Source organism: Dactylosporangium sp. NPDC005572 (genome assembly GCF_040605515.1).
Classification (GTDB): domain Bacteria; phylum Actinomycetota; class Actinomycetes; order Mycobacteriales; family Micromonosporaceae; genus Dactylosporangium.
The window spans coordinates 5,817-54,272 of sequence record NZ_JBEXCY010000032.1; the positions used below are offsets into that span (position 1 = coordinate 5,817).

The following is a 48,456-nucleotide window of genomic DNA, read 5'->3' on the forward strand; positions in this document are numbered from 1 at the left end:
CTACGCAAGGACCGGAACTACGCAAGGACCGGAACTACGCAAGGACCGGAACTACGCAAGGACCGGAACTACAGCCAGCCGGCGCGGCGGAACATCCGGTACAGCGAGGCACAGCCCAGGAAGATGAACAGCATCAGCACCGGATAGCCGAAGACCCACTTCGTCTCCGGCATGAAGTCGAAGTTCATCCCATAGATACCGGCGACGGCGGTCGGGACCGCGGCGATGCCGGCCCACGCGGCGATCTTGCGCATGTCGTTGTTCTGGTCGACGCTCACCTGCGCCAGCCGGGCCTGCAGCACCGAGTTGATCACGTCGTCGAGGTACACGACCTGCTCGACCGCGCTCGCGAGGTGGTCGTTGACGTCGCGGAAGTACCGCCGGATCTCGTCCGGAACGTCCGCGAGCTGCCCGTTGGCCAGCCCGGCGAGGGGCCGCTGCAGCGGGAGCACGGCCCGCTTGAACTCCATCAGCTCGCGCTTGAGCTGGTACACGCGCTGGATCCGGTTGCTGCCCTTGGACCGGTCCGGGCTGAACACCTGGTCCTCGACGGCGGCGACGTCCTCCTCGATGCCGGTCGCCACCTCGGCCAGGGTGTCCACCACGCTGTCGGCGACGGCGTAGGCGACGGCCCACGGGCCCCGCTCCAGCACCTCCCGGCGCCGCTCCAGCCCGGAGCGCACCGGTGCCAGCCGCACCGCGTCGCCGTGCCGCACGGTGATGATGAAGTGCTCGCCGATGAACATCAGCAGGTCGCCCGTCTCGACGACCTCGCTGGTGTCGGTGAGCTCGTCGTGCTCGACGTAGCGAGCGGTCCGCATCGTTACGAAGATCATCTCTCCGTAGCGCTCGACCTTCGGCCGCTGCTTGGAGGTCACCGCGTCCTCGACGGCCAGCTCGTGCAGCTGGAAGGTCTCGGCGATGTGCGCCATCTCCTCGGCCCGCGGTTCCTTGAGCCCGATCCACACGAACCCGTTGCGGTGCCGGCGCGCGATGCGCAGGGCCTCCGCGTAGTGCCACTCGCCGGGCTGGCGCACGCCGTCGACGTAGACGGCGCAGTCGACGATGGCGCTGCCCATGGCGGGCTGGACGGCGGGGGCGGCCGGGGCCGCCGGGGTACTCAGCATCCGGGACATCGCCCGCACCGGTCGCGACAGCGCGCGCGAAAGGGGGCTGGTGTTCTGCTGCTGGTCGTCGGCCATCTCGACCTCCCGGAGTCATCGCATGGGAGGGCCGGCCCGCCCGGAAAGAAGTTGGCACCGGGTGGACCGACCGCAGGTGGGGGGTGGGGGCGCGGTCGGCCCACCCGGTGCCGTTGGGGGGCGGGGGGTGATGCCTGCAGCGCGATTCGCAAAGCGCGCCGGGCTGGATTTTGATCCATCCGGTACCGGCTGGGGAACCACCCCCACCATCACGTTTTGGTGTCAGCTTTTGCGAACGGCCTCGATCGCCGCCGCCAAGCGCTGCACACCCTCGTCGACCTGGTCCGTCAGCACCGCCGAATAGGCCAGGCGAACCGAGTGCCGGCCGCCCTCGATCAGGAAGTCGCTGCCCTTGACCACGGCCACCCCGAAGTCGCGGGCCGCCACCGTCTCCAGCTCGGTCGTGTCCACGTCCTCGGGCAGTTCGACCCACAGGAAGTAGCCGCCGTCGGGCTCCACGAACGTCGCGTCGGGGACGTGCTTGCGCAGGCCCTCGGCCAGCAGGTGGGCCCGCTCGCCGAGCGTCGCCGACACCTTCGCGATCGAGCGGCCGATGTCGCCGCTGACGCAGAACTGGTGGGTGATGGCCTCGGCGACCATGCTCGGCGAGATGTACAGGTTGGTGGCCTTCTTGGCGATCGCGGAGATCGTCGCCTGCGGCCCGACCAGGTAGCCGACCCGCAGCCCGGGGGCGATCGTCTTGGTGAAGGAGCTGGCGTGCACCACGACGCCGGTGGTGTCCTGGGACAGCATCGACGGCAGCTTCTCGCCCCGGAAGCGGATGTCCGCGTACGGGTCGTCCTCGAAGATCGTGAACCCGTACTGCCCGGCCAGCGCGAGCAGCGCCTGCCGCTTCTCCGCCGACAGGGTGACGCCGGCCGGGTTCTGGAAGTTCGGGATCACGTGGGCGAGCGTGGGGCGCACGCCGCTCTCCAGGAGCCGGCGGAGCTCCTCGATGTCGAGCCCGTCCTCCTCGATCGTCACCTGGTGGACCTCTGCGCCGCGGTTGCGCAGGTTGAGCAGCGTGCGGTCGTAGGTCGGCTTCTCCACCACGACGACGTCACCCGGCTTGACCAGGTGCTCGAACAGCAGCGCGTCGGCCTGCATCGAGCCGTTGGTGACGATGACCTGGTCGGCCTCGACGCCGTGCTTGGCGGCGATCCACGAGCGCAGGGGAAGGTAGCCGACGGACGTGCCGTAGGCGGTGATGCCAGCCGGGTCGGCCTCGAAGGCGCGGGCAGCGGCGGCCTTGAGCCCTTCGACGTCGATGATGTCGAGACTGGGCGCGCCACGGGCAAAAGAGATGAGCTGCATGATGGCAGCCTACGAGAACGGCCTGTGACCGCTCAGCCGACTTCCGGGCACTCCACCGGGTGGATGGCGGAGTGTTCTTCCGGTGGTGAACCCGTTCTGCACCGGACTTTCCCGCCGCACCGCCGACGCCCCGGCTATCCGAAGCGTCGACACGCACGGTTATGAAGTGCGCCACCCTCGCCTAGGCGAGGATCGTCGTCTGCACCCAGACCCGGATGATGTCGCGGACGGAGATCACCCCGAGCACGTCGTCGCCGTCGAGCACGACCAGGTGCCGGAAGCCGCCGCGCACCATGGCGCTCGCCGCCTCCTCGATGGTCCAGTTCGGGCTCGCGTAGACGACCTCCCAGGTGATGTGCTCGGCCGTGCGCTCGACGTCGGGGTCGAGGTCGGTGCCGATCGCATTGAGGATGTCGCGCTCGGTGATGATGCCCACGCCGGCTCCGTCGGGGTCGACGACGATCGCCGATCCGACCTTCCGGCCGGCCATCAGCTGAGCGGCCTGGCGCAGGGTATGGTCCGGGCCGACCTGGACGACGGCCGTGGACATGGCTTCGTGTACTTGCATGGCGCATCACTCCTCGCAAGGCACGGTACGGATATGGTCCCGCCCCGGAGCCGAACTCTCAAGACTTGCTCACCTACGGGTGCGGTCGAGATACAGTTCGAAAACGTGCGGTTTCTGAACGACCAGACGCCTGGCCACGATCTGACCTATGACGATGTCTTCATGGTGCCGAGCCGCTCGGCCGTGGAGTCACGGATGGCGGTCGACCTGAACACCCACGACGGCAGCGGCACCACGATTCCCATCGTCGTGTCGAACATGACCGCCGTCGCCGGCCGGCGGATGGCGGAGACCGTGGCTCGCCGCGGCAGTCTGGCCATCATCCCGCAGGACATCCCGATCGACGTGGTCGCCGAGGCGGTTTCCTGGGTGAAGCGCCGGCACCTGGTGCACGACACCCCGATCACGCTCGGCCCGACCGAGACCGTCTCGCTGGCGCTCGACCTGCTGCCGAAGCGGGCGCACGGCGCGGTGATCGTCGTCGAGGACGGCCGCCCGGTCGGCGTCGTCACCGAGGGCGACTGTGCCGACGTCGACCGCTTCACCCAGCTGCGCAGCGTGATGTCGCGCAACCTGCTCACGCTGACCGACGATCTGAGCCCCGAGGACGCGTTCAACCGGCTCGCCGCCGGCCACCACAAGCTCGCCCCGGTCATCGACCCGGCCGGCCAGCTCGTCGGCATCCTCACCCGCAATGCCGCCCTCCGGGCCACCCTGTACCAGCCCGCCGTCGACCGCGACGGCCGGCTGCGGGTCGGCGCCGCCATCGGCATCACCGGCGACGCCGCCGGGCGGGCCGACAAGCTGCTGGCCGCCGGCGTCGACGTGCTCGTGGTCGACACGGCGCACGGTCACCAGGAGCGGATGCTGGCCACGCTGCGGGCGGTGCGCGCGCTCGACCCGGGCGTGCCCGTCGTCGCCGGCAACGTCGTGACCCGCGAGGGCACCGCCGACCTGCTGGAGGCCGGCGCCGACATCGTCAAGGTCGGTGTCGGGCCGGGCGCCATGTGCACGACCCGGATGATGACCGGCGTCGGCCGGCCCCAGTTCTCCGCCGTGCTCGAGTGCGCCGCCGAGGCCAGGCGCATGGGCCGGCACGTATGGGCCGACGGCGGCGTCCGGCACCCGCGCGACGTGGCCCTGGCGCTCGCCGCCGGCGCGTCCAACGTGATGATCGGCTCCTGGCTGGCCGGCACCCACGAGTCGCCCGGCGACCCGCGCCGCGACGCCGACGGGCGCCTCTACAAGGAGAACTTCGGCATGGCCTCGGCTCGGGCCGTGAGCCGCCGCACCGCCGACGACACCGTCTACGAGCGCGCCCGCAAGGCGCTCTTCGAGGAGGGCATCTCGACCTCCCGGATGTACCTCGACCCGCGCCGCCCCGGCGTGGAGGACATTCTCGACGAGATCGTGGCGGGCGTCCGCAGCGCCTGCACCTACGCCGGCGCGGCCGATCTCGACGAGTTCGCCGAGCGTGCGACCGTGGGAGTGCAGAGCGCGGCGGGTTATGCGGAGGGGAAACCCCTTGACGTCAGCTGGTGATTGGGGCGCCTGCGGATAGTCTCGTCACCCGCAGGTCACGTATGGTGCGTGTCGTGAAGCTCGCTCGCAACCCTCACGGCTCGTGACCGAACAGCCGTCCCGGCGCCTGCAGGCGTTGCGTGTCGCCTCCCGCTTCGTAGGCGCCGGCCTACTGGACCAGGTGGTCATCGCCACCGCCAACGCGGCCAACACGCTGCTCGGCGGCATCCTGCTGTCCAAAGGTCAGTTCGGCGCGCTCGCGCTCGCGCTCAGCGTCGGGTACTTCTCCATGTACCTCAACCGCGCGATCGTCGGCGACGTGCTCCTCGCGCTCGCGTCCCGCTACGACGGCGACCACCGGGCGCGGCTCATCCGCAACGGGCTCACCACGGCGCTGTGCTCCGGCCTCGTGACCACGCTGATCTTCGTCGTGATCTGGCTGCTGTGGCCGCACAGCGGCAAGATCGACCTGCACGAGCTCATCTGGCTGGCGCCGTTCATGCTGCCGATCATGCTGCACGACACCGCGCGCTGCGACTACCTCGCGGACCGGCGCCCGGAGAAGGCGCTCGGCATCGACCTGGTGTGGTTCGGCACCCAGGCGGTCGCGATCGTCGCGATGGTGCTCACCGGCAACTCCAGCCCCGGCGGCCTGCTCGCCGCGTGGGGCATCGGCGCCACGGCCGGCGCGACGGTGTACCTGCTCCGCGAGGGGTACCTGCCGTGGGCCGGCAACCCGAAGGCCTGGCTGGCCGAGACCCGCCACCTGTCGGGCTGGTTCACCGCGACCGCGATCGTGGCCCAGGTCCAGGTGCTGTCGATCAGCTTCCTCGTGGCGGGCAAGCTGTCGAAGATCGACCTGGGCAACCTGCGGTTCGTCCAGACGGTCCAGCTCCAGCCGGTGCAGAACCTGGTGGCGGCGATCCAGGGCCTGCTGGTGCCCCGCGCCTCCCGCAGCGCGGCCGACGCCGCGAAGCCGGGCGCCGAGGGCCAGGCCGCCGCGGCCACCCTGCGCCGCCAGACCCGCCAGCTGGCGATCGCCTTCGCCATCCTCGGCGCGGTCATGGTCGCCGCCGTGTGGCCGCTGGTGTCGTGGATCCTGACCGAGACGGGCAAGTTCGCCGAAGCGGCCCCGCTGGCCCTGCCGATCGCCCTCCAGGGCGCGATCTACCTGCTCCAGGTGCCGTTCACCGCGGCGATGCGGGGCATGCACCGGGCCCGGATGCTCTTCGTGCAGTACGTGGTCTTCGCGACGGTGTCGCTGACCGGCCTCTCGGTGGGCGCCAACTACGGCCTCCAGGGCGCCGCGTGGGGCCTGCTGACCGGCTCGACGGCCGGCCTGATCTGCATGATGGTGCTCTACGTGTACGCGCTCAAATGGGTCAGCCCGCCACCGGAGCCGGCCCCGGCGTCGTCAACCCGCCTGGACGCGGCGCAGAACGCCTGACGACGCCAGGCGCGGCGCAGAGCGCGTGACGAGGTCGGCCTCGGCGGCCAGGAGGAGCACCCACAGGATGCCGCCGGTGCCGCCGAGGAGCCACTCGTTGGTCACGGCGCTCAGCAGGGCCGCCGGGAGCAGGACCAGCAGCCACGGCGGGGCGTTGGCGCGCCGGCGCCAAGCGTTCCACAGGAGCAGCAGCACCCCGGCCGCGAAGGCCAGTGCTCCCACCACGCCGGCCTTGCGGAACGCGGCGATGGGGGCGTTGTCGACGGTGAGCTTGATGTCCGCGCCGCTCGACGCCCGGTAGACCGTCGCCCGGGCGTCGCGGGTGTTGCCCAGCAACTGCTCGGCGATCGAGTCGGCCCGCCAGTCCGCGGCGACCTTGCGCCAGGTCTCGACGCGGCCGCTGCTCACGCCCGCGTCGCTGCCGTAGCGCTCCTTCAGCAAAAACCCCGGACCGTTGACCAGCAAGACCATGACGAGCGCGACAAAGGGTACAAGAGAATCACGCCAGGAAATCAGCGCATATGTGACCGTGGCCACCGCCAGCAGCAGGAAGCCGGTCCGCGAGTCGCTCACGCACAGGATCAGCGCCGCTACCGCCACCGTGCCGACGCGCTGCCACCGCGTGAGCGAGCGGTCGGCGCCGATCCGGATCGCGGCCAGCATCGCGGCCAGGGCCATCGCGTTGGGGTGCAGCAGCAGCCAGCGCATGCCCCAGAAGCGGTACTCGAAGCCCTCGCCCCACGGTGTGTCCGGCACGACGTGCGGCGCCGTGAACAGGTTGCCCGACCCGGCCAGCAGCAGCACCGCGATGCCCAGCAGGAGCGACACCGCGATGCCGAGGCTGAACCGCGGGCCGCGGAAGGCGAGCGCGACCAGGACGACGAGGCCGAAGTACCCGGCGTAGAGCAGCCGCTGCGCCGCGATGTCGACCTTGAGGACCAGCAGCGCGCCCAGGGTGCCGATCAGCCAGTACGAGACCCCGATCCAGGCCGTGCCGAGACGGACCGGGACCGAGAACCGCGCCCAGAACAGGAACAGCAGGCCCGACAGCAGCAGCAGCGTCCACACGACGATGCCGGTGTTCGTGTACGTCCAGCTCAGCACGCCCTGGGCGAAGAAGACCCCGCCCACCACGAGGCCGCGCCAGTCGACCCGCGGCACCAGCGACGCGCCGAGGGCCCCGGTGGCCGCCGCGAGCAGCCCGGCGACGGCGGCCAGCAGTGCGTCGCCCGGGCCGTCGACGGCGAGCTCGACCGCCCCGGCGGCCAGCCCGACGGCGACCACCGCGACGACCGTCCACCGGGCCCGCGTCGTCACGGCGAGGAGGCCACCGACTTGTAGATCGCCAGCAGTCGCTGGGTCAGCACGTCGGGCGAGAAGTGCTCCAGGTAGCGGCGCCGGGCGACGGGCGCCAGCTCGGCGGCACCGGCATACGCCGTCCGCAGGCCGTCGGCCAGGGCCGCCGCGTCGGGCTGGACGACCCAGCCGGCGTCACCGGCGAGGTACGGCATCCCGCCCCGGTCCGTCACGAGCACCGGCCGGCCGCCGGAGAGCGCCTCGAGGATGATCGTCGGGAGCACGTCGTGCCAGGTGGACGCGGCGATGACGCACGCCGCCCGACCGATTTCCGCCCGTACCACCGAATTGTCCACCGCGCCGAGGTAGGTGACGTCGCCGCGGCGCGCCGCCGCGTCGATCGCCAGTTGGCGCAGGGGCCCGTCGCCGATGATCCGCAGCGGCCCGAGCGCGCCGTCCGGGTGCCGCTCCCACGCGTCGAGCACCAGCGCGAGCCCCTTTTCCGGGCTGAGCCGGGCCGCGTAGAGGAAGCCTTCGCCGGTGTCCTGCAGAGAACCGGCGTCCGGGATGCCGTTCGGCTTCACCGTGATGCGCGCCTGCGGGATGCCGAAGTCCATGAGGTGCTCGGCGATCCGGTCGGTCAGCGCGATGAAGTGGTCGACGTGCTTCCAGGTGCCGCGGTGGTACGCCAGGGTGGCCGCCATCACCGCCGACTGCGCCTTGGAGTCGCGGTAGCAGGCGTGCTTGACCGCCGGCAGGGGGAACGCCTTCCCGCGGCACTCGGTGCAGATGTGCCCGTCGCGGAAGTACAGGCCGGGCGCGCAGACCTGCCGGTAGTTGTGCACGGTGTGGACCACGGGCACGTTGTGCGCGTGCGCCGTCTTGATGATCCACGGCGAGATCAGCGGATACGGATTGTGGAGGTGGACGATATCCGGTTTTTCCGACTTGAGGAGATCGGCCAGCGCGCGCTGCGACGTGCCGTTGCGCACCGGGGACAGTGGCAACAGCACCTTCTGCGCGGTGGAGAACGTGCCGATCTCGTCGGAGCTGCGCAGGAACGGCAGCACGGTGACCCCGGCCCCGGTGAGCTGCGCGATCTCCGCGTCGACGATGACATTTTCGCCCGACGGCTGGCCGGACGCATAGCGGTTGTGCGCGACGACGACCTTCATGACGGAAAAAGCCTACGGCCCGCGTTTTGCGGCAGACTGTACGGGTGCCCGAGCTTCCCGAGGTCGAGGCGCTCGCCGCGTTCCTGCGTGAGCGCGCCGTCGGCCACACCATCGAGCGGATCGAGGTCTCCGCGATCTCCGCGCTGAAGACGTTCGACCCGCCCGTCGCCGCCGCCTCCGGGCAGCCGATCACCGGCGCCTCCCGGCACGGCAAGTTCCTCGACGTCCACGTGGGCGACGACCTCCACCTCGTCGTGCACCTGGCCCGCGCCGGCTGGCTGCACTACCGCGACACGTTCAACGCCAAAACGCCGCTCAAGCCGGGCTCCGGCCCGATCGCGCTGCGCGTGCGCCTCGACGACGAGTCCGGCTTCGACCTCACCGAGGCCGGCACGAAGAAGAGCCTCGCGGCCTACTTCGTCACCGACCCGCGGCTGGTGCCCGGCGTGTCGCGGCTCGGCCCGGACGCGCTCGCGGTCTCCGCCGACGAGTTCGCCGCCGCCATCCGCTCCCGCAAGGGCCAGGTCAAGGGCGTGCTCACCGATCAGACCATCCTGGCCGGCGTCGGCAACGCGTACTCGGACGAGATCCTCCACGCGGCGAAAATGTCACCCTTCGCGCTGACCAGCAAGATCACCGACGAGGCGATGGCCCGGCTGCACGCCGCCGTGCGCACCGTGCTCACCGGCGCGGTGACCCGCTCGGTCGGGCAGAAGGCCGCGACGCTGAAGTCCGAGAAGCGCTCCGGCCTGGCCGTCCATGCCCGCACCGGGCTGCCCTGCCCGGTCTGCGGCGACACCGTGCGTGAGGTCTCGTTCGCCGACACCTCGCTGCAGTACTGCCCCACGTGTCAGACCAACGGCAAACCCTTGGCGGACCGCCGGTTGTCGAAGCTCGTACGCTGACGCCCGTGCGCCGTGCTTTCTGGGTGGCATTCGCCGCCTTCTTCCTGCTGGGGTCCGCCTGGGCGCTCGCCCTCCCGGTCAACGGCACGTACGACGAGAAGCAGCACCTGGTCCGCGCCTACGCCGTCTGGACCGGCCAGTGGCTGCCGGACGGCCGCGCGGTCGACGCCAGCGGCATCGAGACCAACGCGTTCACCGGCCCGCGCAGCCTGCTGCCGGAGAATGCGGACTGCACCTGGCTCGACAAGCCGACCTACCGCCCGGCGTCCTGCCTGCAGACCACGTCCGACCGGAGCGAGACGCTGGTGCCGACCGCGGCCGCGCGGTACAGCCCGGTCTACTACGCCCTGGTCGGCCTCCCGCTGCGGATCAGCCCCGACGGCACCGGCCTGATCCTGTCCCGGCTGCTCTCGGCCGCGCTCACCGCGCTGCTGCTGGCCGGCGCCGTCGGGCTGGCCGTCGGGGCCGGCAACCGCCTGCTCGTGGCCGCGATCACGCTGGCCGCCACGCCCATGGCGCTGAACCTGGCCGGGTCGATCAACCCCAACGGCCTGGAGATCGCCGCCGGCGTGCTGCTGTTCGTGGGCCTGCTGACCCGGGCCTACGGGCCGGCCGGCGTCGCCGCGGGCCTCCTGCTGACGGTCCGGGACCTCGGTCCGGCCTTCACGGTGGCGGTGGTGGCGGTGTCACTCTTCGTCAGCCGTACCTCACCGCGCGCGCTGTTGCGCCGCGCGTTCCTCGTGCCGGCGGCCCTGGGTGCGGCTTTTGCGGTGTTCTGGGCGACCGTCGCGTCGCGCTCCAGCGACCTGGAGACGACCCGCACCATCCCGCCGACCACGTCGGGCGCGATCCTGCGCGACATCGCCGACAACCGGGCCGAGTTCTGGGTGCGCCAGATCGTCGGCCAGTTCAACTACGGCGAGACCACGGTTTCGATCGGCATGATCGGGCTGTGGTACCTCCTGGTCGCCGCGCTGGTGCTCCCCGCCCTGTGGTTCGGCGACCGCCGGCTCCGCCTCGGCATCCTGGCGACCGCGGCCGCATGCGTGGTGCTGCTGGTGGCCATGGAGCTGTACTTCGCCCCGAAGGTCGGGCATTTCGCCCACGGCCGGTACATCATGCCCCTCGGCGTCGGCGTGGTCCTGCTGGCGGCGTTCGCCGACCGTTACACAGCGTGGCTGACGGACCGGAACTGGCTCGGTCGCGCGGTGCTCGTGGGCGTGGCCCTGACCGTACCGATGGATCTCTATGCCTTGGCCCGGGTTATGACGCGGTTCCAACACGGCATCAGCCATGGCCTCGACCCCCTGGGCGGCACCTGGCACCCGGCCGCCGGCAGCGTCCTGCCGCTGCTGTGCTGTGCGGTGGGGGGCGTGCTACTCGGGGTGATCGTCACCCGGAGTTCTGTCCGGCCTACGGCAGAGCACTCGACAGCCAACACGTTGAGCAACTAGTGTCGGCCGGTCATCGCCGGTTGCCTCGGCCGCCATGGGACACTCTTCACGTGCTTTCCGGTGTCCGTGATCCAGCCATGAAGTCGGGCAACCCAACCGGTCGAGCAGCTGAGCTCTGCGGCCCTGTGCCGTGGGGCGAGAGGACGCACTGAGGTGACCGCTAGTCTCCAACGTCCGGCCACCCCGCCGAGCCGGAGATCGACCTTGGGTGAACTCGACAGTTTCGAGATCCTCCCCGATCACGCTCTGACCCCGCTGGGCCCCAACGGCGTGCCCCGCTCGGGCTGGCAGCGCACCAAGCGCGCGGCCCGCTGGCACCGCCCCTATGCCGGGCTCCTGCTGCTGCTCGACGCCGCCGGCGTGGCGCTCGCCAGCCTCACGGCGCTGTCGAACATCGACCCCAACAAGACCAACGCCGGCTTCCAGCACAATCCTGGCCTGTTCAGCCTGACGGCCTACGTGCTGCTGCCGCTGATCTGGATCGTGGTGCTGTGGGGCCACGGCGCCTACGACCGCCGCTACCTGGGCACCGGCACCGACGAGTTCAAGCGCGTGGTCCGCGCCTCGTGGACGGTCGTGGCGATCGTGGCCTTCGCCGCGTTCGCCTTCAAGACCGACGTCTCCCGCACCACGGTCGGCACCGCGCTCGTCGGCGCCCTGCTGTATGTGCTCTTCCTGCGCTACCTGGCGCGCCGCGCCCTGTACCTCTCCCGCACCAAGTTCCACCTGGCGACCCACCGCGTGCTGCTCATCGGCACGCTCCAGGAGGCGATGGAGGTCCACCAGGCGATCGCACGGGACCCCGCCGCGGGCCTGGTGCCGGTCGCGATCCACCTCACCGAGGGCTACGCGCCGCACCCGAACACCAACACCCCGGTCCCGGTCCACGCCGGCCGCGACATCCTCTCCCTCGTCCGCGAGATCAACGCCGACACGATCGCCGTCTGCGGCTCCGCGAGCGCCGAGCCGGTGGAGCTGCGCCGCCTGGCCTGGCAGCTCGAGGGCACGGGCATCGAGCTGGCCGTCGCACCGCAGCTGACCGACATCGCGGGCCCGCGGGTGCACATCCGCCCGATCGAGGGCATTCCGCTGCTGTACGTCGAGGAGCCCAAGCTCTCGGGCCTCGGCTGGCTGTTCAAGAACGTCCTGGACCGGGTGCTCGCCCTGATCGGCCTGCTGATCGTCCTGCCGTTCTTCCCGATCATCGCCCTGGCGATCAAGCTCTCCGACCCGGGCCCGATCTTCTTCCGCCAGCCGCGCGTGGGCCGCGAGGGCAAGACGTTCCGCGTCTGGAAGCTCCGGACGATGTACGTCGACGCCGAGGAGCGTCAGGCGATGCTCGACGGACAGAACGAGAGCGACGGGCTGCTCTTCAAGATGAAGAACGACCCGCGCGTGTTCAAGGTCGGCAAGTGGCTCCGCGCCACGTCGATCGACGAGCTCCCGCAGATCCTCAACGTCCTCATGGGCGAGATGTCCCTGGTCGGCCCCCGCCCGCTGCCGGCCGAGGACGGCGACTTCCTGGGCGACGTCCGCCGCCGCCTCCTGGTCCGCCCGGGCATCACGGGTCTGTGGCAGGTGAGCGGCCGCAGCGACCTGAGCTGGGACGACGCGGTCCGCCTGGATCTGTATTACGTCGACAACTGGTCCCTGGTCCTGGACCTCCACACCATGTGGCGCACGGTCGGTGTGGTGGTCTTCCGCAAGGGCGCCTACTAGCACCTGGTCAAACCCCGGGCGCGCCGTCACGATGATGCGCGTGGGAGGGAACCTCGTCGCTGCGATCGTGGTCGTCGTGCTGGCGGCCGCGCTCGGCGGGGCCGTGTACGCCGCGATCCGGCTGCGTGGGCGGCGGGCCATCGCGACCGCCGCGCAGCGGGCGACGTACGACGTCCTCCACATCGCCGCCCTCGCCGCCGAGCCGCTGCAGGCCGGGCTCACCGAGGCGGCCGCCGGGAAGGCCATCCGCCACCTGCGCACGCTGACCGGCGCCGCCGGGATCGCGGTCACCGACCCGCAGCGGGTGCTGGCGTTCGACGGCACCGGCGACCACCATCGCGAGCAGATCGCGACCGCCGCCACCAAGGCCGTCACCGCCGGCCGCTCGACCGTGCTCGGCAGCGACGAACTGCCCTGCGACCTGGTCGACTGCCCGGTGCGCGGGGCGGTGGTCGTGCCACTGGCCCAGCGGGAGGGCGCCCTCGTCGCGCTGTCGGACGGGCCACCGGCCCCGGGGCTGGTGCAGGCCACGGCCGAGACCGCCCGGTGGGTCGGCACCCAGCTCGCCCTGGCCGAGCTCGACACCTCGCGGGCCCGGCTCGCCCGGGCCGAGGTGCGCGCGCTGCGGGCCCAGATCAGCCCGCACTTCATCTACAACGCGCTCACGGCGATCGCCAGCTTCGTGCGCACCGACCCCGAGCTGGCCCGGGAGCTGATCCTGGAGTTCGCCGAGTTCACGCGGTACTCCTTCCGTGCCCACGGCGAGTTCACGACGCTGGCGGAGGAACTGCGCTCCATCGACCGGTACCTCACCATCGAGCGCGCCCGGTTCGGCGAACGGCTCCAGGTGCGGCTCCAGATCGCGCCGGAGGTCCTGCCGGTGACCCTGCCGTTCCTGTGCCTCCAGCCGCTGGTCGAGAACGCCGTGCGGCACGGGTTGTCGCGCAAGCCGGGGATGGGCACGATCAGCATCGTGGCGCGCGACGCGGGGGCCGAGTGCCACATCACCGTCGAGGACGACGGCGTGGGCATGGACCCGGCGGCGCTGCTGCGGCCCGACGACAGCACCGACGCCGGACAACACGTCGGCTTGCGCAACGTCGACGATCGGCTACGTTCAGTCTTCGGCGACGGTTTCGGTGTCGTGGTAGAAACGGCGCTCGACGCCGGCACCAAGGTCAGCATGCGGGTCCCGAAGTTCCACCCAGGAGTCAGGAGCGGCGCATGAAAGGCGTGATCGTGGAGCCGGCGACCGGCTACCTGCGCGTGCTCGCCGTCGACGACGAGGTGCCCGCGCTGGACGAGCTGGCGTACCTGCTGCGCGCCGACCCCCGCGTCGGCCGCCTGCACACCGCCGGCGACGCGACCGAGGCGCTGCGGGTGCTGCGCGACGTCGACGTCGACGCCGTGTTCCTCGACATCCGCATGCCCGGCCTCGACGGCATGGAGCTGGCCCGGGTGCTCGGCCGGTTCGCCAAGCCGCCGGCCGTCGTGTTCGTCACCGCCTACGACGACCGGGCGGCCGAGGCGTTCGACCTCGGCGTCGCCGACTACGTGCGCAAGCCCGTCCGCGCCGACCGCATCGCCGAGTCGCTGCGGCGGGTGCTCGCCACCCGGCTCGTGCCCGCCCACCCGTCGGTCGCCGCGCGCCGCGACCGGCAGGACGACCCGACGATCCCGGTGGAGCTCGCGGGCACGACCCGGATGCTGCCGCGCTCGTCGGTGCGCTGGGTCGAGGCGCAGGGCGACTACGCCCGCCTGCACACCGCCGACGCCTCCCACCTGGTCCGGGTCTCCCTGGCCACCCTGGCCGAGCGCTGGGCCGATGCCGGTTTTGTCCGGGTTCATCGCTCGTACCTCGTGCAGCTCAAGCTCATCACCGAGCTGCGCATGACGAACAGCGGGTACGTTGTGCTGATCGACGACCACGAGTTGCCCGTCTCGCGCCGCCACACGCGCGAGCTCAAGGACCGGCTGGTGCGCGCCGCCAAGTCGTGGACCTGACGAATCTTTCTTCTGGGCCGCGGCCTTCGGCTCCTAGCCGGTCCTTCTTCTGGGCCGCGGCCTTCGGCTCCTAGCCGGCCCAAATGTCTCCACAATCCCTCCACATTCCCGACTGAGGGCCTGCACGTCGCACGAATACGCTGCGAGACATGAGCGGAGCAGGGGAGCGGCGCCGGGTGCTCGTCGTGGAGGACGAGCGGATGATCGCCGAGTCGATCGCGGTGCGGCTGCGAGCCGAGGGGTTCGCGGTCGACCAGGCACACGACGGCCCGGCCGCGGTCGCGGCGGCCAAGCTCCTGCGCCCCGACCTCGTCGTCCTCGACGTGATGCTGCCCGGCTTCGACGGCCTCGAGGTCTGCCGGCGCATCCAGGCCGAGCGCCCGGTCGCGGTGCTCATGCTGACCGCCCGCGACGACGAGAACGACATGCTGGTCGGGCTGGCCGTCGGCGCCGACGACTACCTGACCAAGCCGTTCTCGATGCGCGAGCTCGCCGCGCGGGTCCACGTGCTGCTGCGCCGGCTGGAGCGCCTCGCGCACGTCGAGCCGGACCCCGACGAGGCCCCGATCGTCCTCGGTGACCTGGAGATCAACCGGGCCCAGCGGCGGGTGACCCGCGGCGGGGTCGAGGCCCACCTGACCCCGACCGAGTTCGACCTGCTGGTCAACCTGGCGACGAAGCCGCGCACGGTACTGCCCCGCGAACGCCTGCTGGCCGAGGTCTGGGGCTGGGCCGACGCGTCGGGCACCCGCACGGTCGACAGCCACATCAAGGCCCTGCGCCGCAAGCTGGGCGCCGACCTGATCCGCACCGTCCACGGCGTCGGTTATGCCCTGGAGGCCGCATGAAGAAGATCATGGACCTGTTGCCGAGGCCCCTCGACCCGGTCCGCTCGATCAAGCTCAAGCTGGCGATCCTGCTGTTCGCGTCCGCGCTCGCCGGCCTCCTCGTCTTCCGGATCGGCATCGGCTGGATGCCGCCGACGACGAGCGCGATGGCCCTCACGGTCGGCCTGCTGACCTCGCAGATCCTGGCCCACGGCGTGACCTCGCCGCTGCGCGAGATGACCGCGGCCGCCCGGGCGATGGCCCGCGGCGACTACAAGGTGCGGGTCCGCTCCACGTCCCGCGACGAGGTCGGCCAGCTCGCCGCCGCGTTCAACCAGATGGCGGGCGAACTCGCCGCCGCCGACCAGCAGCGCCGCGAACTGATCGCGAACGTCTCGCACGAGCTGCGGACGCCGATCTCGGCGGTCCAGGCGATGCTCGAGAACATCGTGGACGGCGTCGCCGAGCCGGACCCCGCCACGCTCCGCACGGCGCTCGCCCAGACCGAGCGCCTGGGCCGGCTCGTCACCGAACTCCTGGACATCTCGCGGCTCGACGCCGGGGTGGTACCCCTGGACCGCGAGACCTTCCGCGTGGACGACCTCCTCCACGAGGTCGTCGCCGAGGCCGAGGTCAAGGCCACGGCCACCGGCAGCAAGGTCGACTACCTCACCTGCTCGTTCCCCGAGGACGCCCTGGTCAGTGCCGACCGGGCCCGACTGCACCACGTCCTGACCAACCTGGTCGACAACGCCACCCGGCACAGCCCCGAGGGCGGCACCGTGACCATCATCGGCCGCCGCGACGCACAGCACGTGATGATCGAGGTCGCCGACGAGGGCCCCGGCATCCCGCACCACGAGCGCGAGCGCGTCTTCGAACGCTTCACCCGCGGCGCCCGCCCCTCCGGCGGCGGCACGGGCCTGGGCCTGGCCATCGCCCAGTGGCTGACCCAGCTGCACGACGGCACGATCGCGGTGATCGAGCAGCCGGACGGCAACCCCGGCGCCCGCATCCGCGTGACGTTACCCGCCTGACCTTCCCGGATTTCGGTACCGCGGAGGCCATCGTCGGCCGCCCGCGCGCCCGCACGCCTTCAGGAGGCTTCGCCATGCCCGCAGTCGACCCGACGCCCCAGCCGGAACCCCCGGCCGACCCCGCCCACCATTCGGACAAAGTGGACCCACCGGCCGAAGCGCCGCCCACACCGCCGAGCCGAGCGGACCCCACCGAGACAGGCGGCGCCGGGACCCCGAGGGATACGGGACCCCCCGGCGCCGCCCCCAACCCCGCACCCGCACAGCCCGCGCCGCCAGCCACCCAACTCGTGCCCGCACAGGCTGCGCCACCCATCACCTCGGCCCCGCCGGCCGCCGCGGCCGCTCCACCCGCTGCCGGCCCATCCGCGCCCGCAGCCCTCACGGCGGTCGCGGCCAACCCGTCCACGGCGGCCGCCGCGGACTCGGCCCCGAACGGAGCGGCGGTCGCGACCAAGGCGCCGCCAAGGCCGCCGGCGCCCGGAATCCGGCCCGGACCTCCTTCGCCGCCGCCGCCCGGACGGCTGCCCGGACCTCCGCCGCCCGTGCTCAACCCGGCCCTGATGCGGCTCCACCCGCTCGGGCCGCCATCCCCCACGCTGTTCCAGCGGCTCTGGCCCGAGCGCGTGCCGGCCGCCACGACCGCCGCGCTCGTCGGCGGGCTGGTCACCGCGATCGTCGCCGCCGCCTCCGTGCCGCTCGACCGGCCCGGGCTCGGCTGGCCGATCGCCGGGCTGGTCATGCTCGTCTCGCTCGGGGTCGTCCTCTGGACGGGCGGCATCGGCCGCGTCGAGGCGACGGCCTGGTGCGTCGCGGCGCTTGCGCTGCTGTCGGTCGGTGCCTTCCGGGCCGCCGGCTGGCTGTTCTTCCTGTGCCTCATGGCGGCGTTCGGCTGCGTGGCCCTCGCGGTCGGGCGCGGCCGGCGGGTACCGGCCCTGCTCATGGCCGTCCTCAACGTCCCGCTCGCCGGCTTCCGCTCGCTGCCGTGGGTCAGCGCCGGGCTGAGCCGGCTCAAGGGCCGGGGCAACAACAGCGTCCTGCGCCTCGCCGCCTCGGCCGGGCTCGGCGTGCTGCTGCTGGTCGTGTTCGGCGCCCTGTTCGCCAGCGCGGACGTGGCGTTCGAGCGGATCGTGGACCAGGTCCTGCCGGAGCTCTCGGCGGCGACCGTCGCGCGGTGGATCTTCGTCGGCACGGTGTCGGCCTGGCTGCTGTTCGGCGCCGCGTACCTCGTCGACAGCCCCTCGTCGGTCGGTGACCAGGAGCCGGGCGCGCCGCGGACCGTGCGGCGGGTCGAGTGGCTGGTGCCGGTCGGTGCGCTGCTGCTGATGTTCGTCGCCTTCGTCGCCGTCCAGCTCACCGTGCTCTACGGCGACCGCGAGTACGTCATGGAGACCGTCGGGCTGACCTTCGCCGAGTACGCCCGCAAGGGCTTCTGGCAGCTGCTCGTGGTCACGCTGCTCACGCTCGTGGTCATGGCGGTCACCGTCCGGAAGGCGCCGCGCGTGACCGTCGCGGACCGGGTCCTGCTCAGGGTTGTGCTCGGGCTGCTCGCCGCCTGCACGCTCGTGATCGTGGGCTCCGCGGTGAAGCGGATGGACGTCTACGAGGAGGCCTACGGCTACACGCGCCTGCGGGTGTTCGTCACCGCCTTCGAGCTGTGGCTCGGCGCGTTGTTCGTGCTCGTGATGATCGGCGGCCTGGCCAGGCGGGCGCGCTGGCTGCCCCGGGTGGCGGTCGCGCTGTGGGTGGTCACGCTGCTCGGGCTGGCCGGACTGAACCCGGACCGGTTCATCGCGGCCGGCAACGTCGAGCGGGTGACGGCGAACAACGCCGATGTCTGGTACCTCTCCACGCTCTCCGCCGACGCCGTGCCCGAGCTGCAGAAGCTCCCGCCGGGCGCCCGCGAGTGCGCGCTGTCGGAGATATCGAGGGACCTCTACTACGACCGCGACGACTGGCGCGGCTGGAACCTCGCCCGCGAGCACGCGCGCGACGTGGCACCGAGACCGGTCGACTACGGCGACTACCCCTGCTATCGACGCTACTGAGTCGCGGTTTTCCTTCAGGCGACTCTCGGGCGCGGCCATCGCGCCCGGTAGCGGTGGAGCCTGGCGGCGCTAGGGCCGACGTTCAGACGGGGGACGTCGGCCCCTTGCGTTTGTTTCGGCGGCGTTGCGAGACTGCCGTCCATGGAGCCACCCGCACCGCGCGTCCGAGTGGTGCTCGGCGACGTGGCCCGCACGCGCATCAAGCCGGCGCGGACCCGCGCCGAGCTCGAGGAGCAGAGCCCCGTCGGAGAGGCGCTCGCGCGCGGCCTGGTGCGGGCCCAGTTCGCGGTGGCGATGCGGCTGGCCGCCGTCGTCGCCGTCGGGCTCGGCGGGCTGCCGCTGCTCTTCGCGGCCGCGCCGGCCGTCGCCCGGGCCGAGCTCTTCGGCGTCCCGCTGCCGTGGCTGCTGCTCGGCGCCCTCGCCTACCCGTTCCTCTACCTCGTCGGCGCGGCCTACGTCCACCTCGCCGAGCGCAACGAGCAGGAGTTCGTCGCGCTGGTCGAGGACCGTGGTGGGCAGCACCCGCAATGAGCTCGTACGCGCTGGTCGCCGTCATCCTCGTCACCCTCGTGACCGTCGCCATCGGCGTCTACGGGCTGCGCTTCGCCCGCACGACCTCGGACTTCCTGGTCGCGTCGCGGATGGTCAGCCCGACCTGGAACGCGGCGGCGATCAGCGGCGAGTACCTCTCCGCCGCCAGCTTCCTCGGTGTCGCCGGCCTGGTGCTGAAGCACGGCGTCGATGTCCTGTGGTACCCGGTGGGATTCGCCGCCGGCTATCTCGCCCTGCTGCTCTTCGTCGCCGCGCCGCTGCGGAGATCGGGCGCCTTCACGCTCCCCGACTTCTGCGAGGTGCGGCTCCGCTCGAAGCGGCTGCGCAAGCTGGCCACGGCGTTCGTCATGTTCATCGGCTGGCTGTACCTCGTGCCGCAGCTCCAGGGCGCCGGCCTGACCCTGCAGACGGTCACCGGCGCCCCCTACGCGCTCGGCGCGCTGCTCGTCGGCGTGGTCGTCACGCTCAACGTGGCGCTCGGCGGCATGCGCTCGATCACCTTCGTGCAGGCGTTCCAGTACTGGCTGAAGCTCACCGCGCTCGCCGTGCCGTTCGTGTTCCTGCTCATGCAGTGGCAGTCCGACGGCCGCCCGGCGCTCACCGCCCCCGACGGCCCGCGCTTCCCCGAATCGACGAACGTCGTCATCGACCACACCACCCGGATGACCGTGCACGAGCCGACCACGGTCATCGTGCGCGGCCGCCTGGACGGCGCGACGGTGGACGGGCCCGTCACGCTCGCGGTCGGCGAGCACGTCGTCACCGAGAACGCGACGGTGACCTTCCCCGCGGACTCGGCGGTGCCGCGGGTGGCGGCCGTCTCCGACGAGAACCCGATGGACTGGCTGCTGCCCGGCGAGCACACGCAGGGCCTGTTCGCGACGTACTCGCTGATCCTGGCCACGTTCCTCGGCACCATGGGCCTGCCGCACGTACTGGTCCGCTTCTACACCAACCCCGACGGCGCGGCCGCCCGCCGGACCACGCTCGTCGTGCTGGGCCTCGTCGGCGTCTTCTACCTGACCCCGACCCTCTACGGTGTGCTCGGTCGCGTGTACACACCGCAGCTGCTGATGACCGGCAACACCGACGCGGTCGTGCTGCTGCTCCCGGCCGCGGCCCTCGGCGGCGGCGTCACCGGCCAGCTCCTCAGCGCGCTGGTCGCGGCCGGCGCCTTCGCCGCCTTCCTGTCCGCCTCCTCCGGCCTGCTCACCAGCGTCGCCGGCGTGCTCTCCACCGACGTGCTCGGTCACGGCTCGGTCCGCGACTTCCGCCGCTCGGCCCTGGTCGCCGGGGTGGTGCCGCTGCTGCTGGCGCTGTTCGTGGCGAGCCTCGACGTGTCGCAGGTCGTCGGTCTGGCGTTCGCCGTCGCCGCGTCGAGCTTCTGCCCACTGCTGGTGCTCGGTATCTGGTGGCGCGGGCTGACCGCGATCGGCGCCGCGGCCGGGATCGTGGTCGGCGGCGGTACCGCGGCCTCGGCGGTACTGCTGACGGTCCTCGGCGGCCCGCTCGACGGCTGGGCCGGAGTGCTCACCACCCAGCCCGCGGCCTGGTCGGTGCCCCTGGCCTTCCTAGTGATGATCTTCGTCTCGCTCCTCACGCGGCACCGCTTGCCGTCCGGCGTCGGAGCGATCATGCTTCGCCTGCATGCGCCGGACGCATTGCGCATGTAGCGGGGGTGGCGAGGTTGACCTACGGTCGAGACGTGAGCGTGCCTGGTGATGGTGCCGCTCTCGCGTTGCGGGGGCTGACGAAGCGTTTCGAGGACAAGGTCGCGGTCGCCGGGGTCGACCTCGACGTGCCGACCGGGTCGTTCTTCGGCCTGCTCGGGCCGAACGGTGCGGGCAAGACCACGTCGCTGTCCATGGCGGTCGGCCTGCTGCGGCCCGACGCCGGGCATGCGTACGTGCTGGGGCACGACGTCTGGTCCGACCCGGTCGAGGCCAAGCGGCGCCTGGGCGCGCTGCCCGACTCGGCCCGGATGTTCGACCGGCTGTCCGGCAGCGAGCTGCTCGCCTACACGGGCCTGCTCCGCGGGCTGCCCCAGGACGTGATCGACACCCGGGCGGCCGAGCTGCTCGACGTGCTGGGCCTGGCCGACGCCGGCCGCACGCTCGTCGTCGACTACTCGGCCGGCATGAAGAAGAAGATCGGCCTCGCCTGCGCGATGCTGCACGCCCCGCGGCTGCTCGTCCTCGACGAGCCGTTCGAGGCCGTGGACCCGGTCTCGGGCGCGCTGATCCGCGACATCCTCATCCGATATGTCCGCAACGGCGGCACGGTGATCTTCTCCAGCCACGTGATGGAGGTCGTCGAGCGACTCTGCACGCACATCGCGATCCTCGCCGACGGCCAGATCAAGCGGATCGGCACGATCGACGAGGTGCGCGGCGGCCGCGAGCTCGAGGACGTGTTCGTCGAGGTAGTGGGCGGTCGCGTCGCGACCGGTGCGGAACTGTCGTGGCTGTGAATGACGGGCACATCCCCCCGCAGCGGCCCGAGCCGGAGCCGTCCGTGGCGGTCGGCGGCCCCAGGGTCAGCTACTTCGTGCGGCTCAAGCTGCGCATCATGCGCAACAGCCTGCGCCCCGGCCGCCGGCACGGCGACGATCAGAAGGCGCGCATCTTCAGCCGGTACGGACGGCTGATCCTGTTCATCTTCGGCCTGATCATGGGCCTGTGGGCGGCGGTGGTCGGGTTCGGGGCCTTCGCCGGCAGCAGCCTGGTGGACGCCGAGCTGCGCGCGCCGCTCGCCGCGTTCGCCGGCACCGCGGTCGTGCTCGCCTGGGTCTTCGTCCCGCTGCTGTTCTTCGGCGTCGACGAGACGCTCGACCCGGCCCGGTTCGCGCTGCTCCCGGTGCCGCGCCGCACCCTGGTGCTCGGCATGCTGGCCGCGGCGTTCGTCGGCATCCCGCCGATGGTCACGCTGCTGGCGACCCTCGGCTCGACGATCGGCGCCGCGTTCGACGGCGGCCCGGCCGCCGTCCTCGTGGCGGTCGCCGGCGCGTTCATCGGCATCGCCCTGTGCGTCGCCGCGAGCCGCGCGGTGACCAGCGCGTTCGCCCGCATGCTGCGCTCGCGCCGGGTCCGCGACCTGGCGGCGCTGCTCATCGCCCTGCTCGGCATCTCCTGCAACCCGATCTTCCAGCTGGTCTTCGCCGTCGTGCAGAACGGCGAGTCGAAGCAGTCCGCGGCGATCGGCGAGGTGCTGTCCTGGACCCCGCTCGCCGCGCCGTACGTCGCCTACATCGACGCGATCGACGGCCACTGGGCGCAGGTCGCCGCCCGGCTGCTGATCGGCGTGGCCGGCGTGGTCGTGCTGCTGTGGTGGTGGCTGCACACGATCGAGTCGGCGATGCTCGGCGTCTCCGACGGCCCGGGCGCGCGCAAGGGCGTGGTCACCGACCCACCCGTCCGCGCCTTCGTCCCGCGGCTGCTGCGGTTCGTGCCCACCGGCCGGTTCGCCGGCCTGCTGGCGCGCGAGGTGCGGTACTGGCTGCGTGACCCCCGCCGCCGGGCCAGCCTGATCTCGCTGCTGGCCGCCTCGGTCGTGATCCCGTTCGCGTTCACCTTCGGCGCGGGCGGGCCGGGCAGCCAGAGCTTCGGCGGCGGCGCCTTCGTCTACTCGCTGCTGTTCGCCGGCGCCTTCATCGGCCTGGTGCTGGTCAACCAGTTCGGCAACGACGGCACCGCCTACGCCCTGCACATGCTCACCAACGTGCCCGGCCAGGTCGAGCTGACCGCCCGCGCATTGGGCGTGGGCCTCCTGACGTTCCCCCTGCTCGCCGTCGGCACGGTCGCCGTCTCGATCGTGAGCGGCAACGCGGCGCAGCTCCCCGCGGCGCTCGGCGTCGGCCTGTGCGCGTTCGGCATCTCGGTCGGCGCGGCGGGGATCACGTCGGTCCTCGCGCCGTACCCGATGCCGGACTCCAACAACCCGTTCGCCATGAACTCCGGCCGCGGGAGCGTGAAGAGCCTGCTGTCGTTCGTGACCATGTTCGTCACGTGGCTGCTCACCGCGCCCCTGCTGGTGGCGTTCACGTTCCTGCCCGACCGCCTGACCTGGCTGCTCCTGCCGGTCGGGGTCGTCTGGGGCGTCGCGCTCGGCTGGACCGGCACCCGGGTCGCGGGTGCCCTGCTGGAGCGACGCGCGCCCGAAGTGCTGGCCGCGGTGACCCCGAAGAGGGCGTAATGGTGGGGTGAGCATCCACGCGTCGGACCCGTTCGCCACGCCCGAGGAGCTGCGCTCGCCGGTCCGCCGGCTGCGGGGCCGCCTGCCCGCCGCCGTCACCCTGTGGACGGCGAACCCGCGGAGCGGCCTGACCGTCTCCTCGATGCTCGTCGCCGACGGCGACCCGGGCCGGGTGCTCGGCCTCGTCGACGAGGAGAGCGACCTCTGGGAGGCGCTGGAGGCGAGCGGGCGGTTCGCCGTGACCCTGCTGGGCGAGGACGACCGGCAGCTGGCCGACCGCTTCGCCGGCCTCATGCCGGCGCCCGGCGGCCTGTTCGCGACGGGTGACTGGGAGCCGACCGACTGGGGCCCGGTCAAGCCGGGGCAGACCTGGGCCGGCTGCCGGCTGGACGGGTCACGGCCATATGGCTGGTCGCTGCTGGTCGAGGCGACGATCGAGCACGTCGAGCTGACCGGGTCGGCGGGCTCCGCCCTGCTGCACGAGCGGGGCCGGTACCGCCGGTAAACGGTGTGACGGGTGTCACCCGGCGCACCGATCCTGCCGCTGGGCGCACCGCTGGGCACGGTCCCACGCGGAGATCTTCACCGATGCCTGCCGGGTTCCTACGGTGCCCGTACCCACACCCCCAACGGCAGGTGGTGATCCCCCATGAGCACCGAGACACCGGTGCCCGCGGGCACCGACGAGAACCGATACGTCGAGGTCGCCCGCACCCCGGAGTTCGACACCCTGCGGCGCACCCTGCGCCGCTTCGTCTTCCCGGTATCCGCCGCGTTCCTCGTCTGGTACGCGCTGTACGTCCTCCTGTCCGCCTACGCCCGCGACTTCATGAGCACCAAGGTCGTCGGCCACATCAACGTCGCGCTGATCTTCGGGCTGCTCCAGTTCGTGTCGACGTTCGTCATCGCCTGGCTCTACGCGCGGTACGCCGATCGCAGGATCGACCCGCTCGCCGACGACCTGCGCGCCAAGATCGAGGGGAGCCCGGAGTGAACGAGACGTACCTCGCCGTCTCCGCGACCACGACGCGCACGCTCACGCTCACGCTGTTCGTGGTGCTGGTGGCGGTAACCCTGGCCATCACCATCTGGGCCAGCCGGCAGACCCGCAGCGCGGCGGACTTCTACGCCGGCGGCCGCTCGTTCACCGGCTTCCAGAACGGCATGGCCATCGGCGGCGACTACATGTCGGCGGCGAGCTTCCTGGGCATCGCCGGCATCATCGCGCTGAACGGTTACGACGGCTTCCTGTACTCCATCGGCTTCCTGGTCGCCTGGCTGGTGGCACTGCTGCTGGTGGCCGAACTGATGCGTAACTCCGGCCGGTACACCATGGCCGACGTGCTCGCCTTCCGCATGCGGCAGGCGCCCGTCCGTACCGCCGGGTCCATCTCCACGGTCGTGGTCTCGATCTTCTACCTGCTCGCCCAGATGGTCGGCGCGGGCGCCCTGGTGGCGTTGCTGCTCGGGATCAAGGCCGGCGACACGTTCCTCGGCATGAGCGCCGAGACGGCGAAGATCATCACCATCGCCCTGATCGGCGTGCTCATGATCGTCTACGTGACGGTCGGCGGCATGAAGGGCACGACGTACGTGCAGATCGTCAAGGCGTTCATGCTGATGATCGGCGCGCTGCTGCTGACCCTGCTGGTGTTCGCGGCGTTCAAGTTCAACCTGTCGAACCTGCTCGGCGAGGCCGCCGCGAAGTCCGGGCGCACCCCGCCGGAGTCGTTCCTGCAGCCCGGCCTGCGCTACGGCCGGGAGTTCGCCGGCAACGCGGCCGCGACGCTGGCCAGCAAGCTCGACCTGATCTCGCTCGGCCTGGCCCTCGTCCTCGGTACCGCCGGCCTGCCGCACATCCTGATCCGGTTCTACACGGTCCCGAACGCCAAGGTCGCCCGCAAGAGCGTCGTCTGGGCGATCGGCATCATCGGCGTCTTCTACCTGATGACGCTGGCCCTCGGCTTCGGCGCCGCGGCGCTGGTCGGCCGGCAGGCCATTCTCGCCCAGGACCCGGGTGGCAACACCGCCGCACCACAGCTCGCCGAGGCCCTCGGCAAGCGGTACCTCGGCGGTGACTTCGGCGGATCACTGCTGCTGGCGGTGATCGCGGCCGTCGCGTTCGCGACGATCCTGGCGGTCGTCGCCGGCCTCACCCTCGCCTCGTCGTCCTCCCTCGCCCACGACCTCTACGCCAACGTGGTCAAGCGCGGGCAGACGACGGAGCGGCAGGAGGTCGTCGTCGCGCGGTACGCGGCCTTCGTCATCGGCGCCGTGGCCATCGTCCTGGGCATCTTCGCCCGCAACCTCAACGTCGCCTTCCTGGTGGCGCTGGCGTTCGCGATCGCCGCGTCGGCGAACCTGCCGGCGATCCTCTTCTCCCTCTTCTGGAAGAAGTTCAACACCCGCGGGGCGACCTGGGGCATCTACGCCGGCCTGCTCTCGGCGGTCGGCGTGGTGCTGCTCAGCCCGATCGCCTGGGGCGGCGTCAGCGACGCCCGCACCCCGGCGACGCTCAACGCGGCCCAGGCGAAGACCTGTGGCGTGGCGCAGGACTCCAAGGCGGTCTCCAACCCGACGGCGCTGTTCAGCTGCACCACGGCCGCGCCGATCCCGCTGGAGAACCCGGGCCTGATCTCGATCCCGATCGGGTTCATCTTCGCCGCACTGGGCGCGCTCACCAGCAAGGAGCGCGACCCCGACAAGTACGCCGAGCTGGAGGCCCGCTCGCTCACCGGCGCGGGCGCCCACTAAAGGCAGTGTGCCCGGGACCGGGGCACCGCCGATCCCCGGTCCCGGCACACCTTCGCTAGGCTGTTGTTCATGGTCGTTGCGCAGCGTTACGGCGAGGGACACCGGATCCTTCTCACCGGCGGAGCCGGTTTTGTCGGGTCTCACCTCGCCGATGCCCTGATCGCCCGGGGAGTGCAGGTTGTCGTGGTCGACAACTTCCTCACCGGCAGTAAGGACAACGTCGCACACCTCGTCGACCACCCTCGATTCACGCTCGTCGAGGCCGATGTCAGCGAGCCGCTGCCGGCCGCCGACGCGCTCGCCGGCCGGTTCGACGCGATCATGCACTTCGCCTCGCCGGCCAGCCCGACCGACTTCGCCGACCTGCCGGTGCAGATCCTGCGGGTCGGCTCGGTCGCCACCCTCCAGTTGCTCGACCGCGCGGTGGCCGACGGCGCCCGGTTCATCCTGGCGTCGACGTCCGAGGCCTACGGCGACCCGCTGGTCCACCCGCAGCCCGAGACCTACTGGGGCAACGTCAACCCGATCGGCATCCGCAGCGTCTACGACGAGGCCAAGCGCTTCGCCGAGGCGGCGACGATGGGCTACCACCGCCGCCACGGCGCCGACGTCGGCATCGTGCGGATCTTCAACACCTACGGCGAGCGCATGCGGCCCGACGACGGGCGAGCGATCCCGACCTTCATCTCGCAGGCCCTGCGCAACGAGCCGATCACCGTGCACGGCTCCGGCACCCAGACCCGGTCGATCTGCCACGTGTCCGATCTCGTGCGCGGCATCCTGCTCCTGCTCGACTCGACCGAGACCGGCCCGATCAACTGCGGCACCGAGCACGAGATGACCATGATCGAGCTCGCCGAGTCGATCGTGCGGCTATCCGACAGCACGTCCCGCGTGGCGCTCGTCGCCCGCACGGCCGACGACCCGGAGCGCCGCCGGCCCGACCTCAGCAAGGCCCGTGGACTGCTCGGATACGAGCCCGTCATCGGCCCGGAGGAGGGCCTCGGGCGCACGGTCGCCTACTTCCGCGGCCGGTAACTCTCCCCGGATCGTGCCGCGCCCGTCGCGGTTACGTGGCGTGGCGGCGGGGGATTCGTATCGTGGGTTTCATGCCCAACACGCCTGCCTCCAACGGCTCCTCCTCGGGCCGCGCCTCGGTGCCCGGCGCGATCGCACCCAACTCGGGCGCCCGCGCCCGAGTCTCCGGTGCCAGCGCGCCGACCAGCCCGGCCAGCCCCGGGGTCTACGGCCGGCCGTCAGGAGGCGGGAGCGCCCCGCCGCCGCGCGTCGGGAACCAGTACTCCGGGAAGAAGAAGATCCGCCCGCGCTGGGGCCGCATCGCCCTGGTCGCCGGGCTGGCCGTCCTCGCCCTGGCCCTGCTGGCCGGCCTGGGCGGGTTCATCTACTACAAGCACGTCGACTCCGGACTGCAGCGCGAGGACCCGTTCGCCGACATCACCGGTGGGCGACCGCCGAAGGTGGCCGACGGCGCGCTCAACATCCTGATGCTCGGCAGCGACTCGCGCGACCCCGACAACAAGGGCAAGGCCGGGGAGTGGCGCACCGACACCATGATCGTCCTGCACATCCCGAAGAGCCACGACAAGGCGTACCTCGTGTCGATGCCGCGTGACCTCTACGTGCACGTGCCGAAGAGCAAGGCCAACCCGCAGTACGGCGACACGATGGCCAAGCTCAACGCGTCGTTCTCGTGGGGTGGCACGCCGCTGACGGTCCAGACGATCGAGGAGTACACCAAGGTCCGCATGGACCACGTCGTGCTCATCGACTTCGCCGGCTTCAAGCAGGTGATCGACGCGCTCGGCGGCATCGACATGAACGTCGAGAAGGACATCACCTCGATCCACCCGCCGAAGCGGCAGTTCAAGAAGGGCATGAACCACTTCAACGGCGACGAGGCCCTGGACTACGCGCGGCAGCGCTACCAGTTCGCCGACGGTGACTTCGCCCGCATGCGTCACCAGCAGGAGATGATGAAGGCCATCCTCGACAAGGCCGTCAGCTCCGGCACGGTGACCAACCCGGGCAAGCTCAACGCGTTCATCAAGGCCGTCACCAAGGCGATCACGGTCGACAAGGACTTCTCGATCGCCGACATGGCGCTGCAGTTCCGCGGCCTGCGCAGCGACGACCTGATGTTCCTGGTGAGCCCGCACGACGGCAGCAAGAAGATCAACGGTGAGGACGTCGTCGTGCCGAACAAGGAGAAGGCCGACGCGCTGTACACGGCGATGCGCAACGACAAGATGGCCGACTGGGCGGCGGCGACGCAGCCGAAACCGAGCGGTTCCGCCCAGCCCTCGACGAAGGCATCGACCAAATCCAAGTGATATTTCCGGCATTCCCGGGCATGTCCCCTCCTCGTGAGGGTTGCATGCCCGGGCTGTCGTATAGATCTCATTGCCTTACCTGTGGCAACCGAGTAGAAATCCGCTGTTTGCCGGTTTCCGCGGGTGCGCATTCTTCGCGCCTCGAACGTAGACTCGGATGGATTCCCGCCCGCAGGTGCCGGGGCGGCTTCTCGGGGGCGGTAGATGGAGGACAAAGCGCCCGACGCGACCGGCGTCGAAGCGGAAGAGGCGGATAAGGTCGAAGCGCCCGAAACGACGGGAACGACCGAAATCGCGGATGATGCTGCGCCGGAACGACCCGTCATCGACCTCGATGACGACGACGTCAGGCCGCCGGAGCCGACCGAGTCGACCAAGCCGACCGAGTCGACCAAGCCCATCATGTCGACCAAGCCCATCAAGAAGGCCAACAAGCGGAAGCTCCCGGGCCGCGACCCGGCCTGGGCCAAGGCGCTCATCGTCTTCGGTGCCGTGATCGTCCTGATCGCGGGCACCGCCCTGGCCGGCACCCAGATCCTCGAGCGGCGCTACAGCGGTAGCGTCCACCAGGAGACGCTGCTCGGCGACAACTCCCGCGTCGGCGGTGAGAACCCGGAGGAGCGCCACAGCGAGGTCAAGGGCCCGCTCAACTTCCTGCTCCTCGGCTCCGACGAGCGGGCGCTCGACCCCGAGGACGGGCAGCGCTCCGACTCGATCATCATCGTGCACATCCCGGCCAGCCTCGACCGGGCCTACCTGCTGTCGATCCCCCGCGACCTGCGGGTGGCGATCCCGGCGTTCCCGGCGACCGGCTTCGACGGCTCGTCGCACGAGAAGATCAACGGCGCCTTCCAGCACGGCGGCGGCGGCAAGGGCGGCGTCCAGCTGCTCGCCGAGACGCTCACCAACGTGCTCGGCATCCGGTTCGACGGCGCCGCGATCGTCAACTTCGACGGCTTCAAGGCCGCCGTCGACCTCCTCGGCGGTGTCGACATGTGCATCGACCAGAGGGTCACGTCGATCCACCTCGGCTACGACGAGAACGGCAACTACAAGGACCCGACCAAGGGCGGCCGCCCGGCCGTCTACGAGGCCGGCTGCCACCACCTGGAGTCCTGGCAGGCCCTCGACCTGGTCCGGCAGCGCAAGAGCCTGGCCAACGGTGACTTCGACCGCCAGAAGAACCAGCAGAAGTTCATCCGGGCGCTGCTCGACAAGGCCCAGACGAAGGACCTCACGACCAACCCGATCGCGCTCGACAAGTTCATCCGGGTGATCGGCCAGGCGCTCACCGTCGACACCAACGGCGTGTCGCTGGCCGACCTGATGTTCGGGCTGCGCAAGGTGAGCCCCAACAACCTCGTCGGCCTGCAGGTGCCGTCGGAGTCGCAGGACATCGGCGGGATCTCCTACGTGGTGGCCCTGACCGAGGCGGAGACCCTCTACTCGGCGATGCGCGAGGACCGGCTCGACTCGTGGGCGGTCGAGAACCCGACCTGGGTCAACCACATGTAGCCTGACGAGGTGTTCAGGGGAGTACCGAGTATCTCGATCGCCGACTTCAAGGACGACACCTTCCTCCTTGACGTCCGGGAGGACGACGAGTGGGCGGCCGGCCATGCGCCGGACGCGGTGCACATGCCGATGATGCAGATCCCGGCCCGGATCGCGGAGATCCCGGCCGACCGCGACGTGGTCGTCGTCTGCCGGGTCGGCGGGCGCTCCGCGCAGGTGGTGGCGTTCCTCCAGCAGAACGGGCTGGAGCGCACGATCAACCTCGACGGCGGCATGCAGCACTGGGCTGCCGCCGGGCGGGCGATGGTGAGCGAGGACGGCGGTGCTCCAAGAGTCGCCTGAGCGGCCGCTCGTGTTCGCGCACCGCGGCTCCTCACAGCGGTTCGCCGAGCACACCCTCGACGCCTACCTGCTGGCCATCGAGGAGGGCGCCGACGGCCTCGAGTGCGACGTGCGGCTCACCCGCGACGGTCACCTGGTCTGCCTGCACGACTCCCGCATCGACCGCACCAGCGACGGCCGCGGCCGGGTCAGCGTGCAGACGCTGGCCGAGCTCGACCGCTTCGACTTCAGCTCGTGGAAGCCGCAGCTGCCGGACTCGCCCGACGAGCTGATCGTCGACCGCCGGCTGGTCGACGACGGCTGGCGGGGGCGCGTGCTCACCCTCGACCGGCTGCTCGGCCTGGCCACCGACGCCGGCCGGCCGATGCGCCTGCTCATCGAGACGAAGCACCCGACCCGCTACGGGAGCGCGGTGGAGCTTTCACTGCTCCAGCTGCTTCGGCGGTACGGGCTGGAGCGTCCCGATCCGGACCGGGCGCTGCAGGTGACGGTGATGTCGTTCTCGTCGACGGCGATCCGCCGGGTCCGCCAGCGCGCGCCGTCGCTGCCGACGGTGATGCTCATCGACATCTGGTCCGTGCCGAGCCGGATCGGCTACCTGCCCCTCGGCAGCACGATCGCCGGGCCGGGCGTGCAGCTGCTGCGGGCCGCGCCCGAGCTCGTGGAGCGCCTGCATCGGCGGGGCTTCCAGGTGTACGTCTGGACCGTCAACGAGCCCGACGAGGTCGACCTCGTGGTCAAGCTCAAGGTCGACGGCATCATCTCGGACCGCCCCGCGTACGTCATCGACCGGCTGCGAGAGATGGGCCTTCGGAATCCGTAGCGCCCGCCGCGGCGCTCGACTGATTCACGTCTCAACAACTTTGCTCGACGACCTTTCAAAGCCGCCCGCGGCGAGGCAGACTCCAATCATGGTCGATGCTCCCCCTGCCGCCGTCTTTGCCGGGCTGGCCGGGGTCGCCGAGGCGCTCAACGCCGGCGAGGGTGGCGTGGTCCTGCTCCAGCAGTCGGTCGAGGCGGCCGCGGTCGCCACCGGTGCGATCGGCGCGGTCTTCATCGAATATGCGCACGACACCGGCCGGGTCGTCGCGGCCGCCGGCAAGCTCGAGTGGGCGCTCGGCCGGCCGGTCGATCTCATTCATCCGTCGCTGCGGGGTCTCCTGCAGTACGGATCCCGCGTCCGGGAGTTCCCGAGCAGCCTCATCGGCACCCCCGGGGGTGCCCAGCTCGACAGCCGGGGCCTGCACCGCGTCATGACGGCCGAGGTCAACGCGGCCGGCGCGAGCGTGGGCATCCTGGCCGTCAGCTATCCCGACGCCGACGGCTCGGCCGAGCCCGAGCAGCGCTCGGCGCTGAGCTTCCTCGCCTCGTTCATCGCGCTCCAGTACGGGCTGGGGCGTGGCCTGCCGGTGTACCGCGACGGCCCGGCCGCCGACCCGGTCAACGGCCCGTTCGCCCTGCTCGATCCCGGCAACCGGGTGATCGCCTGGAACCCGGAGGCCGCCCGGCTGACCGCCCGCCCGCCGGAGACCGCGCTGGGCGAGCCGTGGCCGTTCCCGCTGCCCAACGCCGACGAGACGATCGTGCACCAGATGGCCGGCGGCACCTGGATCGAGATCCGCGCCCAGCCCGTGCCCGGCACCAGCGACCTGGGGGTGTCGTTCCGCGCCCGGCCGGTGGAACCGCCGGACGGCCGGGACCTCTTCATCGCGCTGACCGGCCACGAGCTGCGCACCCCGATCACGGTCATCCGGGGGTACGCCGACACGCTCGTCGACCACTGGGACTCCCTCGACGAGGGGGCCCGGCGGGAGGCGATCTTCGTCGTCGGCCAGCGGGCCCGCGACCTCAGCCGGCTGGTCGACCGCCTGCTGAACGCGATCGGCGACGTCGATCTTTCCACCCTGCTGCCGTTCGACCTGGTCGAGTCCCTGACGGCCGCCGTCGACGAGCTCAATCCGGACCGGCGCCGGCTGCTCAAGGTCGATCTGCCCGCCGCCCTGCCGAAGACGTACGGCGATCGGGCCAGTCTTGCCACGGTATTGGCGGAATTGGTGACCAATGCGGGTAAATACTCGCCAAATTGGGTAGAGGTCGAAGTGACTGCCGGAGCCGACCCGCAGTCCGTCTGGTTCCGCGTGTCCGACCGCGGCATCGGGATCCGGCCGGAGCACGTGGAGCGGGCGTTCGAGCGGTTCTGGCAGCTCGAGACCGGCGACCAGCGCAAGAGTGGTGGGGTCGGCCTCGGTTTGTACCTGGTGCGTAGGATCGTCGAGCGTCAACATGGATGGGTGTCATTGCGACCACGCCGAGGGGGAGGGACCGTCGCCGAGGTGCGACTGCCCCGAGCCGACGCCGAGGGCCCCGGGGAGGCTTGAGAGCGTGTCCACAATCGTTGCGGAGCGCGCCTGGTGCGTGGTCGTGCCGCACCATGCCCGCGGTGCCCACCTGGCCCGCCACCGTTTGGCCGACGAGCTCGACGCCCTGATCGCCCCCGACCGCCTCGACGACGCGATTGCGATCGCCGCCGAGCTGGTCGGCAACGCGGTCCGGCACGGCGCCCCGCTCCCGGGCGACGTGATCCGGGTGGCGTGGCGCCTGCTGACCGACGACACGCTGGAGATCCGGGTGACGGACGGCGGCTCCCCGTCCGGCCCGCAGATGCGCGTGGCGAGCCCCGACGCCGTCGACGGCCGCGGCCTGACCATCGTGGCGGCCCTGGCCATCGGGTGGGGCGTGGAGCGCGACGGCCTCGGCCAGTGCGTCTGGGCCACCCTGTAGCGCGGTGCCCCGCGGGTGAGAGACGCGCCGGATGGGGGCTTGTGCACCCCGGTCCGCGTGGGAGCGCCTAGGCTGGTTCGCCGTGAGCAAGCGTGCGAAAACCCCCCGTGGCCGTGGTAGCAGCGGCGAGAAGCGCGAGAAGATCCGTGACGTGTACGTCGGGCGGCCGTTCCAGGGGCTGGCCGACGAGCCCGAGTGGATCGCCCTGCGGGAGCTGGTGCCTGCCGCCGCGGCGCCGTTGAAGCTGGCCCCTGCCCTGGCCGAGAAGTACGGCGACCGGGAGGTCATCCTCGCCACCGTGCTGCCGATGGCCTGGCCCGCGATGACCAAGCCCGACGGGCGCGTGTTCATCGGCCTCCAGCGGCACGTCCAGTCCGGCGACGTCTCCCGCGACCTCGCCGTCGCGCTGCTGTGCGCGCTGGAGACCCCGCCCGGCAAGTCCGTCGCCGTGCCCGCCCTGCCCGGCCTCGGTGAGCGCCTCCAGGACGTGATCGTCAACGCCCCGCTCGACATCACCGTCCACACCGGCTTCGAGTTCTGGCTCGACGACGACGCCGCCGACGACCCCAACGTGCGCGCGTCGCTGGAGCGGGCCAACGCCAGCATCTTCCCGACCGTGAAGCTGGCCGCCGCTCCGGCCACCTACTGGTGCCGGGTCACCGACCGCTCGCACGTGCGCCTGGTGCTCGGCGACGACGAGGACCCCGCCCTCGACGCGCTGTCGCGCCTGTCGGCCGCCGGCGGGCTGCTGCTCGGCGACAACACCAAGTTCGCCGGGATGTTCCGGGCGCACGGGCTGCTGGCGCCGGTCTGGGACCTGCCGGTGGACGTCGAGGCCGAGGAGTGGGAGGCGCCGGTCGCCGAGTTCGCCAAGCGCTACGCCGAGGCGCTCGCCGTCACCGAGCCGCTGACCGCCGCCGAACGCCGCAGCAAGCAGGGCCTGATCGGCCGCCTCCAGCCCCTGCGCTAGCCGTCCTTTTGCTGACCTGACGCTCAGCCGAGCGGACGCCGCGCGATCGGCGCGGACATGCATCGCGGACCGCCCCGGCCCGAGCCCAGCTCGGAGCCGGGGATCCGGATGACCTGGATGCCCTGCCGCTCCAGCTGCGCGTTGGTCTCCACGTTGCGCTCGTAGGCCACGCAGAGGCGCGGCGCGATGGCGAGCGTGTTGTTGCCGTCGTCCCACTGCTCGCGCTCGGCCGTCACCGGGTCGAGGCCGGTGTCGATGAGCCGGAGCGTGTCGATGCGCATCGCCTTCGCCGCCGCCACGACGAACGGCTCGGGGCCGCTCACAGACAGCTCCTCGCCCGCCGTCACCGTCCACGCCTGCAGGGTGCCGGCGACGTTGGGGTACATGAGGACCGCATCGGTGTCGACCATCGTGCACACCGTGTCGAGGTGCATCGTCGCCCGCTCCTGCGCGATCGGCACGACCAGGACCGTGTGGGCGTGCCCGCGCTCGAAGCAGCGCCGGGCGAGCCGCTCCGCGCCCGCCGGACGGGTCCGCTCGCCCACGCCGACCGCGAGCACGCCGGGGGCCAGCAGCAGGACGTCGCCGCCCTCCAGGTGCTCGATCGTCGGCTCGTAGAGCAGTTCGGTGCCGGCGAAGCGGGGGTGGTACCGATAGATCGCGTGCGTCAGGGTGGTCTCCCGCTGCCGCGCGTGCATGGCCAGGCTGGTGACCGCGACCTGATCACCGATCCACACGGATGAGTCCCGCGTGAACAGCAGGTTGGGCAGCGGGTCGATGATGAAGTCCGACCGGTTCATGAGCGCGTGCACCAGGCCGGTGCCGGTGCGCAGTTCCGCCCGCGACAGTCCGGCGATCAGCGTGGTGGCCAGCGTGACCGGGTCGAGCGCGGCCAGGTGAGCGGCGACGTGCCGGCGCAGCGAGTCGCCGAGCCGGAAGTCGGCCAGCACCGTCGCGGTCACCTCGTCCCGGGCCGCGGGGACGGCGAGCGCCTCGGCCAGCAGCTCGGCCACGTACAGCACCTCCACGCCGTGTGCCCGCAGCGCGTCCGCGAAAATGTCATGCTCTTCTTGAGCCCGCCCGACCCACGGGATGCCGTCGAAGAGCAGCGAGTCGTTGTTGCGCGGGGTCAGCCGGGCCAGCTCCGCTCCGGGCCGGTGCAGCAGCACGGTGCCCAGCCGGCCGACCTCGCTGTCGACGTGGTGGTTCACGACTGCAGCCTATCGGCTCGCCCGATATGATCCGGTTGCGCGCCATGCGGAAATTCATGAGCGTGCGTGAATGTCTGATTCATCCCGTCATTCCCAGTCATTCGTTCATCTCGCGCTGCCGTGTCGCCGCTCGAACACGTACGGTATCTGGACACACACGCAACCGAAGCGGCGACTATCGGAGGTGTGCGAGATGACCGAGATGCTGTACCGCAGCGGTCAGGAATCGCAGCCGGGGGGATTTGACGAACGCATCACAGTCGATGCGGGGCGCACATCTCCGATCGAATGGGTACGGTCCCGGCGCGCGGAGCGCGAGCTCCGGCGCGAGGAGGCGGCGCACAGCCGGCTCTACCGGCGGATCGGCAACCTCATCGGGCATCTCGGGGACGACTGGTACGTCCTGGATTTGCGCGAGCTGAGCGGCGAGGAGCACGACAGCTTCCTGGCGATGGGTCCGGGTGGGGTGTTCGCGGTGACGGTCAAGGACCACGGCCGCAGCCGGGTGTCCTTCGCGGGCGACGTCGTGCAGATCGACGGCAAGCGGCCGAAGTACGTCGAGGAGGCCCGCCGCGAGGCGCGCGCCGCCGCCGAGGCGCTCTCCCGCAGTGCTGGCGTGTCGATCCCGGTGATGCCGGTGCTCGCGTTCGCCGGCAGCGGCAAGATCAGCTTCTACGGCGTGCCGAAGGGCTGTCTCGTCACGGCGTACCACGAGCTGCCCCGCGTCCTGAACGCGCGCGGCACCCGGCTGGCCCCCGAGACCGTCGACAAGGTCTTCGCGCTCGCTACGCACCCGGCGACCTGGTTCGCCGGCGACTACGACCAACTCGCCGAGGACTACCGCTGGTACCCGGACGGCGAGCACGTGGGCACTGACAAGCGGGGTCACGCGGAGTAGCCTCTGCGGGGTGGAGCCGCGCGTGCCGAATTTCACCCGGAACGATTTCACCCGGACTGATGCGATGATGAATGCGCTGCGCGCCCGCAGCACCGGTGCCTGAGGAGGCGCTGTGCCGCACGTCGAGCTGTCCATCTCAGATCCGCACCAGGTCCGCGCCGTCACGGCGGAGTCCAGCCTCGATCGCTGGGGCGACACGGTCAGCGAGGCCGCCGAGCCGAGCCTGGTGATCGACGAGCAGGCCGTCGTGGTCGCGGTGTCCGCGTCCTTCGAAGACCTGCTCGGCCTGACCGAGTCCGCCGTCGACCGCCCGGTGCTCGACGGCGTGCTCCAACTGCTCGACTTCGCCGACGGCGGCGCGCTCGACCCGGCCGAGGTCGCCAAGATGCCGCCGCTGCTCGCGCTGTCGTCCGGGCGGCTCGCCCGTGGCCTCGTGCGGCTGCAGTGCGCCGCCGGGCCGCGCATGTTCGACGCCATCGCGGCGCCCCTGATCCAGGACGGGCAGGTCGTCGGATCGATCACCTTCTTCAGCGCAGTCTGAAGCCGTGTCATCGCTCACCGCTGCCACCGCGGTGTGCGTTCGCACCGTACGCTCCTTGTCATGTTGGACCTCGCACTGTTGCCGGGTGACTACGCGATCTGCCGCCTGCCGGCCGCAGCGTCGCTGCCGACCGGCTTCATCGAGGCGGCGATGGGCCTGCCGGACGTCATCTCCGTGACGTGGACGCCGGACGAGGTCTCCATCCTCTGCCCGGCCGCGCTCGCCCCCGACGGCGCGTCGATCGAGGCGCCGTGGCGCTGCCTCCGCGTGGCCGGCCCGGTGCAGCTGGCGCTCACGGGCATCCTCGCGTCGATCGTGAGCCCGCTGGCCGAAGCCCGCGTGAACATCTTCGCGTTCTCGACGTTCGACACCGACTACGTCGTCGTTCCGGCGGTGCGGCTGAACGAGGCGCTGGCCGCCCTGACCGCGGCCGGACACCGGGTCACCACCTGACTGTCGGCGCCGCCCGGGCGCTCCTACGATGAGCGGATGCGCACCGCGGCCGCCGTGTTGTCCATCGCCGCTCTTGGATGCCTGCTGGCTGGTTGCACCGAGCGGAACGACGAACCGCTGATCCCTCCGGCGTCTGTCGCGCCGACCTCCGGTACTGCTAAATCCCCTACCCCACCGAGCACACCACTGGTGCCGTCGCACCGGCCCTCCTCTGCCTCGCCCAGCCCCACCGGCTTCTCGGAGGCCTACGTCGTGCAGTGCAACGGCCGGCCGAGCGGCGAGCAGGTCCTCGCTGCGGTGCGCCGGGCGCGTCCCGAGCTGCCGGCGGGGTCGGGTATGACCGTGAAGAGCCAGCCGCTCTGCGCGGGCATCTGGCAGTACACGGTGCTCACCGTCACCAACAGTGAACCCCTCCAGGTGATCACCAAGGGCTCCCCGTCGGCCCTGACCGTCGTCACCGCAGGCACCGACCCCTGCACGGTCGAGGTCAAGGCGACCGCGCCACCCGCGCTGCTCAACGTGGCGTCCTGCTGAACTACGCTGAGTTCATGCCTGGTGTGCCACCGACGCGGTTCGTCTACCTGGGGCCGGAAGGCACCTTCTCCGAGCAGGCGCTCAAGACCGTGCCCGCCGCCGACCGCGGCATCCTGACCCCGGCCCGCAGTGTGCCCGAGGCTCTCGACGCACTGCGCTCCGGAGAGGCCGATGCCGCTCTTGTACCGCTGGAGAACTCGATCGGCGGCCAGGTCGGCGTCACGCTCGACGAGCTCGCCAACGGGGAGCCACTGATCATCACCCGCGAGGTCGTGCTGCCCGTCCAGTTCGTCCTGGCCGCGCGGGAGGACCGCCCGCTGGAGTCGGTGCGGTCGGTGGCCGCCCACCCGCAGGCCGGCGCGCAGTGCCGCAAGTGGCTGCGCACGCGTGCCCCGCAGGCCACGGTCGTCGACGTGCTGTCGAACGCCGCCGCGGCGATCGGCGCGTCCACGGGCGAGTTCGACGCGGCGGTGTGCGCGGAGATCGGCGCCGGTCGCTACAAGCTGCACGTGCTGGCCAAGGACATCGCCGACAACCCCGACGCGATGACCCGGTTCGCGCTGGTGTCGCGGCCCGGCCCGCCGCCCGCGCCCACCGGCGACGACCTGACGACCCTCGCGGTGTACATCGCCCACGACCGGGTCGGCGCGCTGCTGGCGGTGCTGACCGAGCTGTCGGTCCGGGGCGTCAACCTGACCCGGATCGAGTCGCGCCCGACGGGCGAGCGGCTGGGCCGCTACGTCTTCTTCCTCGACTGCGGTGGCCACGTCGCCGACGCCCAGATGGGCGAGGCGCTGCAGGGCCTGCGCCGCATCTGCGCCGACGTGCGCTTCCTCGGCTCCTACCCGCGGGCCGCCCACGCCGAGGCCCCGCCGCGCCCGGCCGCGGGCCTGGCCGACGCCGACTTCGCCAGTGCGGCCACGTGGCTGGCCCGGGTGCGGGCGGGCGAGCTCACCTGAGTCACTGTTCGTGATCGGCCGGTGACGGCGCCCGGAAAGTTGTCGGTGGGTGCTCGTACGGTGCAGGGCATGAGCGACTTCTTGCTTTCCACCACCGAGGTGAACCGGCAACTGACCATTGGCGACCGCGAATACAGCCTGGTCGTCTACGATGCCGGCGGCGGCTTCGTGGGCCTGCGGGTGGTCTGCTGGCAGGGCGACGGCCACCTCGCGGAGGTCACCGGCGAGCTGCCGCAGGCCGACGTGCCGGAGGTGACCGGCCTGCTCGCCACGGTGCTGGCCGGCTACCGTGCCGATCCGCCGCCGACCCGCGACTGGTGGGCGGCCCACCGGGCGGCCGCCCCCAACGCCGGCCGCCCGTGGGCGCCGCACGACCTCGACCTGCTGGTGGCCCGGTTCAACGCGGGCGCGAGCGTCAAGGCGTTGACGGCCGAGCTGGGCCGGACGGCGGGCGGGATTCGGACCCGGCTGCAGCAGCTGGGCCTGACCCGCCCGGCGTCTCCAAGCGGCGCAGACCCACCGGAAGCCGCCCCGGCAGCTCCGGCGACGCCCGGGGCGGAAGGACTGCCGCTGGCGGGCTGATCCGGCGCGGCCCGACCAGGGACACGACCCGCGGCGCGAGAGCGTCGGCGGGCAGCGCGGCGCGCAGGGTGGCACCCGGCAGGCGCCTCGGCAGCCGGCCGTAGGCGCGGAGGGTGCCCTCTGCCGCCCGCCGGAAGGCGCAGGGCGCGGCCTGGTCGCAGGCGGCACACCGCTGGCTGGCGGCCGACTCGACGTGGATGGCGATGGCCTGGTCGGCGGCGGCACAGCGGTCGGCGGCCTGGGCCGAGTATTGCGGCATGTCCATGGTGGGCGGCGGTTCGCTGCGGCGGTGCGTCATGACTGGGCGACCCCTTCGGCGCTGTGGGAAGGGGGCGGGCGCCCTCAAGCGACCAAAGGCCAGTTCGACGCAAGCGAGCGCCCGCCCGTTCACCCGACCGCGCGGACCCCTCTGTTCGACGCACGGTCGGGGGCCCGGGCGCTGCGACGCTCGGTAACGACGTACGCACAGATCCTGCCAGTCCGCACAGCCATTTTGCAAGTGCATGTAGCATCCGGCCGACCGCCTCGGCGAGGCGCCTACGCTGCGCAAAGAGCGAGGTGGGCGGTGACCCCGCTCCATGATCAAGGGAAACATCTGGTTGCCATGACAGCCGGATGTTTCCCTTGATCATGGAGCGGAGCGCGAAGGTCTCAGGCCGCGCCCCTTCGGCGTAGCGTGGCCACCGCTGAACCAGCCAACGTCAGCAGGCACTCCGGGAGTTTGCCGTCCACCAGCGCGACCGTGAACAGTGCCGTGCCGCTCGGGACGTCGTCGTTGATGTACGCGCTGACGAAGCGGGCCACCCAGCGCTTGTCGTAGTTGGCGTCGTCGATGTCGGGAAAGTCCAGGCGCCACGGGCCGCGGGGGAGGTTCTCGCCCACCATCTCGCCGGCCAGGCGCCACGCGACGTCGTATGCGGCGCCCATCCCGCGGCGGTCCACGACCGCATCGAAGGTGTGGGCGACGGCGTCGCCGTCGCCCGCGAGCGCCGACTCCAGGACCAGCGCGGCGTCCTGATACGTCTCGTCTCCCGGGTCAGCCACGCCGCAACCGTATGTCGCGCCGTCAAGCGCCGTCCGCTACAACCGCGCACCGAACCATGACGAATCGGCCACCGCGGCGCCACGGACGAGCCGAACCGCCGAGGGGAAGCAGCCCTAGGAGCGACGCAGCGCGCAGGTCAGCCGAGCGGTGCACACCCGCTCGCCGGACTCGTCCGTGATGACGATCTCGTACGAGGCGATCATGCCGCCCAGGCGCAGGGGGGTTGCGACGCCCGTCACGGAGCCGGTGCGGGCCGACTTGTGGTGTGTGGCGTTCACCTCGATGCCGACCGCGATCCCGTTGAAGAGGCGGGCCGCGTGCAGGGCCGCGCCGATCGAGCCCAGCGTCTCGGCCAGGACCACCGACGCGCCGCCGTGGAGGAGGCCGTACGGCTGGGTGTTGCCGGCGACCGGCATCGTCCCGACCACACGCTCGGGCGACGCCTCGACGAGCGTGATCCCCATCCGCTCCGGGAGCGTGCCCTCCATCGACAGGTCACCGACCGTGATCTCAACCTCCGTCATGCCGAGAAACGTTACCGGGTGGTACGGAAGCGGCCCGGTACCTCCCCGCTTAAGTCCTGCGCCCGTCCGCGCTAAGGTGCGCACGGCACCTTTGGGGAGGAGAAACACTCATGCGCGCACGGCCCGCCAAAGCCATCGTGGGAGTGATCACGGCGATTGGCCTTCTGGTTGCCGCCACGGCTTGCAGTGACACTGCGCAGAGTGACGGCGACACGGGAACGACCCCGCAGGAAGTGCGGCTGTACGGCAGCGACGGCAACATGGCCAACTCGTTCGGTGAGGCCCTGAAGGACTCGCCGGCCGTGCTCTCCGGCATGAAGGGCACCACGCCGCTGACCCCGCTCAGTGACGACTTCAAACGCCGGGTGAAGAGCGTCGACGCCACCCTCACGGACTTCAACTACGCCGGCGAGTCGTACGACGCCGTCGTGGTCGCCGCGCTCGCGGCCGAGGCCGCCCGCAGCGTCGAGCCGGCCCAGATCGCCAAGCAGATCGTCGGCGTCACGACGGGTGACAATGTGTGCGAGACGATCGCCGCCTGTCTCGCCGCCGCCAAGCAGGGGCGCGATTTCAAGTACCGTGGCATCTCGCTGCGCCGCAGCGGCTTCACCGAGGTCGGCGAGCCCAGCTCCGCGATGTACGGCGTGCTCAACTTCGGCCGCAACAACACCATCGACGACGCCAAGACCGAGTTCGTCGGCGCCGGCGACGAGAAGACCGAGCACAAGGGCGCCGCGCCGGCCGCCGGCAGCCCGCCGAAGGGCAACACGAAGCCGACCCTGAAGTTCGGGCTGCTGCTGCCGAAGACCGGCGCGCTCGCCTTCCAGGGCCCGCCGATGTTCGCCGCCGCCAAGCTCGCGGTCAAGGAGATCAACGATGCCGGCGGCGTGCTCGGCCAGCAGGTCCAGGTGGTCGAGGGCGACGACGGCACCAACCCCGACGTGGCCAAGCAGACCGTCGAGTCGTTCATCAACGCCGGCGTGCACGTCATCATCGGCGCGGGCGCGTCCGGCGTCAGCAAGGCCGTCATCCCGCGGGTCACGGCGGCGGGCAAGGTGATGATCTCGCCGTCGGCGACGTCGGACGAGCTGACCAAGGTCGACGACAAGGGCCTGTTCTTCCGGACCTCCCCGCCGGACGTGCTCCAGGCCAAGGCGATCGCCGACATCATCATGCGCGACGGGCACACCAAGGTCGCCATCATCGCCCGCGACGACACCTACGGCAGCGGCCTCGCCGAGGGCGTCCGCGCCGACCTGACCGCCGCCGGGATCAAGGCCAACAATCTTTTGGTCATGAAGTACGAGGCCAAGGACACGTACGACCCGAAGGCCGACGCGAAGCTGTTCACCCCGCTGGCCGCGCAGACCAAGACGTTCGGGGCCACCGGCATTCTGCTGGTCGGCTTCGACGAGTCGGCCCTCGCGATCAAGGCCCTCATCCAGGAGAAGGTGAAGGCTTAGGGCTCGCGGGAAGCCCGGCGTGGGCCTACGGTGAACCAGATTGCCCCCCAGTGAGGTGAGAGGAACCACCGCATGAGCGAGAACGAGACCGTCGAGACGCGCGGCGACGACCGCGTCGAGCTGCTCGTCGGCGACACCAACAACGACGGCCAGCCCGACCTCTGGGCGGTCGACACCGACGGGGACGGCAAGGCTGACCTGTTCCAGTTCGACACCGACGGCGACGGCAACGTCGACATCACGATGAGCGACCTCGACCAGGACGGCACGCCGGAAGAGGTCGTGGACGGCGACGGCGGCCAGCCCCCCGCCTGAGCAAGAGCCCAGAGCGCCTGAGCAAGGAACCACAGCGAAGCAGCGCGGCCTGAAGCGAACTCAGCCGCGCTGCTTCGCCACGTAATCCCGCCAGGAAGTCTCGAGGTCCGTCGCGGCGACGCCCAGCACTTCCCGTGACACGGAGTCCACCTCGGACAGCCGCTGGAACGCCTCGTAGAAGGCGATCAGCTTCGCCTGACCGTACTTCTCGGCGATCATGCGGCAGGCGAGCCATCCACTGACGTAGTTGCGCGGCTCGTCGTAGAACTGCTGGTCGGTCGGGAACGATCCGATCACGAGGTTTCCCAGCGCCTGCCGGATCCCGGACGCGCTGACCGTCGCGCCCTTGAACGCGACGTACTCGGCGAACCCCTCCACCACCCAGCGCGGCGTGTGCGGCCCGGTGACCGGCCCCATGGCCGCGTGGGCGAACTCGTGCGACAGGTCGTGCGCGAGCTCCTCGGTCTGCGCCGTGAGCTCCGTCGGGTTGAACACCACACGCGTGCTGGCGAACGTCGGCGAGTTGACCCACTCGGGGATGCGGTCGTAGTACGGCACGGCGATCGCGGCCACCTGGGCCACCCGGTCCGGCGACTCCGCGAAGTACGTGTCGAAGATCCGCTTGTCCTGGATCGCGGTCAGGAACACCTTGCCGTCCCAGCCGGACGGCCGGACCGTGGCGACCTGCCGCAGCCCGTCCTCGGCCAGCTTCAGCAGCTGGTCGGCCCGATCAGCGTCGTCGGCCGACACCACCGCCACGACGTGGTCGCTGCGCTTCACCGCCACCGGCCCGGCGGCGTCCCACGGCTGGCCGTTGGCCCCGGTCGGAAGGTCGTCGCCGGTCGCCTCGCCGGCGATCCGCCAGCGGCCGTCGGCGTAGCCGAACACGGGCAGCCACGGGGTTGCGACCGGCTTGCTGTCGACACCCTGGATGCGGTGGACGACGCTGACCGCCTCGACGTGGACCGCCGCGTGGTACCGCGCGAACAACTGGCTCGGCAGCTGCCCACCGATCTTCCGCGGCGGCTTGGCCGCCCGCTCGAACCGCAGCTCCGCGAACGGCATCTTCGTCAGGTTCTCGAACAGCTGCTTGTGCTTGCGGGCGAAGGTCGCGTCGGTGTCGTCGACGTCGGCCATCCACGCGGCCAGATCCTTGTTCTTCACGGCGTCGGCGTGGCGCTGCAGTACCCCCTGGATCGCCTTGCCGCCGACATCCGGGCGCATGTCGACCCACGAGGCGGCGATCGGCGGATCGTCGGTCCCCCGCAGCGCCCACGCGGCCGCCCCGGCCCCCAGGAGGGCCATCAGCATGCTGAAGACCAGCAGGAGGGTGAGGACCGGCCAGAGGTAGCTCCGGCGCGGCGGCGGCAACGGCGGCGGTGACAACGGCGGATACCAGGACGCCACAGGCATCCGCTGCTGCGGGATGAACGCAGGCGGATGCGCCGCGGGCGGCGCGGCTGGTTCGGGGAGGGTCACGGTGCCTGCCGAACGTCGATGAGGAACCGAGCCTATCCGAGCGTCTTGAGCTCCGCGGTCAGCACATTGGACAGAACCGCTCCGTCCGCCCGCACCTGCCGCAGGTACCAGCGCTGCAGCGGCGTCCGGCTCTGGCTGAACTGCCAGCCGCCCCGCGGACTGTCGATCTGGCCGAGCCGGCCGATCGCCGCGTTCAGCGTGAACGAGTCGAGGTTGCGGGTGGCGTCGCCGATCGCCTTGTCGAGCACCGCGGCGGCGTCGTACGAGGCCATCGCGTAGGTCGACGGGATCGTGCCGAACGCCTTCTGGTAATCGGCGACGAACCGGCGGTTGGTCGCGTTGTCCAGGTCGGGCGAGTAGTTCATCGCCGTGAAGATCCTCTGCGCGGCGTCGCCCTGCTGCTTCAGGACATACCCCTCGGTGAGGCCGCCCGGCGCGAACACATTGAAGGCCTCCGGGAACTTGGCCGCCTTGAACTGCTTGACGAACTCGATCGCCGAGGTGCCCGAGTAGAAAGCGAACATCGACGTGGCGCCCGAGTTGCGGACCTGGCCGAGCACCTGGCCGAACTCCCTCCCGCCGAACGGGGTTATGCGGGGCGAGCCGTTGATCGTGCCGCCGGCGCCGCGGAACTTCTCCGAGAACGCCCGGATCTCCTCGTCGTCGCCGCCCGGGTTGTCCGCGCCGACGATCGCCAGCGAGCCACCCGCGTTCGCGGCGGCCCAGTCGGCGATCGCCTGGCCGGGCTCGGTCGCGACGAACGAGGTGCGCCAGATGTACTTCACACCCTGCAGCGCCGCCGGTGAGGCATTCGACCCGATCAGCGGCTTCTGGGCGGTCTCGACGACGTCCCGGATCGCGAGCATCGTCAGCGGGTTGACCACGCCGGTCAGCGCGAGGACGTTGCTCTCCTTGATCAGCTTCTCGGCCGCCGCCTTGCCGGCCTCGGCCGTATCGCCCTCGTCGACCTTGATGAGCTGGACGTCGCGGTTGCCGAGCTTGTTCTCGTGCAGCTGCAGGTAGAGATTGAAGCCGTTGTCCATGTCGTTGCCGAAGTCCTTGTACATCCCGGTGAGCGGCACGATCATGCCGATCTTCACCGGGGGACCGCCGGGCAGCGCGGTGTTACCCTCCGTGCCGTCCGAACTGGAGCTGCACGCGGACAGGATCGGCGCGGTCAGGCCCGCCGCACCAGCAGCCGCGAACAGCCGGAGCGTCTGGCGGCGGTTCAGATGGGACACGTGCGCTTCCTCCCCAACACCATGCGGCGCCGAGGACCTCGACACCCACGCTGCGTTCTACCGCCATCGTGGCGGAGAGTCAATCGCCGGGGACGGCCTCGCCCCTGGTCACCGTGCCGAATGCGGCCAGCACGGCGGGCCAGGCCGCCGACTCCGGGTCAATCACAGCGAAGTGTTCCACACCGGCCAACTCGACCAGCGTGGTGTCGTCCCCCGCCCGGCGGGCCCGCTGGCAGTAGGCGCGGGAGATCGCCACCGGCACGATCGGGTCGTCGGTGCCGTGGAGCACGACCGTGCGCACGTTCGAGGGCAGGTTGACCATGGGGTCGGCCGAGGCGTAGGCGGTCGGCACCGCATCGGGCGCCCCGCCCAGCAGCGCCGCGACCGCGCCGTCGTCGAGATCGAGCTCGTAGGCGCGCGCCAGGTCGGCGACCGGCGCCAGGGCCACCACCCCGCCGATCGCGTCCGGAGCCACCGCCGCGTACCACAGCGCGAGGTGCCCACCGGCGGAGTGGCCGGCAAGAATCGGCCGGTCGACCGACACCGGCACCAGGCCGCGGTGGGCGACCTCCTTGGCCAGCAGGTCGGGCACCGCGACCGCGGCCGAGGCCACGTCGGAGAACGTGCCGGGCCAGCCGCCGCCCGGCTGGCCGGTCCGGCGGTACTCGATCGTCGCGACCGCGTATCCACGGGCGGCCAGGTCGGCGGCGAGCGGGCCGGCGTGGGTGCGGTCCCACTCGCTGCGCCAGAAGCCGCCGTGGATGAAGAGCACGAGCGGCGCCCCGGCCACGGCCGGCAGTCGCACGTCGGCGACCTGGTCAGGGTGTTCGCCGTACCGCAGTGTGAAGTCCGCCGGACGGGCCGGCCGGTTCAGCACATCCCGGGGATCACTCGTCACCGGCAGACGTTATCGCGTCACCAAGCGTGGCAACAGGGGCCTTTGTGGTCGTCTCATCCACCCGTACGCAAGACTAGGAGCCATGGCAGAAGAGGCGCAGGACGAGTCGCGCACCGTGCTGGTCGTCGGACCGGACGGACGGCCGCTGGGCACCATGTCCACCGGTGAGGACGACGCGGCCGAGGATCCGAGCAAGCTGATCGAGCAGCCCGCGAAGGTCATGCGCATCGGCAGCATGATCAAGCAACTACTCGAGGAGGTCCGGGCGGCGCCGCTCGACGAGGCCGGCCGGCAGCGGCTGAAGGAGATTCACCGCCGGTCGATCACCGAGCTGGAGGACGGTCTCGCTCCGGAGCTCCGCGAGGAGCTGGAGCGGCTGTCGCTGCCGTTCGAGGAGGGCTCGACGCCGAGCGAGGCCGAGCTGCGCATCGCCCAGGCCCAGCTCGTGGGCTGGCTCGAGGGCCTGTTCCACGGCATCCAGGCCGCGCTCGTCGCTCAGCAGATGGCGGCGCGGGTGCAGTTGGAGCAGATGCGCGGGCGCCCGGCGCTCACCGCCGGCCAGCAGCCGCCGGGCGGCCTGCCCGGCCAGCACTCGCCGAGCACCGGTCAATATCTGTAGAGCGCTTCCAGGTAGGCGGCCACGCCGTCTTCCTCGTTGGTGGCGGCGGTCACGTCGTGGGCCGCCGCCCGCACCGCCGGGTGCCCGTTGGCCATCGCCACGCCGCGCCCGGCCCAGGTCAGCATCGGCAGATCGTTGGGCATGTCACCGAAGGCGACCACGTCGCGCGCCTCGACCGAGTGCCCGCGGGCGACCCGGGCCAGGGCCGAGGCCTTGGTGACGCCCACCGCCGATACCTCGACCATCCCGCTCGACGACGAGTTCGTCGCCTCGGCCACGCCCGCCAGGCAGGCGCCGACGCGGGCGGTGAACTCGTCGGGCGACTGCGCGCCGGCCCGCACCAGCAGCTTGTGCGCCGGCCGGGTGATGAGCTCGGCGAAGCTGGTCGGGGCGACCGACTCGTGGTCGACCTCCCACGGCCCGACCGGGAACTCGGGCTCGTGGCGCATTTGCCGGCCACCGTCGCGCTCCACCGCGAACACCACGCCCGGAACGCTGGCCCGCAGCCGGGCGCAGGCCTCGGCCAGGGCCTCCGCCGAGAGCGGCGCGCTGTGGACGATCGAGTCCGTGACCGGGTCGTAGGTCGCCGCCCCGTTGGCGCAGATCGCCAGCGGCCGGAGCCCGAGCTGCTCGTACACCCCGAAAAGCCACCGAATCGGACGCCCGGTCACCAGAACGATGATGACGCCCGACTTGTCCAGACGGCCGAGCAGTGAGGCCGTTCGCGGACTGACCGATCGATCACCCCGGACCAGGGTCCCGTCGAGATCCGTGGCAATCAACTTCACAGCTTCAACATAGCGTCGAGGTACACCGCGACACCGTCCTCGTCGTTGGTGAGCGTGATCTCGTCCGCGATCGCCCGCAGGTGCGGGTGCGCGTTGGCCACCGCCACCCGGCCGAACCCGGCCCAGCGGAACATCGGCAGGTCGTTGGGCATGTCGCCGAAGACCAGCACGTCACCCGGGTCGACGCCGAGGGCCGTCGCGACGAACGCCAGCCCGCTCGCCTTGTCGACGCCGGGCGGGCAGATCTCGATGTACCCGAGGCCGGCCTGTGTGACGGTCGCCATGTCCGGCGGGATGATCCGCTGCGCGACCGCGAGGACGTCGTCGACGTCGCACGACGGGTGCCGGGCGAACCCCTTGATCACCGGCCCCGTGAGGCACTCCGCACGCACCCGGGCCTCGACCGCGTCGTACCGCCAGTTGGGGTCGGCGTCGCCCCACAGCGGCGCGTCGTGGTGGTCGCCGGCCTCGATGAGCACCGAGAGCGTGCCGAGCTCGCGCTCCAGCCGGGCCAGCACGTCGGCGAGCACGTCGCCGTCGAGCCGCTCGTCGCGCAGGACCACCGGGTGGTCGGGGTCCTGCAGGTCGAGCACCCGGCTGCCGCCGCCCATGACCAGGAAGTCCGCGGCCGGGATGTCGAACCGCACCAGCTCGGTCAGCCGCGGGCCGCGCCCGGTGGCGCCGACGACGTGGATGCCGGCCGCCTTGACGCGCTCCAGCACGGCGCGCGTGAACTCGCTGACGGTCTCGTCGCTGCGGACCAGCGTGCCGTCGAGGTCGGTCGCGATCAGTTTCGGTAGCCCTGAGCTGCGCATGTGGTGCTCCTTCCGCCTGCGCGGGGCAGCAACCGTACCTCCGAGGACCCCCTGGGTCACAGCCTGCGAGTAAATCCCGACCGAACGTACGACGTACAGCTAGATCGGGTTCAGAGCC

47 protein-coding genes are annotated in these 48,456 nt (G+C 71.3%); 34 read left to right on the plus strand and 13 right to left on the minus strand.

Going from position 1 to position 48,456, the window contains the following annotated elements; all coding sequences use genetic code 11:
• Positions 1–68 precede the first annotated feature (68 nt).
• The 3 genes from ABZS66_RS18235 to ABZS66_RS18245 all read right to left on the minus strand — a co-directional run bounded on the left by ABZS66_RS18235 (position 69) and on the right by ABZS66_RS18245 (position 3,084).
• Positions 69–1,202 carry a magnesium and cobalt transport protein CorA gene (locus ABZS66_RS18235; protein WP_354758980.1) on the minus strand — a complete coding sequence of 378 codons (1,134 nt, stop codon included), beginning with the start codon at positions 1,200–1,202 and terminating at the stop codon, positions 69–71.
• A 222-nt stretch (positions 1,203–1,424) separates the two neighbouring features.
• Positions 1,425–2,516, minus strand: coding sequence for a PLP-dependent aminotransferase family protein (locus tag ABZS66_RS18240; RefSeq protein ID WP_354758982.1), 1,092 nt, complete (start codon positions 2,514–2,516; stop codon positions 1,425–1,427).
• A gap of 181 nt (positions 2,517–2,697) precedes the next feature.
• On the minus strand, positions 2,698–3,084 hold the full coding sequence (locus ABZS66_RS18245) for a CBS domain-containing protein (protein WP_354758984.1): 387 nt from the start codon (positions 3,082–3,084) through the stop codon (positions 2,698–2,700).
• 105 nt (positions 3,085–3,189) lie between these two features.
• Between ABZS66_RS18245 and ABZS66_RS18250 the strand changes: the two genes are divergently transcribed.
• Positions 3,190–4,626 (plus strand): GuaB1 family IMP dehydrogenase-related protein, encoded by a 1,437-nt coding sequence (locus ABZS66_RS18250; protein ID WP_354758986.1) that lies wholly within the window; start codon positions 3,190–3,192, stop codon positions 4,624–4,626.
• 82 nt (positions 4,627–4,708) lie between these two features.
• Positions 4,709–6,052 (plus strand): hypothetical protein, encoded by a 1,344-nt coding sequence (locus ABZS66_RS18255; RefSeq protein ID WP_354758988.1) that lies wholly within the window; start codon positions 4,709–4,711, stop codon positions 6,050–6,052.
• On the opposite strand, the gene ABZS66_RS18260 is transcribed toward ABZS66_RS18255, so the two are convergent.
• Both ABZS66_RS18260 and ABZS66_RS18265 read right to left on the minus strand, forming a co-directional pair.
• The gene (locus ABZS66_RS18260) at positions 6,020–7,369 is read right to left on the minus strand and encodes a hypothetical protein (protein ID WP_354758990.1); all 1,350 of its coding nucleotides are present in this window, start codon (positions 7,367–7,369) and stop codon (positions 6,020–6,022) included. The genes ABZS66_RS18255 and ABZS66_RS18260 overlap by 33 nt on opposite strands.
• A complete protein-coding gene (locus ABZS66_RS18265) occupies positions 7,366–8,523 on the minus strand; it encodes a glycosyltransferase family 4 protein (RefSeq protein ID WP_354758992.1) in 1,158 nt (385 codons plus the stop codon). Before ABZS66_RS18265 ends, ABZS66_RS18260 begins: the two co-directional genes overlap by 4 nt.
• A gap of 44 nt (positions 8,524–8,567) precedes the next feature.
• On the opposite strand from ABZS66_RS18265, the gene ABZS66_RS18270 reads away from it, so the two are divergent.
• The 23 genes from ABZS66_RS18270 (at position 8,568) to ABZS66_RS18380 (ending at position 33,973) form a co-directional block, all read left to right on the plus strand.
• Positions 8,568–9,428: a DNA-formamidopyrimidine glycosylase family protein gene (locus ABZS66_RS18270; RefSeq protein WP_354758994.1), complete on the plus strand. Its 861-nt coding sequence runs from the start codon at positions 8,568–8,570 to the stop codon at positions 9,426–9,428.
• Positions 9,429–9,433: 5 nt separating this feature from the next.
• Positions 9,434–10,882 (plus strand): DUF2142 domain-containing protein, encoded by a 1,449-nt coding sequence (locus ABZS66_RS18275; RefSeq protein WP_354758996.1) that lies wholly within the window; start codon positions 9,434–9,436, stop codon positions 10,880–10,882.
• A gap of 204 nt (positions 10,883–11,086) precedes the next feature.
• On the plus strand, positions 11,087–12,601 hold the full coding sequence (locus ABZS66_RS18280) for a sugar transferase (protein ID WP_354758998.1): 1,515 nt from the start codon (positions 11,087–11,089) through the stop codon (positions 12,599–12,601).
• 40 nt (positions 12,602–12,641) lie between these two features.
• Positions 12,642–13,829: a histidine kinase gene (locus tag ABZS66_RS18285; RefSeq protein WP_354759000.1), complete on the plus strand. Its 1,188-nt coding sequence runs from the start codon at positions 12,642–12,644 to the stop codon at positions 13,827–13,829.
• A complete protein-coding gene (locus tag ABZS66_RS18290; protein WP_238009235.1) occupies positions 13,826–14,605 on the plus strand; it encodes a LytTR family DNA-binding domain-containing protein in 780 nt (259 codons plus the stop codon). Before ABZS66_RS18285 ends, ABZS66_RS18290 begins: the two co-directional genes overlap by 4 nt.
• Positions 14,606–14,754: 149 nt before the next feature.
• Positions 14,755–15,453: a response regulator transcription factor gene (locus tag ABZS66_RS18295; RefSeq protein ID WP_238009236.1), complete on the plus strand. Its 699-nt coding sequence runs from the start codon at positions 14,755–14,757 to the stop codon at positions 15,451–15,453.
• Positions 15,450–16,469, plus strand: coding sequence for a HAMP domain-containing sensor histidine kinase (locus ABZS66_RS18300; protein WP_354759003.1), 1,020 nt, complete (start codon positions 15,450–15,452; stop codon positions 16,467–16,469). Before ABZS66_RS18295 ends, ABZS66_RS18300 begins: the two co-directional genes overlap by 4 nt.
• A gap of 563 nt (positions 16,470–17,032) precedes the next feature.
• Positions 17,033–18,517 (plus strand): DUF4153 domain-containing protein, encoded by a 1,485-nt coding sequence (locus tag ABZS66_RS18305; RefSeq protein ID WP_354759005.1) that lies wholly within the window; start codon positions 17,033–17,035, stop codon positions 18,515–18,517.
• A 141-nt stretch (positions 18,518–18,658) separates the two neighbouring features.
• On the plus strand, positions 18,659–19,048 hold the full coding sequence (locus ABZS66_RS18310; protein ID WP_354759007.1) for a hypothetical protein: 390 nt from the start codon (positions 18,659–18,661) through the stop codon (positions 19,046–19,048).
• A complete protein-coding gene (locus tag ABZS66_RS18315; protein WP_354759008.1) occupies positions 19,045–20,742 on the plus strand; it encodes a cation acetate symporter in 1,698 nt (565 codons plus the stop codon). Before ABZS66_RS18310 ends, ABZS66_RS18315 begins: the two co-directional genes overlap by 4 nt.
• Before the next feature lie 38 nt (positions 20,743–20,780).
• Positions 20,781–21,539 (plus strand): ABC transporter ATP-binding protein, encoded by a 759-nt coding sequence (locus tag ABZS66_RS18320; protein ID WP_354759103.1) that lies wholly within the window; start codon positions 20,781–20,783, stop codon positions 21,537–21,539.
• A complete protein-coding gene (locus ABZS66_RS18325) occupies positions 21,530–23,260 on the plus strand; it encodes an ABC transporter permease (RefSeq protein WP_354759010.1) in 1,731 nt (576 codons plus the stop codon). The genes ABZS66_RS18320 and ABZS66_RS18325 overlap by 10 nt, the downstream gene beginning before the upstream one ends.
• A 7-nt stretch (positions 23,261–23,267) precedes the next feature.
• A complete protein-coding gene (locus ABZS66_RS18330) occupies positions 23,268–23,765 on the plus strand; it encodes a flavin reductase family protein (RefSeq protein ID WP_354759012.1) in 498 nt (165 codons plus the stop codon).
• 144 nt (positions 23,766–23,909) lie between these two features.
• Positions 23,910–24,254, plus strand: coding sequence for a DUF485 domain-containing protein (locus tag ABZS66_RS18335; RefSeq protein ID WP_354759014.1), 345 nt, complete (start codon positions 23,910–23,912; stop codon positions 24,252–24,254).
• Entirely contained in the window at positions 24,251–26,014 is a 1,764-nt protein-coding gene (locus tag ABZS66_RS18340; protein ID WP_354759016.1) for a cation acetate symporter, read from the plus strand. Before ABZS66_RS18335 ends, ABZS66_RS18340 begins: the two co-directional genes overlap by 4 nt.
• A gap of 69 nt (positions 26,015–26,083) precedes the next feature.
• Positions 26,084–27,052: an NAD-dependent epimerase/dehydratase family protein gene (locus tag ABZS66_RS18345; RefSeq protein WP_354759018.1), complete on the plus strand. Its 969-nt coding sequence runs from the start codon at positions 26,084–26,086 to the stop codon at positions 27,050–27,052.
• Positions 27,053–27,123: 71 nt separating this feature from the next.
• Positions 27,124–28,365, plus strand: a complete 1,242-nt coding sequence (locus ABZS66_RS18350; protein WP_354759020.1) for an LCP family protein — start codon at positions 27,124–27,126, stop codon at positions 28,363–28,365.
• 402 nt (positions 28,366–28,767) lie between these two features.
• Complete coding sequence (locus ABZS66_RS18355; protein ID WP_354759022.1) at positions 28,768–29,880, plus strand: LCP family protein; 1,113 nt, start codon at positions 28,768–28,770, stop codon at positions 29,878–29,880.
• A 9-nt stretch (positions 29,881–29,889) separates the two neighbouring features.
• Positions 29,890–30,222: a rhodanese-like domain-containing protein gene (locus ABZS66_RS18360; protein ID WP_354759024.1), complete on the plus strand. Its 333-nt coding sequence runs from the start codon at positions 29,890–29,892 to the stop codon at positions 30,220–30,222.
• Entirely contained in the window at positions 30,203–31,045 is an 843-nt protein-coding gene (locus tag ABZS66_RS18365) for a glycerophosphodiester phosphodiesterase family protein (RefSeq protein ID WP_354759026.1), read from the plus strand. Before ABZS66_RS18360 ends, ABZS66_RS18365 begins: the two co-directional genes overlap by 20 nt.
• 88 nt (positions 31,046–31,133) lie before the next feature.
• The gene (locus ABZS66_RS18370) at positions 31,134–32,600 is read left to right on the plus strand and encodes an ATP-binding protein (RefSeq protein ID WP_354759028.1); all 1,467 of its coding nucleotides are present in this window, start codon (positions 31,134–31,136) and stop codon (positions 32,598–32,600) included.
• Positions 32,601–32,604: 4 nt separating this feature from the next.
• Positions 32,605–33,003, plus strand: a complete 399-nt coding sequence (locus ABZS66_RS18375; protein WP_354759030.1) for an ATP-binding protein — start codon at positions 32,605–32,607, stop codon at positions 33,001–33,003.
• Between the two features lie 31 nt (positions 33,004–33,034).
• Positions 33,035–33,973, plus strand: coding sequence for a DUF5926 family protein (locus ABZS66_RS18380; protein WP_354759032.1), 939 nt, complete (start codon positions 33,035–33,037; stop codon positions 33,971–33,973).
• Positions 33,974–33,996: 23 nt separating this feature from the next.
• On the opposite strand, the gene ABZS66_RS18385 is transcribed toward ABZS66_RS18380, so the two are convergent.
• Positions 33,997–35,184 carry an arginine deiminase gene (locus tag ABZS66_RS18385; protein ID WP_354759034.1) on the minus strand — a complete coding sequence of 396 codons (1,188 nt, stop codon included), beginning with the start codon at positions 35,182–35,184 and terminating at the stop codon, positions 33,997–33,999.
• A 193-nt stretch (positions 35,185–35,377) separates the two neighbouring features.
• Between ABZS66_RS18385 and ABZS66_RS18390 the strand changes: the two genes are divergently transcribed.
• The 6 genes from ABZS66_RS18390 (at position 35,378) to ABZS66_RS18415 (ending at position 39,151) form a co-directional block, all read left to right on the plus strand.
• Positions 35,378–36,082 carry a hypothetical protein gene (locus ABZS66_RS18390; RefSeq protein ID WP_354759036.1) on the plus strand — a complete coding sequence of 235 codons (705 nt, stop codon included), beginning with the start codon at positions 35,378–35,380 and terminating at the stop codon, positions 36,080–36,082.
• A 112-nt stretch (positions 36,083–36,194) separates the two neighbouring features.
• A complete protein-coding gene (locus tag ABZS66_RS18395) occupies positions 36,195–36,623 on the plus strand; it encodes a hypothetical protein (RefSeq protein WP_354759038.1) in 429 nt (142 codons plus the stop codon).
• Positions 36,624–36,683: 60 nt separating this feature from the next.
• Positions 36,684–37,076, plus strand: a complete 393-nt coding sequence (locus tag ABZS66_RS18400) for an ACT domain-containing protein (protein WP_354759040.1) — start codon at positions 36,684–36,686, stop codon at positions 37,074–37,076.
• 189 nt (positions 37,077–37,265) lie between these two features.
• Positions 37,266–37,610: a hypothetical protein gene (locus ABZS66_RS18405; protein WP_354759042.1), complete on the plus strand. Its 345-nt coding sequence runs from the start codon at positions 37,266–37,268 to the stop codon at positions 37,608–37,610.
• Positions 37,611–37,624: 14 nt separating this feature from the next.
• Positions 37,625–38,569, plus strand: coding sequence for a prephenate dehydratase (gene pheA, locus ABZS66_RS18410; protein WP_354759044.1), 945 nt, complete (start codon positions 37,625–37,627; stop codon positions 38,567–38,569).
• A 69-nt stretch (positions 38,570–38,638) separates the two neighbouring features.
• Positions 38,639–39,151, plus strand: a complete 513-nt coding sequence (locus ABZS66_RS18415; protein WP_354759046.1) for a hypothetical protein — start codon at positions 38,639–38,641, stop codon at positions 39,149–39,151.
• A 651-nt stretch (positions 39,152–39,802) separates the two neighbouring features.
• Here the strand turns inward: ABZS66_RS18415 and ABZS66_RS18420 are convergent.
• The gene (locus tag ABZS66_RS18420; RefSeq protein WP_238009260.1) at positions 39,803–40,195 is read right to left on the minus strand and encodes a hypothetical protein; all 393 of its coding nucleotides are present in this window, start codon (positions 40,193–40,195) and stop codon (positions 39,803–39,805) included.
• Positions 40,196–40,309: 114 nt separating this feature from the next.
• Complete coding sequence (locus ABZS66_RS18425; RefSeq protein ID WP_354759048.1) at positions 40,310–40,720, minus strand: hotdog fold thioesterase; 411 nt, start codon at positions 40,718–40,720, stop codon at positions 40,310–40,312.
• A gap of 110 nt (positions 40,721–40,830) precedes the next feature.
• On the opposite strand from ABZS66_RS18425, the gene ABZS66_RS18430 reads away from it, so the two are divergent.
• Both ABZS66_RS18430 and ABZS66_RS18435 read left to right on the plus strand, forming a co-directional pair.
• Complete coding sequence (locus ABZS66_RS18430) at positions 40,831–42,183, plus strand: ABC transporter substrate-binding protein (protein ID WP_354759050.1); 1,353 nt, start codon at positions 40,831–40,833, stop codon at positions 42,181–42,183.
• A 72-nt stretch (positions 42,184–42,255) separates the two neighbouring features.
• Positions 42,256–42,498 carry a hypothetical protein gene (locus ABZS66_RS18435; RefSeq protein WP_354759052.1) on the plus strand — a complete coding sequence of 81 codons (243 nt, stop codon included), beginning with the start codon at positions 42,256–42,258 and terminating at the stop codon, positions 42,496–42,498.
• 60 nt (positions 42,499–42,558) lie between these two features.
• Here the strand turns inward: ABZS66_RS18435 and ABZS66_RS18440 are convergent, their stop codons facing one another.
• The 3 genes from ABZS66_RS18440 to ABZS66_RS18450 form a co-directional block, all read right to left on the minus strand.
• A complete protein-coding gene (locus tag ABZS66_RS18440) occupies positions 42,559–43,977 on the minus strand; it encodes a hypothetical protein (protein ID WP_354759054.1) in 1,419 nt (472 codons plus the stop codon).
• A 32-nt stretch (positions 43,978–44,009) separates the two neighbouring features.
• Complete coding sequence (locus tag ABZS66_RS18445; RefSeq protein ID WP_354759056.1) at positions 44,010–45,218, minus strand: ABC transporter substrate-binding protein; 1,209 nt, start codon at positions 45,216–45,218, stop codon at positions 44,010–44,012.
• Positions 45,219–45,297: 79 nt separating this feature from the next.
• The gene (locus ABZS66_RS18450; RefSeq protein ID WP_354759058.1) at positions 45,298–46,116 is read right to left on the minus strand and encodes an alpha/beta hydrolase; all 819 of its coding nucleotides are present in this window, start codon (positions 46,114–46,116) and stop codon (positions 45,298–45,300) included.
• A gap of 82 nt (positions 46,117–46,198) precedes the next feature.
• Between ABZS66_RS18450 and ABZS66_RS18455 the strand changes: the two genes are divergently transcribed.
• On the plus strand, positions 46,199–46,735 hold the full coding sequence (locus tag ABZS66_RS18455) for a bacterial proteasome activator family protein (protein ID WP_354759060.1): 537 nt from the start codon (positions 46,199–46,201) through the stop codon (positions 46,733–46,735).
• Here ABZS66_RS18455 and ABZS66_RS18460 read toward each other — a convergent pair.
• Together ABZS66_RS18460 and ABZS66_RS18465 are read right to left on the minus strand one after the other, a co-directional pair.
• Positions 46,723–47,523, minus strand: a complete 801-nt coding sequence (locus tag ABZS66_RS18460) for an HAD family hydrolase (RefSeq protein WP_354759062.1) — start codon at positions 47,521–47,523, stop codon at positions 46,723–46,725. The genes ABZS66_RS18455 and ABZS66_RS18460 overlap by 13 nt on opposite strands.
• Entirely contained in the window at positions 47,520–48,338 is an 819-nt protein-coding gene (locus ABZS66_RS18465) for an HAD hydrolase family protein (protein ID WP_354759064.1), read from the minus strand. The genes ABZS66_RS18460 and ABZS66_RS18465 overlap by 4 nt, the downstream gene beginning before the upstream one ends.
• Positions 48,339–48,456: the final 118 nt, after the last annotated feature.

Bases quoted from the DNA above. Each gene is read 5' to 3' on its own strand.
- ABZS66_RS18430 (WP_354759050.1), top strand. From the start codon at position 40,831: ATGCGCGCACGGCCCGCCAAAGCCATCGTGGGAGTGATCACGGCGATT.
- ABZS66_RS18245 (WP_354758984.1), bottom strand. From the start codon at position 3,084: ATGCAAGTACACGAAGCCATGTCCACGGCCGTCGTCCAGGTCGGCCCG.
- ABZS66_RS18390 (WP_354759036.1), top strand. From the start codon at position 35,378: ATGACCGAGATGCTGTACCGCAGCGGTCAGGAATCGCAGCCGGGGGGA.
- ABZS66_RS18235 (WP_354758980.1), bottom strand. From the start codon at position 1,202: ATGGCCGACGACCAGCAGCAGAACACCAGCCCCCTTTCGCGCGCGCTG.
- pheA (WP_354759044.1), top strand. From the start codon at position 37,625: ATGCCTGGTGTGCCACCGACGCGGTTCGTCTACCTGGGGCCGGAAGGC.
- ABZS66_RS18315 (WP_354759008.1), top strand. From the start codon at position 19,045: ATGAGCTCGTACGCGCTGGTCGCCGTCATCCTCGTCACCCTCGTGACC.
- ABZS66_RS18380 (WP_354759032.1), top strand. From the start codon at position 33,035: ATGGGGGCTTGTGCACCCCGGTCCGCGTGGGAGCGCCTAGGCTGGTTC.
- ABZS66_RS18370 (WP_354759028.1), top strand. From the start codon at position 31,134: ATGGTCGATGCTCCCCCTGCCGCCGTCTTTGCCGGGCTGGCCGGGGTC.
- ABZS66_RS18465 (WP_354759064.1), bottom strand. From the start codon at position 48,338: ATGCGCAGCTCAGGGCTACCGAAACTGATCGCGACCGACCTCGACGGC.
- ABZS66_RS18300 (WP_354759003.1), top strand. From the start codon at position 15,450: ATGAAGAAGATCATGGACCTGTTGCCGAGGCCCCTCGACCCGGTCCGC.
- ABZS66_RS18335 (WP_354759014.1), top strand. From the start codon at position 23,910: ATGAGCACCGAGACACCGGTGCCCGCGGGCACCGACGAGAACCGATAC.
- ABZS66_RS18455 (WP_354759060.1), top strand. From the start codon at position 46,199: ATGGCAGAAGAGGCGCAGGACGAGTCGCGCACCGTGCTGGTCGTCGGA.
- ABZS66_RS18265 (WP_354758992.1), bottom strand. From the start codon at position 8,523: ATGAAGGTCGTCGTCGCGCACAACCGCTATGCGTCCGGCCAGCCGTCG.
- ABZS66_RS18435 (WP_354759052.1), top strand. From the start codon at position 42,256: ATGAGCGAGAACGAGACCGTCGAGACGCGCGGCGACGACCGCGTCGAG.
- ABZS66_RS18240 (WP_354758982.1), bottom strand. From the start codon at position 2,516: ATGCAGCTCATCTCTTTTGCCCGTGGCGCGCCCAGTCTCGACATCATC.
- ABZS66_RS18350 (WP_354759020.1), top strand. From the start codon at position 27,124: ATGCCCAACACGCCTGCCTCCAACGGCTCCTCCTCGGGCCGCGCCTCG.
- ABZS66_RS18290 (WP_238009235.1), top strand. From the start codon at position 13,826: ATGAAAGGCGTGATCGTGGAGCCGGCGACCGGCTACCTGCGCGTGCTC.
- ABZS66_RS18310 (WP_354759007.1), top strand. From the start codon at position 18,659: ATGGAGCCACCCGCACCGCGCGTCCGAGTGGTGCTCGGCGACGTGGCC.
- ABZS66_RS18295 (WP_238009236.1), top strand. From the start codon at position 14,755: ATGAGCGGAGCAGGGGAGCGGCGCCGGGTGCTCGTCGTGGAGGACGAG.
- ABZS66_RS18400 (WP_354759040.1), top strand. From the start codon at position 36,684: ATGTTGGACCTCGCACTGTTGCCGGGTGACTACGCGATCTGCCGCCTG.
- ABZS66_RS18305 (WP_354759005.1), top strand. From the start codon at position 17,033: ATGCGGCTCCACCCGCTCGGGCCGCCATCCCCCACGCTGTTCCAGCGG.
- ABZS66_RS18345 (WP_354759018.1), top strand. From the start codon at position 26,084: ATGGTCGTTGCGCAGCGTTACGGCGAGGGACACCGGATCCTTCTCACC.
- ABZS66_RS18415 (WP_354759046.1), top strand. From the start codon at position 38,639: ATGAGCGACTTCTTGCTTTCCACCACCGAGGTGAACCGGCAACTGACC.
- ABZS66_RS18425 (WP_354759048.1), bottom strand. From the start codon at position 40,720: ATGACGGAGGTTGAGATCACGGTCGGTGACCTGTCGATGGAGGGCACG.
- ABZS66_RS18355 (WP_354759022.1), top strand. From the start codon at position 28,768: ATGTCGACCAAGCCCATCAAGAAGGCCAACAAGCGGAAGCTCCCGGGC.